This is a genomic window from Mesorhizobium sp. BR1-1-2 (assembly GCF_020165435.1).
Taxonomy (GTDB): Bacteria; Pseudomonadota; Alphaproteobacteria; order Rhizobiales; family Rhizobiaceae; genus Mesorhizobium.
Map to the genome: position 1 here is coordinate 54,175 of NZ_JAIUID010000018.1, position 51,153 is coordinate 105,327.

The following is a 51,153-nucleotide window of genomic DNA, read 5'->3' on the forward strand; positions in this document are numbered from 1 at the left end:
CGGCGTTGAAGTCGGCATGGCAGCCCGGCCGCACCTTCCGCGACGCGGTGGCGCTCGGTCATTCGGCCGGCTATTTCCGCTCGAGCGGCGATCCGCGGGTCGATGCGCTCTATGATGGCGATCTCGATCCCTGGCTGGACAGCATCCTCGCCCGCTACCGCCTGCCATACTCATCCTTCGAACGTCTCAATCCCGACGGCCGCTGGTATCAGGTCTACGACATGCGCACCGATGACGGCACGTTCATCGGCGTGCGTGTCGACATCTCCGAGATCAAGAGCCGCGAAAAGGCGCTGCACGATTCGATGCGGCAGATCGACCTGTTCCGGCACGTGCTGGACGAACTGCCCGTTGCCGCCTTCATCAAGGCGCAGGATCTCAGCATCGAGTTCGTCAACAAGGCGTGGTGCGCGATCACCGGGCTCGCCAAGGAAGACGTCATCGGCCGCACCGATCGGCAGCTGTTCGGCGACGGGGATGGAGAGAGCTACAGCCTGGACGATACCGAGGTCGCCCTCACGGGCAGCGTCAGGGAGGTCGAGGAGCCCGTCACCCATCGCGACGGCACGGTGCGGCAGTTGATGACGCGCAAGAGCCGGCTGGTGGCGCTGGACGGATCGGTGCATCTGGTCGGCTCCAGCACCGACATCACCGAGGTCAAGGCGCGCGAGCGGGCGCTGGAAGAAAGCATGCGCGAGAACGAGGTGTTCCGCAGCCTGATCGACAACGTGCCGGTGTCGATCTACGCCAAGCGCTCCGATCTCAGGCAATTCTACGTCAACAAGGGCTGGTGCGACCTCACCGGCTTCAGCAAGCAGGACGCGATCGGCAAGACCGACATCGAAATTTTCGGGCCGGACGGCGAAGCCTTCGTCAATGGCGACCTCGCGGTGCTGCGCAGCGGCGAAACCCAGGAGGTCGAGGAGACGGTGACACTCCCGGACGGCAGCGTGCGCCACCAGTTCGCCCGCAAGGGCGCGATGATCGCGTCCGACGGGTCGCTCTACCTGATCGGGTCGACCACCGACATCACCGAATTGAAGCTGCGCGAGGCGGAACTGCGCGAGGCGCGCCAGCGCGCCATACTTGCCGACCGCGCCAAGTCGGAATTCCTCGCCAATATGAGCCATGAGATCCGCACCCCGATGAACGGCGTGCTGGGCATGGCCGAACTCCTGGCCAAATCCGATCTCGATCCGAAGCAGAAGACGTTCACCGACATCATCGTCAAATCGGGCAATGCGCTGCTCACCATCATCAACGATATCCTGGATTTCTCCAAGATCGATGCCGGCCAGCTGGTGCTCGATCCCGCTCCCTTCAATCTCGCCGAGGCGATCGAGGACGTGGCGACGCTGGTATCGACACGCGCCAAGGAAAAGGACCTCGAGCTCATCGTACGCATCGAACCTGGGCTCGAAAGCCTGTTCATCGGCGATGTCGGCCGCATCCGGCAGATCGTCACCAACCTGCTCGGCAACGCGGTGAAGTTCACCGACGAAGGACATGTGCTCGTCGACGTCACCGGCGAAAGTGTGCCGGACGGAACCAGGCTGACGATCTCGGTCACCGACACCGGGATCGGCATCCCCGAGGAAAAGCTGAAACAGGTGTTCGAGAAATTCAGCCAGGTGGACACCTCCTCGACGAGGCGGCATGAGGGCACCGGGCTCGGGCTCGCGATCACCTCGCGGCTGGTCGAACTGATGGGCGGCGACATCGGCGTGGAAAGCGCCGAAGGCAAGGGGTCGACCTTCTGGTTCGCGGTCACGCTGCCCAGGGCCGGAGAACAGAACGCGCAGCGCATCATGCCGGTGGATGTGACCGGCGCGCGGGTGCTGATCGTCGACGACAATGCCGTCAACCGCGCCATCCTGACCGAGCAGATGACGTCATGGACGTTCGATTCCTGCGCGGCCGAGAGCGGCGCCGAGGGACTGAAAGTGCTGATCGCTGCCGCCGCCTACGGCGTGCCGGTCGATTGCGTCGTGCTCGACTATCAGATGCCCGAGATGAGCGGCGCCGAGATGGCAGGTGTCGTGCGCAGCACCGCCGGGCTTGCCGACACGCCGATCATCATGCTGACCTCCGTCGACCAGTCGCTGGCCAACACCAGTTACCGCGATCTCGGCATTGATGCCCAACTGATCAAGCCCGCACGCTCCTCGGTGCTCCTGGAAACGCTGGTCGCTACCATCCAGCGGCATCGCCACGCTAGCGATGTCGCCCGGCCGCTTGCCGTCGAGGGAGGCGGGGGGAACGGTCCGCAACCATCGCCAGCCGCGGCATCGGGGCAACGCGCGTTGCTGCAGCCGCCGCCGGTCAGGCCTCGGCTTGCCGCGAACGGCGGCGAGCAGCGGCTGGACATACTCGTGGCCGAGGACAATGAGGTCAACCAGATGGTCTTCACTCAGATCCTCGGCGAGACCGGCTACGGTTTCGAGATCGTCGGCAATGGCCGCAAGGCGCTGGACGCCTTCGGCAGGCTCAATCCGTGCATGATCCTGATGGACGTCTCGATGCCGGAGATGAACGGGCTCGAGGCGACCGCCGCCATTCGCCGGCTAGAGGAGGAAACCGGCACGCATGTGCCGATCGTAGGGGTCACCGCGCATGCGCTCAAGGGCGATCGCGAACGCTGCCTTGACGCCGGCATGGATGATTATCTGCCCAAGCCGATCAGCCCCAGGGCCCTGCTCGAAAAGGTCGAGCGCTGGGTCGGCGCCGGTCGCCAGGCCCGGCGCAACGCGGGATAGGCTTCGCGCCTTCCACGGGATTGCGGCGAGAATCAGTCGGGGTCGGCCGCTGCCCTTCGAGCAAGACTATGGTGCGATCGCACCATATCAAAGCCGGCGTCCAGCCGGGACAATGACGGCATCGAATTTCCGCTCTCTTCTAGTTACGGGCGGGAGCAGCGACCGCCAGTATGAAGCAGCGTCAATCTACCCCAACGGACCTGTTTTTGGCGATGGCCCGGCCAAGACATCCTCTGGCCTCGAGCAACGCGCTCCCGTCCGGCTTTTCTTCGATCAGCGATCCACGCCGAATCCGATGGCTGTTTGGGTGGCCGGATAGCGCAAGTCCCTGATTCCCGAAGGCAAACCGGCGCCATGCCGCAGCCGCCGATCGCCATCGCCTTTCCAAGCGGCGGCGACGCGTTACCGGGCTGACACGAAACTGTCATGCGACTGTTATAATCGAACGCTATTGGCCTCAGCGGGCGCTGGCAAGGAATGGCGCCGAGAGACCATCTTCCGAACAGGAGCAGGCCACATGAGACATTTCATCCGCTCGGCGGCCGTTGCGATCGCAATGGCTGCGGCGTCCACCCTCACCCTTTCAGCGGCAATGGCAGCTGACATCTCCGGCGCCGGCGCCACCTTCCCTTACCCGATCTATGCGAAGTGGGCCGATGCCTATAAGAAGGAGACCGGCATCGGTCTCAACTACCAGTCGATCGGCTCGGGCGGCGGCATCAAGCAGATCAAGGCCAAGACCGTCACCTTCGGCGCTTCCGATGCGCCGCTGAAGGGCGAAGATCTCGAAGCCACCGGACTTGCACAGTTCCCGATGGTGATGGGCGGTATCGTTCCGGTCGTCAATCTCGAAGGCATCAAGCCGGGCGAACTGGTGCTCGACGGCCCGACGCTGGCCGATATCTTCGTCGGCAAGATCACCAACTGGAACGACGCGGCGATCGCCAAGCTCAATCCCGACGTCAAGCTTCCCGACCAGGCGATTGCGGTCGTTCATCGCTCCGATGGTTCGGGCACCACGTTCAATTTCAGCTACTATCTGGCCGACGTCAGCGCCGACTGGAAGTCGAAGGTCGGCGTCAACACCGCGCTCGAATGGCCGGTCGGTATCGGCGCCAAGGGCAATGAAGGCGTCGCCAACAACGTCTCGCAGACCGGCGGCTCGATCGGCTATGTCGAATACGCCTACGCCAAGCAGAACAAGCTGACCTATGCCGACATGATCAACAAGGACGGCAAGAAGGTCGAGCCGACGGCGGCGGCGTTCTCGGCGGCGGCGGCCAATGCCGACTGGAGCTCGCAGCCGGGTTACGGCGTCATCCTGGCCAACCAGCCGGGCGCCGAATCCTGGCCGATGACGTCGGCCACCTGGATTCTGGTCTACAAGAAGCCCGGCGACGTGGCTGCGACCGGTGAAGCGCTCAAGTTCTTCGCCTGGTCCTACGCGAAGGGCGACGACATGGCCGGGGCGCTGGACTACGTTCCGATCCCCGACGCGGTCGTCAAGAGCGTCGAGGACATGTGGGCCAAGGACATCGTCGGCGAAGACGGCAAGCCGCTCTATTCCGCCATGTAATCCCTGCTGAATGAGGAGGGCGCTTCACGGCGCCCTCCCTGTCTTCCTTGAAACGCGAGGGCCAGATGACCGCCGTCTCCGAAGCCATGCCATCGTCGGCCGCCATGCGGGCCAGGGAAGCGACGGTCCGGCGCTTCGCGCTCACCGATACGATTTTCCGGGCGGCGACACGCTTTTCCGCCATCCTCGTCCTGCTCATCCTCGGCGGCGTGGCGATTTCGCTGTTTGCCGGCTCGTGGGAAGCGCTGTCGAAATTCGGGTTCTCCTTCCTGACGACCGAATCGTGGAACCCGGTTACCGAGAATTTCGGGGCGCTGGCCCCGATCTACGGAACCATCGTCACCGCCGCCATCGCTATCCTGATCGCCGTTCCCATCGGCATCGGCATCGCCATCTTCCTTACCGAACTCTGCCCGCGGCCACTCCGGCGCCCCATCGGCATCGCCGTCGAGCTGCTTGCCGGCATACCCTCCATCATCTACGGCATCTGGGGCCTGTTCGTGTTCGCGCCGTTCCTGCAGACGACGGTGCAGCCCTTCATCATCAAGCTTTTCCACGACGTGCCGGGGCTCTCCAGCCTGTTTGCGGGTCCGCCCTACGGCATCGGCCTTTTGACCTCGGCGCTGATCCTTGCCATCATGGTCCTGCCCTTCATCACCTCGATCACCAAGGATGTCTTCGACACGGTGCCGGCGGTGCTGAAGGAATCGGCCTATGGCATCGGCTGCACGACCTGGGAGGTCACGCGCCGCGTCGTCATCCCCTATACCCGCGTCGGCATCATGGGCGGCGTCATGCTCGGCCTCGGCCGCGCGCTCGGCGAAACCATGGCGGTAACCTTCGTCATCGGCAACGCCCACCGCATCAGCGCCTCGCTTTTCGCGCCCGGCACGACGATCTCGGCAACCATCGCCAACGAATTCACCGAAGCCGACGGCGATCTCTATACGTCTTCGCTGGTGGCGCTCGGCCTGATCCTGTTCGTCATCACTTTCCTGATCCTTGCCCTTGCGCGCTACATGCTGCTGCGCATGGACAGCCGCACGGGAGCCTGACCGATGTCGACGGCCACATCGCTTCACAATCGACGCAAGCGCAGGAATGCCGTGATGATGACGCTATGCGTCACGGCGGCGGGCGTCGGCCTGGCCTGGCTGGCGCTGATCCTCGGCGCACTGCTCTATAAGGGCCTGTCGGGTGTTTCGCTGTCTGTGTTCACCGAAATGACACCGCCGCCCGGCGATGCCGGCGGCCTGCTCAATGCCATCTACGGCAGTATCATGATGACAGTCATCGCCGTCATCGTCGGCACGCCGATCGGTGTCCTCGCTGGGACCTACATGGCCGAATATGGCCGCTTCTCGCGCCTCACCACGATCGTGCGCTTCATCAACGACATCCTGCTGTCGGCACCCTCGATCATCGTCGGCCTGTTCGTCTACGAGCTGCTGGTGCGGCCGATGGGACATTTCTCGGCGATCGCCGGTGCCGTCGCGCTGGCCATCCTGGTCCTCCCGGTCGTCGTGCGCACCACCGAGGACATGCTCAACCTGGTGCCTAACGCCTTGCGCGAGGCCGGCGCTGCGATCGGCGCGCCGCGCTGGGTGGTCATCCGCTCGGTCGCCTACCGTGCGGCGCTGTCGGGCATCGTCACCGGCATATTGCTGGCCATCGCCCGCATTTCCGGCGAGACGGCGCCGCTGCTCTTCACAGCGCTCAACAACCAGTTCTGGTCGAGCAATCTCAACGCGCCGATGGCCAGCCTGCCCGTCACCATCTTCCAGTTCGCTCTCAGCCCCTACGAGGAATGGCAGCAACTGGCGTGGACCGGCGCACTCATAATCACCCTTACGGTTCTCGGGCTGAGCATCTTCGCCCGCAGCCTTACCGGACGCAGAGAGGACAGATGAAACCGATGTTGTCCACCGAGTTGAACACGCCCGAAGTCGCGGTCGAGAAAGCCAAGATCGAGGTCAAGAACCTCAATTTCTACTACGGCCAGTCGAAGGCGCTGAAGGATATCAGCCTGTCGCTGCCTGAGCGCAGCGTCACCGCCTTCATCGGGCCTTCGGGCTGCGGGAAATCGACGCTGCTGCGCGTCTTCAACCGCATCTACGAGCTCTACCCGAAGCAGAGCGCCGAGGGCCAGGTGCTGCTCGACGGCCAGAACATCCTCGACCGTTCGCAGGACCTCAACCTGCTCAGGACCAAGATCGGCATGGTGTTTCAGAAGCCGACGCCGTTCCCGATGTCGATTTACGAGAACATCGCGTTCGGCGTCAGGCTCTATGAGAAGCTCAGCAAGGCCGAGATGGACGGCCGTGTCGAGCAGGCGCTGAAGCGCGCGGCACTGTGGAGCGAGGTCAAGGACAAGCTCAACGCCAGTGGCCTCAGCCTTTCGGGCGGCCAGCAGCAGCGCCTCTGCATCGCCCGCACGGTGGCGGTGAAGCCAGAGGTCATCCTGCTCGACGAGCCTGCCTCGGCGCTCGATCCGCTGTCGACCGCCAAGATCGAGGAACTGATCGACGAGCTGCAGGCCGATTATACGATCGTCATCGTCACCCATAACATGCAGCAGGCGGCGCGCGTGTCGAAGCAGACCGCCTTCATGTATCTGGGCGAGCTGGTCGAGTTCGACCGCACCGAGAAGATCTTCACGTCGCCCCGCGAGAAGCGCACGCAGGACTATATCACCGGCCGCTTCGGCTGATCCCAGGCATACGAGGACCAAGATCATGGCCGAACATACAGTCGCAGCCTTTGACGAAGATCTCGGACAGATCAGCAGGCTGATCCGCGACATGGGCGATCTCGCCTCATCGATGGTCGGCGGCGCCACCAAGGCGCTCCTGAATTCCGACAATGCGCTCGCCCAGCGCGTCGTCTCCGACGACGCGATCATGGATGCGCGCCAGCGCGAACTCGACGACCGCGCCATCACGCTGATCGCCAAGCGGCAGCCCATGGCGGACGATCTGCGCCATGTCGTCGGCTCGATCCGCATGGCGGGAGATCTCGAACGCATCGGCGATCTCGCCAAGAACATCGCCAAGCGCGTCGGCACCGTCGGCCTGGCCGCCACGCCGCGCGACCTGTCGCACTCCATCGATGCCATGGCGCAGCTGGTATTGATCCAGGTGCAGGGCGTGATCGAGGAGTATGGCGCCCGTGATGCCTCGGCGCTAGCCAAGCTGCGCGCCGACGATGAACGCATCGACGTCAAATACACATCGGTGTTCCGCGAGCTGCTGACCTACATGATGGAGGATCCGCGCAACATCACCGCCTGCACGCATCTTTTGTTCTGCGCCAAGAATCTCGAGCGCATCGGTGATCATGTGACCAACATTGCCGAAAATGCCTATTATGTGCTGACCGGCACGCAATTGCCCGCCAATCGCCCGAAGCAGGACGAAACGGCGATGTCGGCGCCAGCGGCGTGACGGCAGGGGTGACCAGTCGATGATCGCGCCACGCATCATGGTGGTGGAGGACGAGGAGCCGCTGGGTGTGCTGCTCCGTTACAATCTGGAATCGGAGGGTTACCAGGTCGAGGTGGTGACGCGCGGCGACGAGGCCGAGATCCGCTTGCAGGAGAATGTCCCCGACCTTCTTGTGCTCGACTGGATGGTGCCGGCGGTTTCCGGCATCGAGCTCTGCCGCCGTCTCCGGATGCGGCCCGAGACCGAGCGGCTGCCGATTATCATGCTGACGGCGCGCGGCGAAGAAAGCGATCGGGTGCGAGGTCTCTCCACCGGCGCCGACGACTATTTGGTCAAGCCGTTCTCAACGCCGGAATTCATGGCACGCGTCAAGGCGCTGCTGCGCCGCGCCAAGCCGGAAGTGCTGTCCAGCGTGCTCAAGGTCGGCGACATCGTGCTCGACCGTGAATCGCACCGGGTCTACCGCAAGAAGAGCGAGATCCGGCTCGGGCCGACCGAGTTCCGTCTGCTCGAATTCATGATGCGCCATCCCGGCCGCGTGTTCTCGCGCAGCCAGCTGCTCGACAATGTCTGGGGCGAAACGATCTATATCGACGAGCGCACCGTGGACGTCCATGTCGGCCGGCTGCGCAAGGCGGTCAACAACGGCCGCATGCCTGACGTGATCCGTACTATCCGTGGCGCGGGGTATGCGATCCGCGAAGCCTAGGGATATGTCACGCAACATTCTCGCCCACGCCTGATTTCGCTTGTGCCCCCGGTGCGAAAATTTCCTGGTCGACGAAGGTCAGCGCGCGCATGGCGCAGCCCTCGCGGATCAGCGGCAGTTCGTTCGGCTCGGTGTCGAAGGAAATCGATTTCGAGTGCTGTCCGCCGGCGGTCTGGGCAATGGCTTCGCGCAGAGCCGGCTCGATCAAGTCGAAGGCGGCGGCGCTGACGCCGACCATGGCGACCGGCGCCGGATCGATCAGGGCGAACAGGCTGCCAAGGCCGTAGCCCAGCGCCTCACCGGCCTTGCGGTAGGCTTCGCGCTCCGGCCCGTCCTTTTCGCGCGCCGTGGCCGCCAGCGCACGCATGTCGGCGTCGCTGACATCGACGGGCTCGGTGTCCTCGCCAAGCTGCCTCGCGTTGCGCCAGATGGCATAGTTCCCGGCATAGGCCTCGACACAGCCGCGCCGCCCGCAGCGGCAGAGCGCCCCACCCGGGCGATGGATCATGTGGCCGAACTCGCCTCCGGATGAATGGGTGCCGGTGAACAGTTCGCCCTTCAGCACCAGGCCCATGCCGATGCCGTGTGACAACAGGATGGCGATGAAGTCGTCGCGGTAGCGCCGGGGATCGCGCCAGCGCAGCGCCACCGCCATCATGTTGCAATCGTTCTCCATGGTGGCGGGAATGCCGAACTCGGCCTCCAGTATGTCGGCGAAGGCAATATCGGTCTGCGGCGTGATCGGCGACCACAGCATGGCGCGCGCCTCCGTGTCGGTGATGCCCTGGATCGCCAGCGCGATACGGGCGATGCTGGCGACGTCGAGGTCGGGATCCTCGAACCGCCGCCTGACGATGGCTACGCATTCGCCGATCAGCGCCTCGCGCGACATGGTCAGCGTGTCCAGCCGGCGCTGCTCCTCCGATATCACCTGGCCGGCATAGTCGATGACGGCGACGGAGAGGAAATTCAGCGACAGCACCACGGTCATCACCGCCGCGGCTTCAGGGTTGAGGCTGAGGCCGATCTGCGGCCGGCCGCGTTTCATCGCACCGGCCTCGCTCGGCTTGCTCTGCGCCAGGATGCCTTCGCCGATCAGGTCGGAGGAGATCGCCGATATGGTGGAATGGCTGAGCCCGGTGGTCGCGGCAATCTCGGTGCGCGAGGGCTGCCCGGCACGGCGCACGGCCGCGATCACCATCGCCCGATTGCGTCGGCGCAGATCGTCGTGGCGGATTCCGACCGACATGTTTCTCGCATCCTCCCGGTCGCCGTCTTCTCTCCCCAGGCCCAGCGACCGCCAAATACTGGCAGAACCGGCCTTGGCTGTCATTATTTATTCCGGAGCTCGAAAAAAATTCACGAGGACATCAAAATACATCAGAATCGACGTTGACAGCGTTCCGACGATGGACCAGTGTTTTTTCGAGGCTCGAAAAAATAGAGCCTTTGTGCCGGCCTTCGGGCCTGTTTGGTCGCGCCATACGCGGCGCAGGGAGGATAAGATGAAGAGATTCACAGCCGCTATCCTGGCGGGTGTCGCCATGTCGCTGACGCTCGCGTCGGTCGCGCAGGCGAAGGACAAGGTCATCGGCGTTTCCTGGTCGAACTTCCAGGAAGAGCGTTGGAAGACCGACGAGGCCGCCATGAAGAAGGCGATCGAAGCCGCCGGCGACAAGTATATTTCCGCCGACGCCCAGTCCAACCCCGGCAAGCAGCTCACCGACGTCGAGAGCCTGATCTCGCAGGGCGCCAATTCGCTGATCATCCTGGCGCAGGACGCCTCCGCCATCGGCCCGGCGGTGCAGAAAGCGCTCGACGAAGGCATTCCGGTCGTCGGCTATGACCGCCTGATCGAGAATAAGGACGTTTTCTATCTGACCTTCGACAACAAGGAAGTGGGCCGCATGCAGGCCCGCGAAGTGTTCAAGGTGAAGCCGGAAGGCAACTACGTCTTCATCAAGGGCTCGGGTGCGGATCCGAATGCCGATTTCCTGTTCTCGGGCTCGATGGAAGTGCTCAAGGACGCCATCGACAGCGGCAAGATCAAGAATGTCGGCGAGGCCTATACCGATGGCTGGCTGCCGGCCAACGCCCAGAAGAACATGGAGCAGTTCCTGACCGCCAACGACAACAAGGTCGACGCGGTGGTCGCGGCCAATGACGGCACTGCCGGCGGCGTCGTCGCGGCGTTGACGGCTCAAGGTTTGGCCGGCACCGTGCCGGTGTCGGGCCAGGATGGTGATCATGCCGCGCTGAACCGGATCGCGCTCGGCACGCAGACCGTGTCGGTGTGGAAGGACGCGCGGGAACTCGGCAAGAACGCCGCGGAGATCGCCTCGCAACTGGCCGACGGCAAGAAGATGACCGATATTGCCGGCGTCAAGGACTTCACCACGCCCGGCGGGAACACCGTCAAATCGTTGTTCCTGACCCCGGTTGCGATCACCAAGGACAATCTCAACGTCGTCATCGACGCTGGCTGGATCAAGAAGGACGAGGTCTGTGCCGGCGTCGCGGCGGGCAGCGTCGCGGCCTGCAACTGATCTTGCACCACGTCAAGCATTGAAGCGCCGCGGCTGCCAAGCCGCGGCGTTTTCTCAAGAAGATTTGTTTTTCCGCCCCGGGCGGGTAACTTCTAGGCTGGGTTCCGGCATCCGCGTCAGACGGGCAGGCCGGTGGGAGAAAATCATGACCGACACGACGTCCAACCCGCAGGCCGACACCGCGCGTGCGTCGGAGCTCGGCGCCGTCGCCCGGTTCCTGAAGGCGACCGAGATCGACACGCGCATGCTCGGCATGATCGGCGCGCTGCTGCTGATCTGGATCGGGTTGCATGTCCTGTCCAGCCTGCGTCTCGGCGTCAATCCGCTCGATTTCGACAGCCGTACCTTCCTCACGCCGCGCAATCTGTGGAACCTGTCGGTGCAGACCTCGGCCGTCGCCATCATGGCCTCAGGCATGGTGCTGGTCATCGTCATGCGCAACATCGATCTGTCCGTCGGTTCGGCCGAAGGGTTGATCGGCATGGTCATGGGCTTCGCCCAGGTGCACTTCCTGGTGCGGATGGTCGGACTCGAGCTCGGCAACCCATGGATCTGGGTCCTGGCGCTGGTCATCGGCCTGGTGCTCGGCCTGTTGATCGGCGCCTTCCAGGGTTTCGTCATCGCCTATCTCGAAGTGCCGGCCTTCATCGTCACGCTGGGCGGATTGCTGGTCTGGCGCGGTGCCGCCTGGTGGGTCACCAGCGGCCAGACGGTGGCGCCGCTCAACACGACGTTCCAGCTGATGGGCGGCGGCCCGGCCGGATCGATCGGCGCGACCTGGAGCTGGGTGGTCGGTATCGCCGCCTGCCTTGCGGTGGTGCTTGCGCTGTTCAACGGGCGGGTGCAGCGCAAGCGCTTCCGTTTCCCGCTGCGTCCGATCTGGGCCGAGACGCTGATTGGCGTGGTGACCTGCGCCGTCATCATGGGCGCGGTTTGGCTGGCCAATTCCTATCCGTGGCCGGTCGGCATCGTGAACAGATATGCAGCCGCCAACAACATCACCGTGCCCGAGGGCGGCCTGTTCATCGCCCATGGCATCGCCATACCGGTGCTGATGGCCATCGCCGTCGGGCTGGTCATGACCTTCATCACCAAACGCACCCGTTTCGGCCGCTATGTCTTTGCCATCGGCGGCAATCCGGAAGCAGCCAACCTCGCCGGCATCAATACGCGCTGGATCACGATGAAAGTGTTCATGATCATGGGCGTACTGGCCACGATCGCCGCCGCGATCTCGTCTGCCCGGCAGAACTCGGCCACCAACGTGCTCGGAACGCTGGATGAATTGCTGGTGATCGCGGCGGCCGTCATCGGCGGCACGTCGCTCGCCGGCGGTTCGGGCACCATCATCGGCGCCATGCTGGGCGCGCTTTTGATGCAGTCGCTGCAATCCGGCATGGTGCTGCTCGGAGTCGACTCGCCGCTGCAGAGCATTGTCGTCGGCGCCGTGCTGGTGATCGCGGTGTGGCTCGACACCGTCTATCGCAAACGCGTTTGAGGGAGGAGGACAATCATGGCTGACAGGATCGCTCCCGCCGGCAACCCGCTGGTCGACATGCGCAACATCTCAATCGCGTTCGGCGGCATTCGCGCCGTCGACGATGCCTCGATCGATCTTTTCCCCGGCGAGGTCGTGGCCCTGCTCGGCCACAACGGCGCCGGCAAATCGACGCTGATCAAGATCCTGTCGGGCGCCTACAAGCGCGATGCGGGCGAAATCTTCGTCAATGGCGAGGAGGCCTCGATCTCCAATCCGCGCGATGCCAAGAAATACGGCATCGAGACGATCTACCAGACCCTGGCGCTCGCCGACAATGTCGACGCCGCCGCCAACCTGTTCCTCGGCCGCGAGCTGAGAACCGCCTGGGGCACGCTCGACGACGTCGCCATGGAGGCCGAGGCGCGCAAGGTGATGGGCAGGCTCAATCCCCGCTTCCAGCGCTTCAAGGAGCCGGTGATCAAGCTGTCGGGCGGACAGCGGCAGTCGGTGGCGATCGCACGCGCGATCCTGTTCAACGCCCGCATCCTGATCATGGACGAGCCGACGGCAGCACTTGGACCGCAGGAAACCGCCCAGGTCGGGGAACTGGTCAGGCAGCTCAAATCCGACGGCATCGGCATCTTCCTGATCAGCCATGACATCCACGACGTTTTCGAACTGGCCGACCGGGTGTGCGTCATGAAAAACGGCCAGGTCGTCGGCACTGCCCGCACCAGCGATGTGACCCAGGACGAGGTGCTCGGCATGATCATCCTGGGCAAATGTCCGCCCGGCGCCATTCCCGGACCAGGCGCGCTGAAGATCGCTGCCTGAAGCCTGTCCGGTTGCCGCCTGGTCGCAAGATCCCGATCTGCCGGTCATGTGATATGCCAGCCGCCGGGATGGCTTGGCCTTGCCATTGTATTGGCAAGGCGACTTGCCCATAAAGGGCGCACATGCTGATGGGCCGCATCATCCGTTGAAGAAGCTTTTTCCAATCGTCGCTTTCGTTGCCGTTGCGCTGATCAGCATGACGATGGCGGGGTTCGCCTATTTCGCGACGCAGGAGGCGGCTCGCATCAAGTTTGACGCGACCGCGGACGACGCGCTCAACCGAATCGAGAGCCGGATCGACCTGCAGCTGTCGCTGCTGCGCTCGTCGCAAGCATTGTTCGACGCCCGTAATGGCGACATCTCGCAGAATGAGTTCAAAGCGTTCTTCGATGCCCTCGATGTCGATACCAATTTCGCTGGCCTGGGCGGTATCGGCGTTCTCCGGCTGGTGAAAGCAGGTGACGAGGCGACGGTCGAACGCGATATGCTGCGTGACCAGGGCATCAGGCGTCCGATCTATCCGGATACGACGCAGCCATGGCGCACGCCCATTGTGCTGTTCGAGCCGCTCGGCCCGTCCAACAAGGCCATCATCGGCTACGACATGTTCACCGAGCCGGTGCGGCGCGCGGCAATCGAAAAGGCAATGGCCGATGACCAGCAGCACGCGAGCGGGCTGGTGCAACTCGGCCAGGGCACGGGCGCGGCGCAGACCTTCACCGGCTTCTACGTCTTCGTGCGGCTCAACGTCGAAACCGCACCCTACGCCATAAACGCATCGCGATCCTCGACTGTAGGCTTTCTCTATGCGGCCTTCCGGGCCCGGGATCTGTTCCAGATCGCGCTCAGCCGCGCGCCGCTGCTGCCGGTCAACACCGAAATCTACGATGGCGCCGTCGATCCGGATCATCTGCTGTTCCGGTCGGAGACGCCGCCAGTCTCGGGCTTTGGCGACAGGCTGCTGGTCACCCGCAAGATCAGCGTCGCGGGCCGACCGTGGACCGTGCAGTTCAGGCCGACCAGCGCCTTCTCGCAGCCATCGTCGCGGGCCATCCCGGTCATGCTCGGCCTGTTCGGGCTGCTGCTGGCCGGCGCCATCGCGCTCGTCGCGCGCTATCAGGAGCGGGCCTACGAGGCGGCATCGCTGCTGCACGAGACGACGGAAAAGAGCCTGCTCGAAAAGGATTTGATGCTGCAAGAGATGAAGCATCGCATCAAGAATTCGATCACGCGGGTGCTGGCGATCGCGCGCCAGACCGCATCGCGCGCCAGCGACGTCAATGAGTTCTCGGCGTCGTTCTCGGCCCGGCTGCAGGCAATGGCCGCGTCCCAGGACATGCTGACGCGCTCGCGCTGGCAGAAGGCGGATCTGGGCGACCTGCTGCGCATCGAGCTTGGCCAGGTGTTCGGAAAGGAGCTACCGGAAGAGCTGTTGTCCGGGCCGGAGGTGCTGCTTGACGAAACCACGACGCAGGCCCTGGGCCTTACCTTCCACGAACTGGCGACGAATGCGCTGAAATATGGCGAGGCCGGCAATACGGTCGGCGCCCTCAGGATCGAATGGTCGGTCGAGGGGCGCGGGCGTGACCGGATCCTGGCTCTGAGCTGGCAGGAAACCGGGCAGAAGAAGGTCGACGCGCCGGCCACGACCGGCTTCGGCACCAAACTGATCGACCTCAATGTCACGCGTGAACTGCGTGGCACGATCCACCGCGACTATCGCGATGACGGATTGAATGTGGAAATCAGGATTCCGCTGCCGGGGTGAATGCCATCGGATCTTGCCGGAATCGCTCCAGGCCAGCCGATAATTGCCGCACCGCTGTCGGGTTCGCGAAAGAGCCTGACAGCGGTGCGGTTCACTATGCCCGAGCGGTCCAGCGTCCGATAGAATCGCCGACCCGCTCAAGCTCTTTGTTTCGCAATTCCCTGGGGAAGCGCTACGCGCTTTCCCCGGAAACGCTCCACGTTTTTCCTGGAATTGCCTTAGTTGCAGCGCGCCGTGTAGATGCGACCCCGATGATCGCGATACTGGCAGTAGCCATTGCGCAGGTTGCGGACCAGCAGGCCTGAGCCGGCACCGACGGCCGCGCCGATCAGCGCGCCCTTGCCGCCGCCGACCAAGCCGCCTACGCCGGCGCCGATCAAGCCGCCCCCGACGACATCCTGCTCGGTCGAGGTGCAGCCGCTGACGGCGACCACGGCAGCCATGGAAATAAGAATTTTCCGCATAGGGTCACTCCTCACTTTAATAAGCTCCAGCCGTCACTTAGCATGAAAAATCGGCTTTTGCTGCTCCAATTTATTGTTGGTGAAGAGAGTCTTTTCCGGGCACATGGATTTCTGATGGCGCGGACCCGGAAATTGCGGGCGACACGTGAGCCAAGACAGGAGCGGGAATTTCGATCAGGTCAGCTGGGATAGGGCGATCAGGACAATTATCGCCACCAGCGGGGCAACGATGCGCAGAATGCCATGAGCAGCCGGCGATGCCGCGGATAGCCCGGGATCCTGGAATTCGCCCATCGAAATGCGGGCGGCCTGCTCCAGCCTGTTTATGTCGGCGATCGTCAGGACGCTCCTCCGCTGCTGCAAAGCCCTCGAAAGCATGCCCCTCGACTCGGCAGTTCCCGTCGGTATCTAGGAAACAGCATCTGCCTTTATGGTGAACAGCCGGTTAAAAGCATGGCCGGATCGCCTAGTCCGTCTCGAAATTGCCGTGCGGAACGACGAGACGGTATTCGAGGCGACCATCCGCGATCTCGAGTCGCGCCGTTCCGTTCAGGGAAGAGGGCACCACGCGTTCCAGTGCGACGCTGCCGAAGCGCTTCTTGCCCTCTTGGTTGCTGTCGGTTCCTACGGTTTCGGCCCAGGTCAGCGACAGGGCAATGTCGCCATCGGTGGAGGCGTCGAGGACGGCGGTCACTTCGACGAAGCCCTCCGGCCGCGACAGGGCGCCGTAGCTGACCGAGTTGACGGCAAGCTCATGCATCGCAAGGCCGATGTGCAGCGCGGCATTGGGATTGAGGTAAGGATTTGCGCCGCGGAAGCGAAGGCTGTGCGACGCTCCGGTTCCGTAGCGGCCAACCTGACCCGCCACGAGTTCGCGAAGGGCAGCACCGCGCCAGTTGGAGGAGGTCACCAGATCCTGGGAGGAGGCCAGCGACTGAAGCCGGCCGCGAAAGCGCGTCAGGAAATCGCCGATGCCATCGGAATAGCGCCCCGTCTGGGTGGCGATGCTCTGGATGATCGCCAGCAAATTCTTCGAGCGATGCGTGACTTCGCGCAACAGCGTCGTCAGCGTCTGTTCGCGGCGTCGCTGCTCCGTCGTCTCGACCATGGTGGTGACAACGCCTTGCACGTCGCCAGCCTCGCCGTGGTCGGCGTCGATCCAGACCTGAAACCAGCGGACGCCGTCTTCCATCGGAACGCCGATCTCAAGGCGCTGCGGATTGCCGCTTGCGACGACATCGCGCTTGGCAGCGCCGATGCGGTCGGCCTGTGCCGGCGGCAGGACGCCCTCGCCCTCGCTGCTGTCGGCGGCCCAGGGCGCACGCATGTTGCGCGCCCAGACCGTTTTCATGTCGCGGTCCTGATAGAGAACGGAAATGCCGGCATTGTGCAGTGCGTGGAGAAGCGCCCGGCCGAGTTGCATGCCGCTTTCGGCAGGCTGCAGAGCGATAACCTCTTCGCCCCGCTCGTTTTTCTTGGTATCTCGACCCCTGGAACGCATCCGACCTGTCCACCCCAACTCAGGCTGAACGGCTCACCGTCCAATGGGTTCCAAGCAGGTTACGGGAACCAGAGGCCTAAAAACGGTCCGCCGGGCGGCGTCCTTGTGGGACACTACCCGGCGGTGGCTGGAAACCGTTTGAGGGGTGCGGCTTCCAGTGTTCGCCCAGTATCGCTCACGCCCGTTTGAACAGGCCGGCGAGAAGCGAAATGATGAGGAAAGCCAGAAAGATGAAGAACAATATCTGTGCTATCCCGGCAGACGTGCCGGCAATGCCGCCGAAACCAAGCGCGCCGGCGATGATTGCCACGACGAGAAATACGAGCGCCCAGTAAAGCATGGTTCCATCTCCTTCCAACTGTGCAAGAAAAACGTGGGTGGATGCGGTTTGTTCCACTATTTGCCGAAAAAGACGATCCCCCGGGGCACCATTGTGGCGCGAAACAGGGCACGGCCAGCGGAACCTCCGGCTGGCCGTGCCCTGCTTTTTCGCGCGTGTGCGGCGACTTCAGATGCGCATGGCTATGCGGCTGCCTTCGCCTGCCGGTCGAAGAACAGAGCCTGGCTGATCAGCGCCTTGACCATGTCGGGGTTGAACGGCTTCGTCACCAGGAAGGCCGGTTCGGGCCGCTCGCCGGTCAGGAGCCGCTCGGGAAAGGCGGTAATGAAGATCACCGGCACGGAAGTCGACGACAGGATCTCGTTTACCGCCTCGATGCCCGAGCTGCCGTCGGCGAGCTGGATGTCGGCCAGCACCATCTTAGGCCGGGTCTTGCCGAACATCGTCACCGCTTCGGCATGGGTGCGGGCCGTGCCGACGACGCGATGGCCCAGGCTCTCGACCATCTCCTCTATGTCCATGGCGATGAGCGGTTCGTCCTCGATGATCAGAACGTCGGTCGCCACCTGACGGGAAATCTCATTGCTCGCCTGAGCAAGCAGCTCTGAGAATTCCTGTTCGCCGACGCCGAGGATTTCGGCCGCCTCATCCTCGCTGAAACCCTCGACGGCAACCAGAAGGAAGGCCTGGCGGGGAAGCGGCGCGATCGCATTGAGATTGGCCGCGGCGCGCTGTTCCCATGCCGACTGCGCCTGCTCCTGTGGAACGCGGATGGCGACGGACGTGAACAGTTTGGCGAAGACCTTGTACAGCGCGATGCGGTCGCTGGATGCCTCGGGAAAAATGTCCACATCGGCGATGATGGCCTCGAGCATCGCGGCAACCAGCGCGTCGCCGCTCTCCTGCGATCCCGAGACGGCACGCGAGAAGCGGCGCAGGAACGGCAGGTGCGGAGCGATGGTGGCGGATAAACTCATGACGGACGTCTCCCTCAGATGACGTGATTGACTAAAAATGCAGGTCAAGCCCCATTGCAAGCCCCAACAACATAAACGCGCGCCTTCGTAAAAAGTTCCGGCCTGGGAACCAATGCGCTTGAACGGCGTTTGAGTTGGGGATGGGCAACCAGATGAGGATGCCGCTTGCCTTGTGTTGAGTGTATGTTGAGCGGCTTTGGGGCTGGATTAAAGGGCGAAATGAAGGAAATGACGAAAGATGTCTTGACTGGCGCCGCAAGCAGGCGCCGGAACGGCGCGGGCGACCCGCTCGGGCCGAATTCCGAAATCGGACGCAAACTCAAACAATATTATGACGAGCTGGTCTCCGACGATGTGCCGGATCGCTTCGCGCAGTTGCTCAGGCAACTGGAGCGGACCGAGCCCGCACAGAAGAAGGACTGAGGCATGGCAACGGTCTCACAAGGCTTCAAGACCGATCTGCTTGGGGCAATACCGAGCTTGCGCGCCTTCGCAGTGTCCCTGACGCAGAATGCCGATAAAGCCGATGATCTCGTACAGGAAACGCTGGTCAAGGCATGGGACAAGCATGAGAGCTTTCAGCCCGGCACCAACCTCAAGGCATGGCTCTTCACCATCCTGCGCAACGAGTTCTATTCGCAGATGCGCAAACGCGGCCGCGAGGTGCAGGATAGCGACGGCATCATGACGGCCAGGCTTGCGGTGCATCCCGCCCAGCACGGCCAGCTCGACCTCAAGGATTTCCGCGGTGCACTCGAGCAACTGCCGGAAGATCAGCGCGAGGCCATCATCCTGATCGGTGCCTCGGGCTTCTCCTACGAGGAGGCGGCGGAGATCTGCGGCTGCGCGGTCGGAACGATCAAGAGCCGCGTCAGCCGAGCCCGCACGCGCCTGCAGGAGATACTGAAAATCTCCGGTGAGGACGAGTACGGTCCCGACGCGATCTCAGCACAGGTCACGGGAACGGCGGCGCACTGAAGCGCGTCGCCTCGAAACGGCAGGGAGAATCGCCATCGCCTCTCTGACCACTACGCAATTTGGCGCTGTCAGGCGGGTGGAACTCGCCCGCAGGCCAGGGCCAACGCTTCCACAAGATCTTCGCCCGAATAAGGTTTGCTGACCAGCCTTATCCCTGGAAAGGCAGCTTTGATCTCGTCTGCATCCGAATAACCGGAGGCAAAGACGAAGGGGACTCCCATTTCGCGCAGGCCTGATGCAAAGTCGAAGGTCGGGGTGCCGCCCAGCATGAGATCGATGATCGCCGCATCGAATTGGGTGGCAACCTGTCGACCATCGATCTCGGCCAAGTCGCGGACGATCACCACTTCGCGGGCGCCATGGTCGCGGCAAAGCTGCTCGACATCCATGGCGATGAGAAATTCATCTTCCAGGACAAGTATGCGCAATCCATCAAGCAAAGGGGGCACAGGCAATGGCTCCTTGAAACACAGCGAGTCATGATCGCTATTTGGCGCGCTGTCATTTAAAAAAGACGTGCCATCGTAGCGGCTGAGCCCGCGGTTCTCGAGGAGCGCTCGAAATGTCAATCCAGAACGGTCTTGCTAGCTCCAGCCGTCGGTTTGATTGCGAGAATTGCCCATTGTGGCCGCTGGCGGGTTTCCGCAAATTCGAGAGATCGGAACTGGCCTTTATCGATAAATTGAAGAAAGGCGAACTCGCGGTCGACAAGGGCGCAACGGTGCTGGTGGAAGGACGCCGCAGCGCCCACTTCTACACGGTGCTGTCGGGCTGGGGTTTCCGTTACAAGCTGTTGTCGGACGGCCGCCGTCAGATCCTCAACTACGCCATTCCCGGAGATCTCATCGGGCTGCAAGGCAGCGTGATGGGCGAGATGCAGCATTCCGTCGAAGCCCTGTCGCCGATGCTGCTTTGCGTGTTTGAGCGGGAGTCCCTGCATGAGCTCTACCGCAACCATCCGGGGCTGGCCTATGACATCACCTGGATCGCGTCACGCGAGGAGCGGATGCTGGACGAGAACCTGCTCAGCGTCGGCCGCCGCAGCGCGATCGAGCGCACCGCCTATCTCATCGCCTTCATCGGCAGCCGTGCCAAGGCCGTCGGCCTCAATAGCGGGCGGCTCACCCGGATCGCGTTCACGCAGCAGCACATCGCCGATACGCTCGGCCTGTCGTTGGTCCATACCAACAAGACGATTCGCAAGCTGATGGATCGCAAGCTGATCGCCTGGCGCGACGGCGGCTGCGAGATCATCGATGATGAAGGGTTGAAGGAGCTTGCCGGCTGGGAGGGGCTGGGCGAGGGACAGCGGCCACTGATCTGACCGGATGCAGGAGGACGCGTTTTGAGCTAAGGTTCGATATCGATGGAACCGGGATGGCCTCTATCCATTGGAGTGAGCGTGATCCTTTCCGCAAACCGATACCCGCTTTGCGGGATCATGCCCGTTTATCCGAACCGCTCGGAACCTTGAGACATGCAGCGCGTTGAAACCAAAGCAATCACAAGGAGTTAAGCAATGGCAGCTGCCGCAGGAAAGAACGCAAGCGAAGCCCGCGCGAATTCGGACCTCGAAGCCGATATCAGGCAGTTGAAGGCCGATATCGACAAGCTTACGAAGCAGTTGGCCAAGACAGGCGAGCATGGATATGGCACCGCCCGCCGCGCCGCCGCCGAAGGCGTCGAGCATCTGCGCGCCCAAGGCGAGGCAGCCTTTGACAGCCTGCGCAGCAACACCAGGGATATCGAGGCGCAGATAGCGGCAAGCGTGCGCGAGAAGCCGGTGACATCATTGGCGATCGCCGCCGGCGTCGGCTTCCTATTCGCGCTCCTGGCACGCCGCTAGTACCCGCAAATGGGAATGCTGGCTTCCCTTGTCTCGGGCCTGGCTTCGGGCGAAACCGTTGCAGCCATGCGCCGCGCGCGCACGGCTGCAATCGTCTATGTGCTTGCCGCGCTCGCGGCGCTGTGCGGTCTCGGCTTCCTGATCGGAGCCGGCTATATATTGGCTGCGGGCCGGTATGGACCGCTCGCGGCGGCTTTGGGATTCGGCGTCGGCTTTCTGATCGTCGCGGGCCTGATTCTGCTGGTTTATCGTTTCTCGGCCGGGTCACGCGCACGGCGCCGGGCAGAACGGCGCAAGGCCGACATGACGGCGATCGGCGTCACCGCCGCACTGGCGGCGCTGCCGGCGCTGCTCAAGGGAAAGGGCGGCCTCGGAGCCATTCTCGGTCCCGCCGTGGCGCTGGCCGCCTATGCCATCTATCGCGAGAACGTGAAACCAGGTCCACACAAGCCGGCTGGCGGCGACCCGGATTAAGCTGGCGCCCGTTACTTGGGTAGATCCTCCAGCGGCATGGATATTTCGGCGAAAACGCCTTCCGGCCGGAACTCATGCGCCACTTCGCTGGACATGACCTTGGCCAGGCTGCGGCGGATCAGGATCGAGCCGAAACCATGCCGCTCGGGCGGGGCAACCGCGGGACCGCCGCTTTCGCGCCAGGTCAGGACAAGGCGGCGGCCGGCTTGTCTGCCTCGTGTCTTCCAACTCAGATCGACCTTGCCGGATGTCGCCGACAGCGATCCATATTGCAGCGCGTTGCTGGCCAGTTCGTGCAGGATCAGGCCCAGCCCCACTGCCTGGTCGGGCGACAGCAACAGATCGGGACCGGTGATTGTCATGCGCAGCTGCTCGGCGGTGTCGAAGGGCCTCACCTCGATCTGGACGAGTTCACGGATGCCGATGCCGCGCCATTCCCGGTCGGATAGGAGATTATGGGCGATGCCGAGGGCCTGGAGCCGGGCGCCGAAGGCCTCGAGGAACGCGCTCGGCTGGCGGGCATGGCGCACGGTCTGCGTCGCCAGCGCCTGAACGGTCGCCAGCGTGTTCTTGACGCGGTGATTGAGTTCGCGCAGCAGCAGCCGCTGTCGTTCTTCGCCGAGCTTGCGTTCGGATATGTCGTAGCTGACCCCGAAGATCAGCGTCGGCCTGCCGTCGGCATGGCGCTCGATGACGCGGCCGCGCGTCGCCAGCCAGCGCGGCGGATGGAAGCCTTTCACACGGTACTCGCCGAAATAGTCGTCGCCGCCGGCCAAGGCGTCGCGGAAGCGGGTTTCGGTCTGGTAGGCGTCACGCGGATCTATCGCCATCACGATGTCGCGCGCCCGCAACCGGTTCGATCGCGGCAGATTGAACAATTCCGGCAGCAGAACGTCGCATTCGATCATGTCGGTGCGGATGTCCCAAGCCCAACTGGCAAGCGATGCCGCGTCGAGCGCTATGGCGCGCCTTTTTTCTTCGCGGACCAGCGCCGCCTCGGCGATGGCGCCGCTGCGCGTCGCGTCCTTCAGCGTGAACAGGCTGGCGGCGAGGCCGGCCAGTTCCTTCAACTGGTCGAGCCTGACGCGCGATGGATAGGAACGGGGCTTGCGGTCGAAAACGCACAGAGTTCCGATCCTGGCGCCCGCGACGGTCACCGGCGCGCCCGCAAAGAAGCGGATGTGATGCTGGCCAGTGACCAGCGGGTTGGCTTTGAAACGCGGATCCAACGTCGCGTCCGTTACCACCATCGGTTCTTCGCCCGCGGCAATCGCATGGGCGGAGAAGGAGATGTCGGTTGCGGTTTCGGTCTCGTCCAGGCCGACCCGCGACTTGAACCACTGCCGCTCGACATCGACGAGCGTGACCAGCGCGATCGGTGTGCGCATGGCGGCTGCGGCAAGGCCGCTGACGCGGTCGAAGTCGGCGTCGGCCATCGTATCCAGCGCCTGCAAGCCATGCAGCACGGCCAGCCGGCCGGCGTCGTTGACGACGCGCAATACTTCGGCCGGCAGGCCCGGAGCCAATTTGCCCGCTTTGTTCACCAGCGCTCCCAACGCCTCCCCGCGAGCCTTCCGTCTTCACTCTGCCGACTTGCCGGCGAAGGGCCTGGCCGAACGCGGAACCTTCGTAGCAAGGAACCGTTACCCGATGATGTTTTGCCAGAGTCCAACCCGTCCAAATCGCATCGAGGCCGGCCATGCCCAAGACCATTCCTGAAAACAAAGCGCGTCAAGGGCACTGGGGCTGGCACGGCTTGCGAATCCTGATTGCCGGGCTTCTCCTGGCTTTCGTCGTCTGGGGCGTCGTTGAGATTTATGGCGAGTACACGAAATCGCCGACGACCGAACAAGGCAGCGCTCCGAGCGGCTAGTCGTCGATCTCTCGTCGGCTGCCTTTGCATCAGGCCGCCTTTGCCCGCACACCGTGCCGCGGCACCAGCACGTTCAATGCGCCCGGATGGATCTCGATGGTGATTTCGTCCTCGAGCTTGATGAGTTCACCATCCAGGACGGCGCGGAATTTCCTGGCCGCCGACCGGATCTTCAGCACAGCCCGCTCCGTCTGATGGATCTCGACATGTTCATTGTCACGCCATTTGCCACGCGCGACGTTGAACAGGAACTTGATCAGTTCGGCGCGTTGCTGCGCGACCGTGACATAGATGCCGAGCACGCCGCCCGCCGGATTGTCGGCAAAGGGCAAGTGTCCCTCGCCAAAGAGGTTGTTGGTTATGCCGACGCCGGTGGTTCGCGCCGTGATCTCGGCTTCACCGATAGTGAGGGTGACCGTCATCGCCGGCGGATTTTTGATCGTCGCCCAAGCCGCCTTGACGGATGCTCGCATCTTTCCCAGCCGGGATCCAAACTCCATCCTCTGGCGTAGCTGCACCATCTTGGCATGCATGCCGATCGAGAATTGATGCACGAAAGGCCGGCCATTGGCGGTGGCGATATCGACGGCCATTACCTCGCCATCGGCGAAGGATCGCAAGGCCGTATCCAGCGTCTGCGGTATGCCGAGCCCGCGCGCGAAGAGGTTCATGGTGCCCGCGGGCAATATGGCCAGCGCCTTTTTCTTGCCCATCAGCCGCGCCGCCGCCGCCGAGATCGTGCCGTCGCCGCCGCCGGCGAGCACCACGTCGACGCCGCGTCGCGAAGCCGCCTTGTCCAATGCGGGCACGATATCCTTGCCGGCAACCACGTCGACATCGATGGAATGGCCTGCCGCCTCCAGCATGTCGCGCATGCGATCGCAAAAGGCCTCAAGATCAGTGGTGCGTAAGGTGCCACCGTCCCGGTTCAGCACCGCCGCAAACCGCATGCCTGCTCCATGTTCTCAAGACAACTCCGGGCCGGAGAAGCTCCAGCCGCCGGCTGAACGGCGCAAGTGGCAAAAAGGTTCCGTACGATCAGGGAATTCCGTTTGCGGCATACAATTCGCAGGCGCTGTTGGCGGTGAATATGAGCGGCCGCTTTTGTCGGAACAACAAGGTGGTCACGACGTTGTGAACAGGCGAATGCCGCGCCATTCGTCGCCTGCGACGGCGCATGACGGGCGGCATACATGAAATCAGGCACGAGGAGACATCATCATGATCCGCAATCTTTTGGCCACCACAGCTCTCGCCATGCTTGTGGCGACGGGCGCCAATGCGCAGACGACCCCGACACCGGCTGCGCCTGGCGCGGAGGAACCCGCCGCCCCGGTGGTGCACGCCGAGGGCAGCATCGTCACCAACATCATTGGTGAATCAGTCTACAACGGCACCGGCGACAATGCCGAGAACATCGGCAAGGTCAGCGATGTCGTGTTCGACAAGGACGGTCAGGCGAAATCCGTCATCATCGGTGTCGGCGGTTTTCTCGGCGTCGGAACGAAGAATGTCGCTTTCGATTACGACAAGCTCCAATGGGCCGAAAAGAACGGCGATCGCTGGCTGGTCGCCCAGACGACCAAGGACGAATTGACGGCGCAGCCGGAGTTCGACACCAAGCCTTATGCTCCGGCACCTGCCGCATCGACGGCTGCACAGGCGCCGTCCACATCGGCGCCGACCGACACTGCGCAAGCGCCCGCCGACATGAACGCGGCTCCGGCGGAACCGGTGAAGCGCGCCGACGGTAATCTCGCCACCAATATCATCGGCGAAAGCGTCTATAACGGGACCGGCGACGACGCGCAGAACATCGGCAACGTCAACGACATCGTCCTGAGCAAGGAAGGCAAGGCGCAATCGCTGGTGATCGGCGTCGGCGGCTTCCTGGGCATCGGCGAGAAGAACGTCACCTATGATTTCGGCAAGGCCCAGTGGGCCGAGAAAAACGGCGACCGCTGGCTGGTTGCTCAAACCACCAAGGAAGAGCTCCAGGCATTGCCGGACTTCAACCGCAAGGCCTATGATCCGGCTCCGGCCACGACCGCTTCCAATGCGCCGGCAGCAACCACGCCGGCCGCCACCACGGCACCTGCCGCAGCTCCGGCCGACAAGACGGCCGCTGCTCCGGCAGCTACGGCTCCCGACCAGACGCAGACGGCCGCCATCGACAAGTCGACGCTGACTGCCATGCCGGTCGGCGAAATCAGGGCAGACGATCTGAAGGGCACCACCGTTTATGGCGCCAACGACGCCAAGGTCGGTGAGATCGGCGACGTCGTGCTGACGCCCGACAACAAGACCGACGCGGTCATCGTCGATGTCGGCGGTTTCCTCGGCGTGGGTGAGAAGGAAGTCGCCGTCGGCATGGACAATCTGAAGTTCATGACCGACAAGGACGGCAACAAATATCTCTACACGACCTTCACCAAGGAGCAGCTCGAGGCCCAGGCCGCCTATGACAAAGGCAGCTACGCGCAGAACCGCGAGCAGCAGCGGATGATCGTGAGATAGCAACGGCAGTAGGGCAGTAGGATTCCCTATTCCCCTACTGCCCTACTTACATAGCCCACAACGCCATCGCTGGTCAGTTCCGCCAGCGCCAGCGACTGGTCGAGATGTTCGGCCCGCCAGGCAAGCAGCCGTTCGGCCAACTTGAGCCTGACCGGGAGATAGGCGGGATCGGCGACGAGATTGACGAGCTCGGCGGGATCCTTCTCCAGGTCGAACAGCAAAGGCGGCAGGCCACCGCCGAAATGCACATATTTGAATTTTTCCGTGCGGATCACGGCGAGGTTGCACTGGCGCGACGCAAGGCCGAAATGCCGTTCGGCTTCCCCCTCCGCGATCGAACGGAAATCGAATTCCCAATGCGCGGCGTCGCGCCAGTCCGACGGCTCCTCGCCGGCGATGAACGGCCGCAGCGAACGTCCGTCCAGATGCGGCGCGGGTTCCCCTCCGAGCAGCTCGAGCAAGGTCGGCAATATGTCCACCGCCTCGGTAAAGCGGTCGACGGCCATGCCTGCGGTTCGGCCGTGACGCGGGTCGCGGATGACCAGGGGGATATGGTAGCTGGCATCGAAGAAGCCGCCTTTGCCCAGCATGAAATGGTCGCCCATCATCTCGGCATGGTCGGAGGTAAGCACGACAACGGTATCGTCCCACGCGCCCGCCGTCTTGACCGCCTGCGAGATCCGGCCGAGCTGCGCATCGACTTCCGAGATCATGCCGTAATAGATCGCGCGGATGCGGCGGAAATCATCCTCGCTCCAATCGTGGACGTTGCCCGCGGCGCCAGGACGAAACTTGTGCTTCTTTTGCCTGCCGAAGTCATAAGCGAGATAGGGATGGCTGTCCGCCTCGTCGCGCCAGCCCGCCGCGCGGCGAAAGGCGGGGCCGTCGGCGGGGTCGTACATACTGTCGTATGGCGCAGGCGCGATGAAGGGCGGATGCGGGCTGATGAAGGACAGATGCGCGAACCAGGGCGCGGCATGCTCCTGTTCGCCCAGCCATCGGATGAATTCGCCGGCAAGAAAAGCCGTCGGCGTCTGCTCCTTCGAATAGACGGGCGGCGCAGTCGTCACCGCGCCGGCATCGCCTGCTCTTTTCGCCGGTCGATGGATCGCGGGGGAGCCGGCGTCGGTATCGATGCCCTGCATTCGCAGCCACGACAGCCACTGCCTCTGATGCTCGGGCAGCAATTGGCGCACCGTGAAACCAGGCAGTACGCCTTCGTAGCTTCGCAGCCGCGGGTCAGCCGGAGCGAGCCGGCGCGGATCCAGCGACACGTCGGTGTAGCCGAACAGCGTCGGATCGTAGCCCAGCGCGCGCGCCGAAAGCGCTATATTGCCGTGACGGGCATCGAGCGGCGTGCCGTTGCGGCAAACCCGGTTATTCATCTGGTAGAGGCCGGTATAGAGGCATGCACGGGCCGGCGAGCAGGGCGCCGCGCCGCCATAGTGCCGCTTGAACAATACGCCTTCCGCTGCCAATGCGTCGGCATTCGGCGTCTTCACCAGGGGATGGCCAGCCGCCGAAAGGCAATCGCCGCGCCATTGGTCGCATGTGATCAGGAGAACGTTCGGACGCCTGCCTTTTCCGGTCACTGGCGATATCCTTGGCTAATGTTCGAGCGTCGCTCATGGAACCGAAATCCGGCCCCGGCGCAAGCCCGGGCTGCTGGTGGATCGGTGAACAACTGCTTTCGATTGTTCACTTCCAGAGTACAGTCCATCCCGTCTTTGCCGCCTTTGACGGGGACAGGCCGATGCTCATATTGGCGGGGACAGCGGCAGGGGCCGCAACAGAACAAGGGAGCAGCACTCATGCTTGACCAGATCAAGGGTTTGCATCACGTCACCTCGATGGCCAGCGATGCCCGCCAGAACAATGAGTTCTTCACTGGGAAGCTTGGCCTGCGCCGGGTCAAGAAAACGGTCAATTTCGACGCGCCCGACGTCTATCACCTCTACTATGCCGACGAGCTTGGTACGCCTGGTTCGGTGATGACCTATTTTCCGTTTCCGAACATCGGCAAGGGTCGTCACGGCGTCGGCGAGGTCGGCACCACCGCCTATTCGGTGCCGCAAGGCACGCTCGCCTATTGGGAACAGCGCTTCGCCGAGAAAGGCATCACCGGGCTGTCGCGCGACGAGGCCTTTGGCGAGAAGCGTCTGGCCTTCGCCGGGCCGGACGGCGACGGCTTCGCGCTTGTTGAGGACAGCGCCGACACGCGCGCGCCATGGGCGAAGGGCGGTGTTCCCGCCGACGAGGCGATCCGTGGCTTTCACTCCGTGTCGTTGCGCCTGAAGGATGGCGGCGCCACCGAGGAGTTGTTGAAGTTCATGGGCTATGAGGAGGTCGACAAATCCGGCAATGTCAGGCGGCTGGCGGTCAGGAACGGCAATGGCGCCGACGTCGTCGACATCGAATCGCTACCCGGTGCCGCTTTTGCCGATCTCGGCGCGGGCTCGGTCCATCACGTCGCCTTTGCCGTCGAGAATCGCGCCAAGCAGCTCGAAGTGCGCAAGGCGCTGATGGATACCGGCTACCAGGTGACGCCGGTGATCGACCGCGATTACTTCTGGGCGATCTATTTCCGCACGCCGGGCGGCGTTCTGTTCGAAGTCGCCACCAACGAGCCGGGCTTCGACCGCGACGAGGACACCGCCCATCTCGGTGAAGCCTTGAAGCTGCCGGCGCAGCATCAGCACCTGCGGCCCTATCTCGAAAAGCACCTGCAGAAGCTGGAAGACTGAGGGGCGGGGTCATGAGCACAGACAGCTACATCCACAAGGTGCTGCCCGGTTCGCCGGGCGGTCCGCTGCTCTTCGTCTTCCATGGCACCGGAGGCGACGAGGGCCAGCTCGTCCCGCTGGGGCGCGATCTCGCGCCCCAGGCAACCATCATCTCGCCACGCGGCGATGTGTCTGAACAAGGCGCCGCGCGCTTTTTCCGTCGCACCGGCGAGGGCGTCTATGACATGCAGGACCTGGCGCGCGCGACGCGGAAGATGGCGGGCTTCGTCAAGGCGCAGATAGCAGCGGCGAAGCCGTCGGCGATATACGCTCTCGGCTACTCCAATGGCGCCAACATCCTGGCATCGCTGCTGTTCGAAGCTCCTGACCTGTTCGACGCGGCGGTGCTGATGCACCCGCTGATCCCGTTCGAACCGGAGGTGAACGGCAGTCTTGCCGGGCGCCGCATTCTGGTGACTGCCGGCAGGCGGGATCCGATCTGTCCGCCGAACCTGACTTCGCGGCTCGAAGCCTATTTGCGCGCCGATGGCGCCGATGTCACAGTGGAGTGGCATGAAGGCGGGCACGAAGTGCGGCCAAACGAAATCGAGGCGGCGCGGCGGCTCTTTGCCGGCGTGGCCCAAGGAGTAAGTGATGCCTGACCAACTGCCGGAGATCGAACTCGAAGATCGTGGTTCCAAGGGCCGCTACGTGCTGCGCGGTCCGGGCGGCGCCGAGGCGGAGATGACCTTCACCAGGATCGGCGAGCACCAGATCATCATCGACCACACCGAAGTGCCCGACGCGTTTCGCGGCCAGGGTGCCGGGCTTCGGCTCGTCACCCGCGCCGTCGAGGACGCGCGCGCGGCGGGCAAGAAGATCATCCCGCTCTGTCCCTTCGCCAACGCCCAGTTCCGCCGTCATCCGGAGTGGGCCGACGTGCTGAAGGGGTAGGATCAGCCGGCGCTTTACCAGTCGGGACCCGCGGGAGTAAAACAGTGTGATAGGCCAGCACGGCTTTGGCATTTGCACGCTCGGCCCATCTTGCCTAAGTAGATATGATATATCGCGGGCGGCGTGCGACACATCGAACCGAATGATCCCTTCATGACCGAAACCGATCTCGTTCCCGTCTTCGACGGCCATAACGACACGCTGCTCAGACTCTATCAGTCGAAAGACCCGGACGTCGAAAAGCTCTTCATGGAAGGGAAATCGGGCGGCCATATCGATCTGCCGCGCGCACGAGCCGGCGGGTTTGCGGGCGGCATGTTCGCGATCTTCCCGCCGCCCGTCGAGAGAGGTCGGCGCGGCGCTGTCCCGTCGACACCCAGCAACACCGAGCCTTTGCCGCCCGAACTCCCGCACAGCGATGCGCTGGTCTCGACGATGGCGATGGCCTCGATCCTGTTCAGGCTGGAACGCGCCGGAGCGCTGAGCGTCTGCCGCAATGCCGCCGATGTGCGCGGCGCCATGGCGCGCGACTCGATCGCCGCGGTATTCCATATCGAAGGGGTCGAGGCGATCGATCCCGAACTCACCATGCTCGACGTGCTGCATGCCGCCGGCTTGCGCTCGCTCGGCATCGTCTGGAGCCGCCCGAACGCTTTCGGCCATGGCGTCCCGTTCCGCTTTCCGTCCTCGCCCGATACCGGTCCCGGCTTGACCGATGCCGGCAAGGCGCTGGTCAAGGCCTGCAACCAACTCAGGATCATGATCGACCTGTCGCATCTCAACGAGAAGGGGTTTCGCGATGTCGCCGCGCTCAGCGATGCGCCGCTGGTCGCGACCCATTCCAACGTGCATGCGATCTGCGGCCACTCGCGCAACCTCACCGACTGGCAGCTCGGCGCGATCCGCGAAACCGGCGGCATGGTCGGGCTGAACTTCGCCACCGGTTTCCTGCGCGAGGACGGAAAGATGAACGCCGATACCGGCCTCGACATCATGGTGCGCCACATCGATTCCCTGCTGCAGGCGCTGGGTGAAGATGGGGTTGGCCTCGGCTCCGATTTCGACGGAGCCATGATACCGGCCGTCATTGGCGATGCCGCCGGCCTGCCGAAGCTCATCGATGCGCTCGCCGCACGCGGCTTCGGCCGCGCGCTGATCGAAAAGATCGCCTACCGAAACTGGCTGGCCATGCTGGAGAAGACCATAGGATAGGAAGTTCAGCCGAATCCCATGCGCTTCAGCCAGTCCTTGCCGACGCCGCGGTCGCGGATGATCGGCAGCGGGTTTTCCGAATCGAGCCGCGCGCAGATGCGGTAGACCTCAAGCGTCTCGGCGCTCATCTCGCCGCGCTTGTAGAAGAACATGGCGGCGGCATAGCGTGTGCGGCCGGACCATTTTTCGCCGAGCGGCGTGTTGACCAGTTCCCACTGTTCGGCCGCCTCTTCTTGCTGCTTGTCTGCTTCCTCGCCCATGGTCAGAAATCCGCCGGCGGATTGGCGGTGCGGCGATCGAGCTTGATGAAGGGCCGCGGCACCACCTTGGCCCGCTTCATCAGCTTCTGGTATTGCAACTCGCGCATGGCGTAGATCTCGACCCAGAGGTCGTCGACGACAGTATCACCATATGGTCGCGCCAGCGAAGCGATGGCGATGTTGTGCTTGGCCATGGGCGACCACATGGCGGCACTGACCAGCCCGACCTCCTGGCTCTTTCTGTGATACACGATGGCGTGTTCGGCCGGAATGTTGCCTTCGATCTCCAACCCGACCAGCACATGCCGCAGCTTGCGCTTGGCGCGCGCCTCGAGGATGGCGCGCCGGCCGTTGAAATGGGCCTTTTCCAGATCGATCATGAAGCCGAGCCCGATCTCGTCGGGCATACGCAAGCGGTCGGCGCGGATGGCATGCTCGGCTGTCGTGAAGTCGCCATTGGCGACAATCAGCCCCGCCTCGAGCCGGGCGCGGTCGAGCGCGGTATAGCCGATGGCGCGGATGCCGCGCAATTCGCCGGCCGCCATCAGCCGGTCCCACAGGCTCAGCGCCTTGTCGACCGGTACGAACAGTTCGTAGCCGAGATCGCCGGTGAAGCCGGTGCGCGAGATGGTGACGGTTTCGCCATCATGCGGGAATTCGGCGAGGTCGAATGCCTTCAGCTTTTCGACTCCGGCAAAACCGGCATCACGCAGCACGGCGAAAGAGGTCGGACCTTGCAATGCCAGGCCCGCGACGGCGTCGGTTTCTTCTTCCACCGTCACATCGAACCCAATGGCGCTGTCGAGCAGCCAAGGCAAATGCCGCTCCTGCGAGCACAGCCGGAACCGCATCGGCGAGAGCCGGAACAGCGTGCCGTCATCAAGGACGAAGCCCTCGTCGTCGCACCACGCGGTGTAATGGACGCGGCCCGGCCTGAGCCTGGTCACGTCACGCAAGGTGACACGATCGAGGAGGGCTTCGGCATCCGTGCCCTCGATACGGTATTTGGTCATAGGCGAGATGTCGAAGAGTGCCGCCTGGCTGCGAATGGCGAAATATTCCAGCTCCTCGTCCCACAGCGAATGGGGGGCGCGGTAGCCCGCCCAGTTGTACCAATCCTGGGTCCTGGCCAGAGCATCGATGCGCGGCTGGAACGGCGTGCCGAGACGCAGCGTGCGGAAATGGGATTGGGCGGCGATGCGGGCGGATGGTGGAAGGATGGTGGGTTGATGATTCATGCCGGCGATCCTTCGCGCCCCCCGTAGAATTCAGCCTTGGCGAATTGCGAAATCATGCTCACCCCCTCATCGCGATGACGCGTCGCGCGGCGTTGAGCCCTGGCGCGCCGGAGACGCCGCCGCCGGGATGCGAGCCGGCGCCGGCGAGGAACAGCCCGTCGAGCGGCGTGTCGTAACCGGACCAGCCCGAGACCGGGCGCGAGATCAGCATCTGGTCGGCCTGCAATTCGCCGTGGTGCCAGTGGCCGCCCGGCATGCGGTAGCGCGTTTCGATGTCGGCGGGCGTCAAAAGCTCGGCATGGACGACGCTGTTGCCGATGCCGGGTGCGTAGGCCTCGAGCTGCGCCATGACCGCCTTGAGGAATTTCGGCTTGCCGGCATACCAGCCTTCTCGGAGCGCATAGGGAGCGTATTGCACCACCGCCGACAACACACAGGCGCCGTCGGGCGCGAGCGATGGATCGGCGAGGCTGGGCAGCGTGATCTCCATCACCGGTTCGGGCGAGAACGCGCCGTATTTGGATGGATTGAAGGCGCGCTCGACGTGATCGGGCGAGGGGGCGATAACCAGCCGCCCCTTGTGGCCGGCGGCATCGACATCTGTGAATTGCGGCGGCCTGTCGAGCGCCAGGTGAAGCTTGGCGACATCACCCTTCATGCGGATGTTGTTCACCTTGCGCACGAAGCCGGTGTCGAGTTCGCGTGGACCGACAAGGTCAAGCAAAGTCGTCGCCGGATTGATCGCGGAGACGATCGTCCTGGCGCGCAGCAGCTCGCCATTGTCCAATGCGACGCCGACGGCGCGGCCCTTCTCGACAATGATCCTTGCGACAGGCGCCGATGTGCGGACGCTCACGCCGGCTTTTTCCGCCGAGGCGCGGATGGCGGCGATCACCGCGCCCATGCCGCCCTTCGGCACTATCTGCGCACCGGCCGAACCGCCGGCCTCGCCGGCCAGCCGGTAGTAGAGGCCGAGCAGCGAGGTGGGCGAGCGCGGACCGAGATGGCTGCCGAGCGTCGCGTCGAAGGCAAGCAGCCCTTTCAGCCTGATGTCGGCAAGCTGCTCGTCGAGCAGATCGGCGACGTTCATCAAGAGCACGCGCAGGAAGTCGCGCATGTCTTCCTTGCCGAGCCTTTTCAGCGCCAGAGCGGTCTTGCCGAGCGCCGCCGTCTCCAGCAGCGACATGCCGGCCAGATCGGGCGGACGACGCGAGAGGAAGGGTTCCAGGATGCCGGCGTAGCGCAGCAGCTGCGCGCGCAAATGCTTCCACGCGGATTGCTCCGACGAACTTGCGCCGGTGAGCATTTCGCCATAGGCGCCGTGCAGGATGAGCGAGGGGCCGTCCATCGACAGCGCGACCGACGGCACGAAGTCGTCTGGGGTGGTCCGCAGGCCAGGCTTCTCCAGCTCCAGCGTCTTCACCACGTCGGGATGCAGGCGGTTCAGCAGATGGGCGATCGACGAGACGTGAAAACCGGGCGCGAATTCCTCCGTGCGCGCGGCGCCCCCGAGATCGCTCCCGGCTTCCAGCAGCAGCACCTTGCGCCCGGCCTTCGCCAACGTGGCAGCGGTGACGAGGCCATTATGGCCGCCGCCAATGACGATTGCATCATATGACGTCATGGGCCGGGCTCATATGTGAGATCGATTTGGCGAGGTCGCGCAGGATTTCGGCCGCGGCATTGCGGCCCGGAGCGCCCATGACGCCGCCGCCGGGGTGAGTGGAGGAGCCGCAAATATAAAGCCCGCCGACCGGCGAGCGGTATTGTGCGTAGCCCGGCACCGGACGATTGAACAGAAGCTGGTCGAAGGTCAGTTCGCCCTGGAAGATGTTGCCTTCGGTCAGCCCGACCTCGGCCTCGATTTCGCGCGGCGTGCGCACCTCCATGTGGACGATGCGGTCGCGAAAGCCGGGCGAGTAGCCGGCAATCTGCGCAACCACGCTTTCGGCGAAGCCGTCGCGATCGGCGTCGGTCCATTCATGGCCGTTCACCTTGGGCGGCGCGTATTGCACGAAGCAGCTCATGAAATGCTTGCCGGGCGGCGCCATGGTCGGGTCGAGCGTTGTCGGGATGACCATGTCGAGGAAGGGATCGGCCGACCAGCGTCCGGCCTTCCAGTCGTCATAGGCGCGCTCCATGCGCTCCATCGAATCGGTGAAGTGCATGTCGCCGCGATAGACCGGCGAATCCTTCGGCAATGCCGGGAATTCGGGCAGCGAATCGAGCGCGATGTTGACCTTGCCGGACGAGCCTCGGATCTTGAAGTTCCTGACCCGGCGCAGGAAAATCTCGGGCAGTTCCTTTTCCTCGACCAGTTTCAGGAAGGTTCGCTTGACGTCGGCATTGGAGACGACGAGCCTGCCACGGATCTCCTCACCGCCGGCCAGCACCACGCCTTTGGCTTTCCCCCTGCCGACCAGCACATGATCGACCTCGGCGCCGGTGCGAATGGTTCCGCCCGACGCCTTGAAGGACGCCGCCAGCGCCTTGGTCACCGCGCCCATGCCGCCGCGCGCATAGCCCCAGGCACCGACCGAGCCGTCGACCTCGCCCATATAGTGATGCAGCAGCACGTAAGCGGTGCCAGGCGACATCGGCCCGAGCGCCGTCCCGATGATGCCGGACAAAGCGAAGTTTGCCTTGATGACATCAGTCTCGAAATATTCATCGAGGAAATCCGAGATCGACATGGTCCAGAAGCGCAGCGTCAGCGCCATTTCTTCCGCCGACAGGCCCGCGAATTTCTTACCCAGATAAAGCAGCTCGCCCAGATCTCTCGGCCGCAGGCTGGTCGGGTCGGGCGCGGTGCGCATCAACAGCGGCTGGATGAAACGGCACTGGCGCGTCACGTCGCGCGCATAGCGGTCATAGGCTTCGGCGTCGCGTCGGGAGAAGCGCGCGAATTCGCGCCGGTGCGCATCATGGTCCCGGTAATTGGCGAGATAGTCGCCGTCCCTGGTGAACACCGCGCCGCCCTCATAGGCAATGACCTGCAGGCCGAAGCGCGGCAGTTCGAGGTCGCGCATGATTTCAGGGCGAAACAGCGAACAAACATAGGAACAGTTGGAATAGAGGAAGCCCGGCGTCAATTCCCGGCTGGTGGCGGCGCCGCCGACCCAGGGATTCTTCTCCACCACCAGCACGTCGAGCCCGGCGCGCTGGAGATAGCAGGCGTTGACCAGACCGTTGTGTCCGCCGCCGATGACGATCGCATCCCAAGCTTTCATTTTGGCCCAGTCTTTCCATGCGATCCGCTGTTCATTTGGCGTAGTCCGTCCCCTCAATGCGCGAAATTTGGCATGGCACTTGTCGTTTTGTCCAGCCATATTGAATGAATGTTCAACAAATGATATTGCGTTTTCCCAGACATGGGCTAGGCTTTGCAGGCGTTCGAGACGGACATTCATCGATTGGGGATCGAGGGTTGATGATCGAAACGGCCGAGGCCGAGCCGGAGTATGACGATGCCGCCATCCGCTTCCTCGAGGCGCTGTGGGGCGACGGCTACCTGTCGCCGGGCGGGCCCGACGAAGTCGACCGAGTGCTCGAGGGACTTTCGCTCGCAGGCAAGGCCATCCTCGACATCGGCTGCGGGTCCGGAGGCATCACGCTGCATCTGGTCGAACGGCATGGCGCTGCGCACGTCACCGGCTTCGATGTCGAGCGGCCGGTGATCGAAACGGCCAGGCGGCGGGCAGCCTCACGCGGGCTTGCCGACCGCGCCTGCTTCATCCAGGCGCCGCCTGGGCGGTTGCCTTTCGAGGATCAGTCCTTCGACGTCGTCTTCTCCAAGGATGCGCTGCTGCATGTCGCCGACAAGGATGCGCTGTTTGCGGAGATATTCCGCGTGCTCAAGGCCGGCGGCGCCTTTGCGGCATCAAACTGGATGATCTCGCATGACGGCGAACCATCACCGGAGATGAAGGCCTATGTCGCCGCCGAAGGGCTGTCCTTCGCCATGGCCTCGCCGGCGCGCTACGCACGGGCGATGCGCCAGGCGGGCTTTGCCGAGATCGCGGTTCGCGACCGCAATCCCTGGTATCGCGAAGTGGCGCGGGGCGAACTGGAAAGGCTGAAGGGGCCGCTCTATCCGACGGTCGCGGCGGCGGTGGGCGCCGCCTATGTCGACAAGAACATACGAACCTGGGAGGCCATGCAGAAGGTGCTTGACAGTGGCGAGCACCGTCCCACTCATCTTCGCGGGCAAAAACCGAAGATGGTCGGCTAGCCGGCGATGTGGAGCATGACCGTACCCATGAAAATTGCAGCACGCCAAGAGCAGTCCGCCGAGGCATCGAGCGAACCCGAGAAACGCGGGCGCAAGGCCTCCAAGGAGGTCAGGCAGCTTCAACTGATCGAGGCGACGATCGATTCGCTGGCCAAGCGCGGCTATTCGGAGACGACGATGGCCGACGTCGCCGATGGCGCGGGCCTGTCGCGCGGCATCGTCAATTTCCATTTCGAGAGCAAGGAAAAACTGCTGATCGCGACCTTGCAACATATGTATGACGAGTACTCGGCGCATTGGCGCAATGCCTTGGAGAAGGCGGGGGACGACCCCGCCGACCAGCTGCGGACCCTGGTCGCGGCCGATTTCGACCGTTCGATCTGCAACAAGCGCAAGCTGGCGGCCTGGTGCGCCTTCTGGGGCGAGGCCAAGTCGCGACCGACGTACCAGGCGCTGAGCAGCGCCCGCGATGCCGTCTACCAGAACATCTTCATCGAGCTTTGCGCGACGCTCAAGCAAAGCGGCGGCTATGCCTATGAGCCGCAGGTCATGGCGCTGGCGCTCAGCGCGATGCTGGAGGGGCTGTGGCTGCGCTTGATGATGGGCACCGAAGACACCACCCGCGAGAGCGCCTTGCAGGCAGCCAATGAATTCCTGTCGGCCGCATTCCCCAAACATTACCAGGGAGCAGCCGCCACCCGTCGCAAGGCATGAAGCAATCGATAAAATAAAAGAGGATGGAACAGCAATGAGGACATCAATCCAGCGACTGACATTGGCCCGACGCGTGACATTGACCCTGGCATTGACCGGCGTGCTGGCGGCCTCGGCCGCAGCCCTGGCGGTTGCCGCCGACAAGGACCTGGTCGTGTTCGACTGGTCCGGCTATGAGGACCCGAGCTTCCATCCGAAATATGTCGAGAAGAACGGCGATTCGCCGACCTTCGCCTTCTTTGGCGACGAGGACGAGGCGTTCGAAAAGGTGCGCTCGGGTTTCAAGGCCGATCTCGGCCATCCGTGCTCGCAGAGCGTGGTGAAATGGCGCGAGGCGGGCCTGCTGCAGCCGCTCGATACGTCGAAGATCACCGGCTGGAAAGATCTCAATCCCGGCATCATGGCGATGAAGGATCTCGCCACGACCGCCGACGGCAAGGCCTGGTTCATGCCCTGGGACTGGGGCAATACGCAGCTCACCTACAATTCCGAAAAGGTCGACGCCAAGGACGTGCAGTCGCTGAAGGCGTTCGCCGATCCGAAGTACAAGGGCCGGGTTTCGATCGGCGACAATGTCGATGATGCCTATGCGCTGGCAAGCCTCGCCATCGGCGTCAAGGACTGGACCAAGATGACCGACGACCAGTTCAAACAGGCGTCGGATTTCCTGCGCCAGGTGCATAAGAACGTGCGCTCCTACTGGACCGACACAACGGACGTGGTGCAGCTTTTGAGCGGTGGCGAGGTCGATCTTGCCTGAGCGTGGAATGACGCCACCGTGCAATCGGTCGCCGCCGGCGTGCCGATCAAGGCCAAGAAGGACACTGACGAAGGCATTTCGACCTGGGTCTGCGGCTATGTGCTGTTCAAGGACGCGCCCGGCAATGTCGACAAGGCATATGATTATCTGAACGCGGTCAACGATCCCGACATCGCCAAGGTGCTGGTCAAGGACTGGGGTTACGGTCAGGCAAACGCCAAGGGCATGGCCGGTGTCGATCAGGCCGTGCTGAAGGAAAAAGGCTATGACGATGTGCAGAAATTCGTCGACAAGACGCTGTTCCAGTCGCCGGTGCCGTCGCAGCTCAAGCTCAAGATGATCGCCGAGTTCGAGAAGATCAAAGCCGGCTATTGAGCCGGTTCGGCCGCCCGTCCGCCTGCGGAGATGGTGGGCGGACGGGCTCGCCAAGAGAGGCGAATTCTCCTAACCTCGCGGCAGCCTTTTCGCGACGGGGAATTCGCACCATGAAGCCAATGCTACGCCGCCTTGCCCTCGCCGCCGCCTGCGTGATCGGCGCCGGCGCCGTCTGTGCCTGGGCGGAAGGTGGCGGCGACCTCGTCGTGTTCGACTGGTCCGGCTATGAGGACCCGCTGCTGCACCCCGCCTATGCCGCCAAATACGGCGCCGAGCCGACCTTCGCCTTCTTCGGCGACGAGGACGAGGCCTTCGAGAAGATGCGAGCCGGCTTCAGGGCCGACATCGCGCATCCCTGTTCGCAAAGCGTGGTCAAGTGGCGCGAGGCGGGCATGCTGCAGCCGCTCGACACGTCGAGGATAGCAGGCTGGAAAGACCTCAATCCCGGCATCATGGCGATGAAGGATCTCGCTACCACCAACGACGGCAAAGCGTGGTTCATGCCTTTCGACTGGGGCAACACCTCGCTTCTCTACCGCACCGACAAGGTGACGCCGGAGCAGGCGCAATCGCTCAGGATCTTCGCCGACCCGAAGTTCAAGGGCCGCGTCACCGTCGGCGACAATGTCGACGACGCCTATGCGCTGGCGAGCTTGGTCATCGGGCTGAAAGACTGGACCAGGATGACCGATGCCCAGTTCCAGGAGGCGTCCGCCTTCCTGCGCGACGTGCACAAGAACATCCGTTTCTACTGGACCGACGACACCGATCTCAACCAGGCCTTCATCGGCAATGAGGTCGATCTCGTCTGGGGCTGGAACGAGACCTATGTGACGCTGAAGGGGCAAGGCCTGCCGATCGCCATGAACCGCGACAGCAAGGAAGGCATCTCAACCTGGGTGTGCGGCTATGTGCTGATGAAGGACGCGCCGGGCAAGCTCGACCAGGCCTATGATTTCCTGAGCGCGGTCAATGCGCCCGGGGTGTCGGACTATATGGTCAAGACCTTCGGCTACGGCCATGGCAACGGTGCCGGCATGGCCGCGGTCGATCACCAGGTGCTGGCCGACCGCGGCTTCGACGATCTCGATAAATTCCTCGACAAGACGCTGTTCCAGCAGCCGGTGGCGCCGGAGCTCAAGCAGCGCATGGTCGCCGAGTTCGAGAAGATCAAGGCCGGCTATTGAACAGCGAATCCGCACGAGCCGATGTCGTCATCATCGGCGCCGGCTTCACCGGGCTGTCGGCCGCGCTCGAGCTGAAAAAGGCCGGCGTCGATTTCGTGCTGCTCGAGGCGCGCGACCGTGTCGGCGGGCGCGTCGAGTCGATGGAGATCGGCTCCGGCGAGCGCATCGACAGTGGCGGCCAGTTCCTGTGCGAGGACATGCCGGAGCTGATGGCGCTCGTCGGCGCGCGCGGCAAGACGCTGGTCGAAACCTATGTCCATGGCGAGTTCATTGTCCAGCCGCCGATCTCCGCCGCCGAGGCAAAGCGAACCTATTCTGGTTCGATGGCGATCCGCGAGCGGATGAACGCGATCGCGCCGGACGATCCCTCGATTGCCGGGCTGACCGTTGCCGCCTGGCTCGACCGGCAGGACGATGCCGATGCCGCCAAGGCAGCCTTCCGCTCGATGATCGAGGGCCTGTGGTGCCTGGCGCTGGAGAAACTGCCGCTCTGGCACCTGATCGACAATGACCGACGCATCACCAATGAGGTGCCGGAGCTGCAGTATTCCCTGCGCGAGACGATGCAGTCGCTGGCCGAGGACCTGGCCGGCGATCTCGGCGACCGGCTGCGGCTCAACGCAGCCGTTTCACGCATCGAGCATGGGCCGCAAGGCGTGCGCATCGTCTCGGCGGCGGATATCATTGAAGCACGGGCGGCACTTGTCGCGGTGCCGCCGGTCATGGCGGCGAAACTGGACTTCGCACCCGCTCTGCCCGAATCCCTGGCGAAGGCGCTCGGCGTCTGGGAAAGCGGCGCCGTGATCAAGGTGTTGGTGCGCTACCCCGCTGCTTTCTGGCGCCGCCGCGGCTTGAGCGGCATGGTGATGTGGCGCGATCCGCCGGGGCTGTTCGCCTGCGATGCCAGTCGGGATGAAGGCCACGCGGCGCTGGTCGTCTTCGTCGCCGGCCCGCTCGCCCTGCGCTGGGGTGAGCTTGGCGAGGCTGCGCTGCGCGCCGAAGTGACCGGGAAACTGGTGGAAGCCCTCGGCCCCGACGCGGCCGAAATCGCGGGTTTCAGCCAGCGCGACTGGACGCATGACCTCTGGAGCGGCGGCGGCTACAGCGACCTCATCGTCGACGTCGCGGCGACCGATGCCGAGCCCGTGCTCCTGGCGGGCGCGCCGCCTGTTCATTTCGCGTCGTCGGAGCTGTCGCCGTCATTTCCCGGCTATGTCGAAGGGGCGATCGTTGCCGGTGAGATCGCGGCGCGAAAGATCATCGCGGACCGTCAATCCGCCATCGCCACCAAGGCTTCGGGATCGTAGGCAAGGCGGATCGAAGTGCCGACCGGAATATCGTCGGCGCCGAAATCGTTGGTCTCGGTTACCGACAGCGGCTTTTCCAGGCCGGGGATCTCGACGATCAAATGGGTGATCTCGCCGAAATAGTGGCGTTCGACCACCTTTCCGGCAACCTCGAACTTGGCCGTCGCATTGTCCCACAACACGCGCAGGCGCTCCGGGCGGATGCCGAGCGTGGCGCCGCCGCCATTGCGCACGAAGGCTTTTGGCTTGTCGGTCTTCACACGGCCGAAGCCCAGCGTGTCGACGACCAGCGAGGCGCCGTTCTCCTCGACGATCTCGGCCTTGACGAAGTTCATGCCGCCGAGGAAGTCGGCGACCTGGCGGTTGACCGGCCGCTGGTAGATCTCCTTGGGCGAGGCGACCTGCGCGATCCTGCCGCCGAACATCACGGCGATGCGGTCGGACATGGCCAGCGCCTCATACTGGTCGTGGGTGACCAGCACGAAAGTGATGCCGACGGCCTGCTGCAGGCGGCGCAGTTCGACCTGCATCTGCTCGCGCAGCTTCTTGTCGAGTGCCGACAGCGGCTCGTCGAGCAGCAGCACCTTGGGCCGCATCACCAGCGCGCGGGCAAGCGCGACGCGTTGCCGCTGGCCGCCGGACAGTTCAGTGGCGAGCCGCTTGCCGAGACCGGTCAGCGAGACCTGCGCCAGGGCTTCCTCGACGCGGCGCTTCTCCTCGCCGCCCTGGAGCTTCAGCCGCTTCAGGCCATAGGCGACGTTCTGCTCGACGTTGAGATGCGGGAATATCGCATAGCTCTGGAAGACCATGTTGGTCGGCCGGCGATTGGGTGCGATGCCTTCCATCGGCTGGCCGCCGACCGAAATCGAACCGCTGGTCGGGTTGTCGAAACCGGCGATCATGCGCAACAGCGTGGTCTTGCCGCAGCCGGACGGGCCGAGCAGCGAGAAGAATTCGCCCTCGCGGATGCTCAGGGAGGCATCGTCGAGCGCCTTGAAGGCGCCGTAGCTGCGGGTGACGCCGTTGATCTCGATCATCGTCCGTTCGGACAGGGCTCGTCCGGATGGGGCCTGCTCAGGCATAAAGCCCTCCCTCGTTCTGGGTGCGTCTGGCGGCGCGGCGGCGCAGGATTTCGGCGACGGTCATCAGCAGGAAGGAGGCGACCAGCAGCAGCGTGCCGAGCGCGAGCACGCCCGGCAGTTTGGCCGCGAAGCGCAACTGGCCCCAGATATAGATCGGCAGCGTCGCCTCGGTACCGGTCAGGAAGAAGGCGATGATGAACTCGTCCAGCGAAATGGTGAAGCAGACCAGCAGGCTGGAGATGATCGCCGGCGCCACCATCGGCAGCGTCACCCGCCGGAAGGTGCCGAAGGCGCTCTCGCCGAGGTCGGCCGAGGCCTCCTCGAGGCTGCGATCGAAACCCTCGAAGCCGGAGGTCAGCACCGTCATCGAATAGGGGATGCAGACCAGGACATGGCCGAGCACGACGGTAAACAGGGAGAGGCTCAAGCCGAGCTGCAGCATCACCAGCAGCATCGAGATGGCGACGATGACTTCCGGCAGCACGAGCGGCGCCATGATCAGACCGTTGATGGCCCGCCGGCCGGGATAGCGGTAGCGGGTGATCGAGCGGGCGGCGAGGATGCCGAGGACCGTCGAAAGGACGGACGCCGAGACGCCGACGATCAGGCTGTTCCAGGTGGCGTCGAGCAGCGCCGGCGTGTTGGGCAGGTCCTCGTACCATTTGAGGGTGTAGCCGGTCAGCGGGAATTTCGGCGTCGCGGCCGTGTTGATCGAAAAGATCGGCAGGAAGATCACGGGCAGATAAAGGAAGCCGACATAGAGGAAGGCGTAGGCCGACAGCCAGCCGCCCGGCAGCAGGCGTCGCGCCGCACTCATCGCGCAAGCCTCTGGGCGGCACGGATGACCAGCACCGTGACACCGGCCATCAATGTCACGACCAGCATCGTGGTGACGGAAAGGGCGGCGCCCAGCGGCCAGTTCGAGGCCTTGCCGAACTGCGCCTGGATGGCGTTGGCGATCATGACGCCGTCCTTGCCGCCGACGAGCTTTGGGGTGACATAGTCGCCGACCGTCGGGATCATGACGATCAGCGCCGCCGAGATGATGCCCGGCGCCGACAGCGGCAAGGTCACGCGAAGGAACGAACGAAAGGGACCGTCGCCGAGATCCGTGGCCGCCTCCACCAGGGTCCGGTCGATCTTCTCCAGCGAGACGAAGATCGGCAGGATGGCGAAGGCCGCCCAGGCGTGGGTCAGCGTGATGATGACGGCGCTCGAATTGTAGAGCAGCGCCGTCGACGGCTCGTCGATGATGCCGAGGCCGATCAGCCCGGAGTTCAAGACGCCATTATAGCCGAGGATGACCTTCCACGACATCACGCGCAGCAGGTAGCTGGTCCAGAACGGGATGGTGATGAGGAACAGCCACAGGCTCTTGAGGCGGCCGCCATGGAAGGAAATGAAATAGGCGATCGGATAAGCCAGGACGACGGTGAGGAAGCTGACCGTCAGCGAGATATACAGCGAGCGCCACAACAGATCGCGATAGATCGGCTCGGTCAGGGCGATGCGGTAGTTTTCCAGCGTGAAGGTGCGGTCGATGGTCAGATAGTTCTGCGTCCAGAAGGAGTGGGCGATAACCACCAGGATCGGCAGGACCAGGAGGATGAGCGCGTAGAGAAAGGTCGGGCTGATCAGGGCAAAGCCCTGCACGGGTTCGGATTGCAGAAGGGCGTTTCGTCTGGCCCGCGTCATGCGCAACGGGGGCGACCCTTCCGCCGCCGCCGTCATTGCCAGACTCCGGAGGGCAGGGCTCCGGCTGTGATCTCGGTTGCTGGCCTGGAGCGTCCCGCCATGCGGTATCCCATTGGACTGGCGCCGGCTGTTTGTTCCCAATTTTGTTTTGGAGCGCGATCGAACGCAAAACCGGTGACCACTTTTGCTGATCGCGCTCCAAGCTTGCCGGCTTTCTTTCATCATGCCCGCATCCGCGGATTGAAATCAAGCGCTATTTCTGAGATATTGATTGAACGGACATTCAAAATGGCGCGGGTTATGCCGGATATTTCCGGCACTGCCGGCCAAATTTCGAAATCCTGAAATCGACGAATGATGTGGAGATGACAATGGCGGCTGCGAGGGACCTGAAGGCGAGCGACATGGCCGGAGCTGGAGCCGCCGATGCCGTCGAGTTGGCCAGGCGCCACCTCGTCCAGCCCTGGCCGTATGCCGGTTCGGTCGGCGCGGAAGCGCGCGCGCTGATCGGCGAAGGCGACGGCATCTACATCACCGACGGCACCGGCAAGCGGTTGATCGACGGGCCGGCCGGCATGTGGTGCGTCAATGTCGGTCATCGGCGCGAGGAACTCGCCAGGGTGATGTACGACCAGGCGATGGCCTTGTCCTACAACACCCCGTGGTACACGATGAACGTGCCTTCAGCGGAACTTGCCGGTCGCATAGCCGGTCACGCGCCCGGCGATCTCAGCCACGTCTTCTATACCACGGGCGGCTCCTCGGCGGTGGAGACGGCGCTGCGCTTCATGCAGTTCTACAACAATGTGCGGGGCCGGCCGGAGAAGAAGCTGATCCTGTCGCGCGGCGGCGCCTATCACGGCTCGACCTATCTGTCGGCCTCGCTCAATGGCCGCCCGCGCGACCGTGACTGGATGGACGGCGCCGACGATCTGGTGATCAAGCTGTCCTCGCCCGATCCGTTCCGTCGTCCACAGGGCATGAGCATAGCTGATTTCACCGACTTCCTCGTCGACCAGTTCCGCGGCACCGTCGCGCGTGTCGGCGCCGACAGGATCGGTGCTTTCGTCGGCGAGCCCATACAGGCTTCCGGAGGCGTTGTCGTGCCGCCGGACGGCTATCTCAAGCGCATCCGCGAGATCTGCCGCGACAACGACATCCTCTATGTCTCCGATGAGGTGGTGACGGGCTTTGGACGGCTGGGCCATGTCTTTGCCTCGGGCGATGTGTTCGGCATCGATCCCGACATGATCACCTTCGCCAAGGGTGTGACGTCAGGCTATTTCCCGCTCGGCGGCGTCATCATATCGGAACGGCTGCTGGAGGAACTGCGCCGGTCGAACCATCCCGACGCGATGTTCGGCCATGGCCTGACCTATACCTCGCACCCGGTCGGCTGCGCGGTGGCGCTCAGGAATCTCGACCTTCTGGAACAGGGGATACTTGCCCACACGCAGGCGGTCGCGCCCTATTTCCAGGCGCAACTGAAGACGCTGGAAGAATTGCCGCTGGTCGGCGAGGTGCGCGGCCTGGGATTGATGGGCTGCGTCGAATGCGTCGCCGACCGCGAAAGCAAGGATCCGCTGCAGCTCGATAAGGATGTCGGCAAACGCATCGACGCGCATTGCCACGAGCTCGGCCTGCTGGTGCGGCCGCTGATCAACATGTGCGTGATGTCGCCGCCACTGGTCATCACGCGCGAGCAGATCGACGACATGGTCGGCATCTTGCGCGAGGGCATTTCGCGCACGATGGATGATCTCAGGAAAGAAGGGGTGTGGCGGGGGTGATTGGCCGATCTCCCCCACGAGGGGGGAGATCGGCAGCTTCGCGGTCGCAGCTACCCCCGCGACCTGAGCGCGTCGTTCAAGTTCCACATGTCCTTCTCCTCCGGCGCCGTTTCGAGCCCAAGCACGGGGATCTGCCTGCGCAGATGGTCGTGGTGGGTGCGCACTCCGTATTCGAGGTCGGAGAGGTAAAAGCCCTCGAAGGCTTCCGACAGCATGGATTCGTTCGACCACACCGAAAGCTGGACATCCTCCGACATGGTGTCGCGGTCGATGCGGAAGGAGAGGTAGCGGGCCGCGGCCTGCTCGCGGCTTTCGTCGCGATAGCGGTAGATGGCGCCGCGCAGCAGGGTCTCACCCGTCGATAGCGGGAACTCCTGATAGAATTGCACCGATTCCGGCATCACCGAGAGGACCGCGTTGGGGAAGATGCCGTAATAGACCCAGGCCTTCTTCAGATAGTCCGGCAGATGCGTCGGCTCCGGCGCGATCTTGACGTAGTTCCTGACGCTCCAGCGACGGCCGGCATGCGGGTTGTAGCTGGCGAAGGAGCGTGACACGCCGTTGACGAAGGGTTCGTCGAAATAGGTCGCGCCATAGAGGTCCTGCAGGGCCGGGTGCGCCATGGCGACGTGATAGCCCTCATTGTCGACGTCGCGCACCGACTTCCAGTTGACCGGAGTTTTCTGGGTCCAGATGCCCCAGGATGGCACCATGTCGGCGGCCTTGTAGTGCGAGAATTCCGGCTCGATCGGCTTCATCAGCTCGGCGACGGACGGCTGCGGGCCGCCAGCGCGGAAGCGGATGAAGATGAAGCCCATCCAGACCTCCAGATCGAGCGGCATCAGGCCGAACTCGGTCTTGTCGAGATCGGGAAAGGAACGCGGGCGGGCAGCGCCGCGCAATGTGCCGTCGAGATTGTAGACCCAGCCGTGGAACGGGCACACAAGCGCGTTCTTGCAGTTGCCCTGGCTGTCGGCGACGACACGGCTGCCGCGATGGCGGCACATATTGTTGAAACCCCGCACGACGCCGTCCTTGCCGCGCACGATCAGAGCGCGTTCGCCTACGACGTCCATGGCCAGGTAGTCGCCGGCGTCAGGGATGTCGCTGACATGTCCGGCGATCTGCCAATGGTTGCGGAAAACGTGCTCCTTCTCGAGTTCGAGAAGGGCATCGGAATGGTAGCTCCAGCCAGGCAGTCCCCGCCGGTCCCAATCGTTGGGAATGGCCACGTCACGGAGATGCGGGTTCATAAAACGTCTCTTCTTTTTATTGAATATCCGTTCAATATAATCATATTTTTCATTGAAATGCAATGGCTTGTGCAAACAGGCATGTTTTGGAAAGAAAATTTGCGTGCCGATTGCGATCCGATCCGATGTGACGGCTCGCCCCGAAAACCCCGGAGAATCCGGGCGTTAGGTCGGGTTTCAAAGCTAGGTTCCGGCACGGTTTCCGAAGCAAATCCTGCCAGCAGGGAAGCCGAGGCAAAAGGGCGCCACGCGTCTTGCCCGCTTGCCGATCCGCCGAGCCGGGATCGGCAAGCACGCGCGTGATGTCCCCTTGGTGGAATCTGGCCGCGAAGTGCCGTTTCAAGGCGGTTACAATATCAAATCCACGCCAACTTTCCGCTGATACAGAGCGCGACTAAGTTCGTTTCATTCAAAAAAGAACCTTAAACGAAGGGGATGATGATGCATGCGAAAGTTCAGATTGCCAAGAACGACTGCCGGGCCCAGGCTCCGGAGCGCGTTAGCCGCCGCCCGAAGCTGGCATTGCGCCAGCGCGCCAGCGACCACCCCATGGCAATGTTCATGGCGCTGGCTGCTTGCGCCTTCGCCGGCATGGCGTTCACGCCGACGGTCGGCCCCGCCTTTGCTTCGCTCAATCCACCGGCCAACGTCGTCGGCGGCGCAATGACCACCACCAGAACCGCACGCCTGCCGGTGCCGATGATCGACTTTGCCTGCAAGGGTCAGGCGTGGGGCGCCGAGAGCGTCGATTGCCTGCGGGCCATAGCCGAGCAGTCCGGAGCGCACAAAGCCCGTGCGATCCGGATGATCGCCAATGCCGCGCCACTGACCAATACACCGAACGTCTTCTGAGTATTCGCTGAAACATGGTTCCGAAGCGGCTCCGCTCTGGATCATGTCGCGGCGCTCCCCGAGCGCTTCCAGCGCTCCCTTCGGCTCCCGCCGCTTTGTCGGTCGGGGGCCTTTTTTGATACCGGTCGGCGTGGCCTATCCCTTCAAAGCCGCCTGTTCGGCAATGGCGGAAAGCACGCTGCGCACATCCAGCGTGCTGAACGGTTTTTCCAGGATCTGTGGACGCTGCAAGGGCGGCAACGCCTCGATTTCGGCCTTGGCGCCGATCAGGTCGCCAGTGACCAGCACGAAACGCCGCGCCAGTTCCGGCCTTTCGGCAAGCAACTCTCGATAGATGGTTATGCCGCTTGTTCCAGGCATGCGCAGGTCCGAAAAGACGATGTCGGGCGGCATGTGGCCAGCCAATATGGTTGTGGCCGTGTCCCAGACGAGCGCGATCCGTGACTTGATGCCCATTAATTCGAGTATGTCGGAGAGCGAACCGGCGACGTCGGGCTCATCATCGATGATCAAGGCGTGGCGCAGCCCGCTCGATCGCGGCTGGCTCTGGCCGGCAATGGCGATGCCGGCTGCAATGGCCGGCAGCTGGACGACGAAACGAGCGCCATTCGGCAGCACTTCCTCGAACCAGACGTTGCCATTGTGCCGCTCGATAATCGATTTCGAGATGGACAGGCCGATGCCGGTGCCGACGCCGACCGGTTTGGTGGTGAAATAAGATTCGAAGATGCGGGACCGGATCGTTTCCGGCACGCCAGGCCCATTGTCCTCGACCGAGAAACCGGGATCGCCGCGCTCGCTGCGGAAGGTCCGCACCTTGATCAGCCGGTCGCCGCCTACGCCGGCCAGCGCATGCTGGCTGTTGATGAGGAAATTGGCCGCCACCTGGGTGACGTGATCGGCGTCGGCCATGGCCAGCAACGGGCCAGGCGCGAAATCGGTATCGATGATGATGCCGCTCGAGCGCGCGCCGTAGGCGGTCACCTCGAGCGCCGCGCGGATCACCTGGTTGAGGTCCGTCTCGGCCCGCTCGGTCGGATGCAGCCGGACCATCGACAGGAAGCTCTTGACGATCCGGCCGCAACGCTCGGCGGCGGCGCGCACTTTCTCGGCGCGAACCTTGGTCTGCGGATCGGAGGCGAATTCGTGCAGCAATGTCGACTGCGCGACAACCACGGCCAGCGGGTTGTTGAGCTCATGCGAGACGCCTGCAAGCAGCGAACCCATCGCCGCCATCTTCTCGTTCTGGTGCAGCTTCTCGCGCTGCCGGTTGATCTCCTCCTCGGCGCGCAGCTTGTCGCGCAGGTCGCGGATGGAGCCGAAGATCAGGCGGCGGTCGGCGACCCGCATCTCGGTCGCCGTCAATTCGATGGGGAAAATCTCGCCGGCGGCGTTCTGGGTCACCGTCTCGAGCCGCTGTCCGACCATCGGCGCGCCGCGCCCGGACATATATTCGGCCCCCGAAGCATAGCCCTTGCGGTAGTAGATCGGCACGATGGTATCGAGCAGGTCCTTGCCGAGGATGTCGCTGCGCAGGAAGCCGAACATCTTCTCGGCGGCCGGATTGAATTCGACGATCGAGCCGGTCTCGTCGATGACGATGATGGCATCGAGCGAGGCCTGCAGCATGGTGCGGCGGATGACCTCGCTGGCGTGGGCGTCGGAGGGCGAGCGTTCGATGGCATCGCCGATGGCCAGCGCGATGATGTGCAGCGTCGCCTCTTCCTCGTCGGTCCATTCGCGCTCCTCGACGCAATCATTGACCGCCAGCGTCCCCCAGAGATGGCCGTGCGCGAAAACGGACACGGACAGGAACGATTTGATGCTCTGTTTTTCGAAATCGGCTCTGAGGAAGCCTTCGAGATCGCGCGTATGGCCGGCGAAAATCTTGCCCTGCCGTTCATCCTCCTGCAGGCGTTCCAGCAACGGATCGGCGTTGATGATCGACTGCACGATCACCGTCGGCGAGGCCAGCTCGCCACCGAACACGGGATCGATCCAGTAGGCGGCGACGGATTGGGCAAATCCCTGGCCGGGCAGTTCGCGCAGGCGGAACAGGATGCCGCGCTGGCAGTCCATGGCGCGGCACAGCGTTTCCAGTATGGCGTCCATCTCGCGCTGCCAGTCGCCGGCCTCGCGCAGCCGGCGGACCACACGCACTGCCGCCATCGCCGCGCCTTGCCGGCCGTCTTGCATGTCCGTGCCTGCTGCTTCAGCGGTCATTTTCAGCCATTGTTGCGGTGCCAAGCGGATTTCATGCGCCGCGTTTCAAATCCTTGTTTTATACCTTGTCCCAAACCGAGAGCGTTTTTGGACGGCAGGCATTTGCGTCGGATCCGTCCACAGACCAGCACGGGCGAAGGAGGAATCTCCTGCGCCCGCTCAGTTGCCGTCGCCGGCCGGCAGCGAGAAGATATAGCCTTCGCCGCGCACCGTGCGCAGGAATTTCGGGTTGGCCGGGTCCGCCTCGATCTTCTTCCTCAGGCGCATGATGCGGATGTCGACGGCGCGCGAGGATTCGGGATCCTCGGTGAAGCCGATCGCCTCCGAGATCGCGGCGCGCGTCAAAAGCCGGTTGGCGCGGGTGAGGAAAATCTCCAGCACGTCGAATTCGCTTTTGGCCATGTCGATCACCGCACCGTTGGCGCCGGTGACCAGCCTGCCGTCGAGATCGGCCCGGAACGGTCCGAAGGCGACGGAGCGGCGCTCCGTCCCGGCTTTCCTGTCCTGCGGTTCCGTTGGCTGCGGGACGCGGCGCAGCACGCTGCGGACTCTCGCCAGCACCTCGCGCAACTCGTATGGCTTGACGATATAGTCGTCGGCACCGAGTTCCAGCCCGACGATGCGGTCGAGCGCGGTGCCGGCGGCGGTGGCGTAGATGATGCCGATCGGCAGCCTCGAGCGCAACCAGCGGCCGAGCGATAGACCATCCTCACCCGGCATGGCGATGTCGAGGATGGCGAGATGGAACGACTGCGTTTCGACCAGGCTGCGCGCGGCGGCCGCGGTTTCGGCGGTCGCCACATCATAGCCGGCGGCGCCGAGATATTCGGCAACCGCCTCTCTCAGATCGGGCTCATCCTCGACAATGACAATTCTCGCCCGCACGATGCGCTCGCTCCCACTTTCGGTGGAAAGTAGATTGGGTATAAACATGATGTCCAGCACTCATATCGGGTTGCCAGGAAACGGTTGGAAAACATGGCCGCACGCGCCGTCATCGGGCTTATCTGCGTCGCCGACGTGGTGGCGACCGAACTCGCCGATCATCTCGATCGCCGGGGCCACGACGTGCGTCAGGCGCGCCAGCCCTGGGAGGCGGAATCGATGCTGGCGGGGAAGGACGTCGACGTCGTCGTCGTCGGTGACAGCCTCAGCCAGGCGGAGGGACGTGATCTGCTCAGGCGTTATGGCGGCCAAGGCGGGGGTGGCGAGGGC

General features: G+C 63.6%; 49 protein-coding genes and 2 pseudogenes (1 of these 51 only partly in view). 31 read left to right on the forward strand and 20 right to left on the reverse strand.

All coding sequences use genetic code 11. The features are described 5' to 3' along the window. From LB551_RS26700 to phoB, 7 genes are all read left to right on the forward strand, one after another. Positions 1 to 2,756, forward strand: the 3' portion of a protein-coding gene (locus LB551_RS26700) for a PAS domain-containing protein (RefSeq protein ID WP_224661058.1). Its footprint begins 1,378 nt before the window's first position; the window shows 2,756 of its 4,134 coding nt (coding positions 1,379–4,134); its start codon lies beyond the left edge, outside the window; the stop codon is at positions 2,754 to 2,756. Between the two features lie 517 nt (positions 2,757 to 3,273). Beyond that, on the forward strand, positions 3,274 to 4,332 hold the full coding sequence (pstS, locus tag LB551_RS26705) for a phosphate ABC transporter substrate-binding protein PstS (RefSeq protein WP_224629083.1): 1,059 nt from the start codon (positions 3,274 to 3,276) through the stop codon (positions 4,330 to 4,332). Between the two features lie 65 nt (positions 4,333 to 4,397). Further along, on the forward strand, positions 4,398 to 5,387 hold the full coding sequence (pstC, locus tag LB551_RS26710; RefSeq protein WP_140554182.1) for a phosphate ABC transporter permease subunit PstC: 990 nt from the start codon (positions 4,398 to 4,400) through the stop codon (positions 5,385 to 5,387). 3 nt (positions 5,388 to 5,390) lie between these two features. Continuing rightward, entirely contained in the window at positions 5,391 to 6,242 is an 852-nt protein-coding gene (pstA, locus tag LB551_RS26715; protein WP_224661059.1) for a phosphate ABC transporter permease PstA, read from the forward strand. Next, positions 6,239 to 7,042 (forward strand): phosphate ABC transporter ATP-binding protein PstB, encoded by an 804-nt coding sequence (pstB, locus tag LB551_RS26720; protein WP_140554179.1) that lies wholly within the window; start codon positions 6,239 to 6,241, stop codon positions 7,040 to 7,042. Before pstA ends, pstB begins: the two co-directional genes overlap by 4 nt. Positions 7,043 to 7,067: 25 nt before the next feature. Further along, positions 7,068 to 7,775 (forward strand): phosphate signaling complex protein PhoU, encoded by a 708-nt coding sequence (gene phoU / locus LB551_RS26725; RefSeq protein ID WP_224661060.1) that lies wholly within the window; start codon positions 7,068 to 7,070, stop codon positions 7,773 to 7,775. Positions 7,776 to 7,794: 19 nt separating this feature from the next. Then, entirely contained in the window at positions 7,795 to 8,484 is a 690-nt protein-coding gene (phoB, locus tag LB551_RS26730) for a phosphate regulon transcriptional regulator PhoB (protein WP_224661061.1), read from the forward strand. A gap of 7 nt (positions 8,485 to 8,491) precedes the next feature. Here the strand turns inward: phoB and LB551_RS26735 are convergent, their stop codons facing one another. Next, complete coding sequence (locus tag LB551_RS26735) at positions 8,492 to 9,733, reverse strand: ROK family protein (RefSeq protein WP_224661062.1); 1,242 nt, start codon at positions 9,731 to 9,733, stop codon at positions 8,492 to 8,494. A 256-nt stretch (positions 9,734 to 9,989) separates the two neighbouring features. On the opposite strand from LB551_RS26735, the gene xylF reads away from it, so the two are divergent. The 4 genes from xylF (at position 9,990) to LB551_RS26755 (ending at position 15,112) form a co-directional block, all read left to right on the forward strand. After that, entirely contained in the window at positions 9,990 to 11,030 is a 1,041-nt protein-coding gene (gene xylF, locus LB551_RS26740; RefSeq protein WP_140500579.1) for a D-xylose ABC transporter substrate-binding protein, read from the forward strand. 145 nt (positions 11,031 to 11,175) lie between these two features. Further along, complete coding sequence (locus LB551_RS26745) at positions 11,176 to 12,528, forward strand: sugar ABC transporter permease (protein WP_140643604.1); 1,353 nt, start codon at positions 11,176 to 11,178, stop codon at positions 12,526 to 12,528. 15 nt (positions 12,529 to 12,543) lie between these two features. Next, positions 12,544 to 13,344, forward strand: coding sequence for an ATP-binding cassette domain-containing protein (locus LB551_RS26750; RefSeq protein ID WP_224661063.1), 801 nt, complete (start codon positions 12,544 to 12,546; stop codon positions 13,342 to 13,344). Between the two features lie 145 nt (positions 13,345 to 13,489). Beyond that, a complete protein-coding gene (locus tag LB551_RS26755) occupies positions 13,490 to 15,112 on the forward strand; it encodes a CHASE domain-containing protein (RefSeq protein ID WP_224661064.1) in 1,623 nt (540 codons plus the stop codon). Between the two features lie 218 nt (positions 15,113 to 15,330). Here the strand turns inward: LB551_RS26755 and LB551_RS26760 are convergent, their stop codons facing one another. The 5 genes from LB551_RS26760 to LB551_RS26780 form a co-directional block, all read right to left on the reverse strand. Then, a complete protein-coding gene (locus tag LB551_RS26760; protein ID WP_224661065.1) occupies positions 15,331 to 15,576 on the reverse strand; it encodes a YMGG-like glycine zipper-containing protein in 246 nt (81 codons plus the stop codon). A 174-nt stretch (positions 15,577 to 15,750) separates the two neighbouring features. Next, the gene (locus LB551_RS26765; protein ID WP_224661066.1) at positions 15,751 to 15,954 is read right to left on the reverse strand and encodes a hypothetical protein; all 204 of its coding nucleotides are present in this window, start codon (positions 15,952 to 15,954) and stop codon (positions 15,751 to 15,753) included. Between the two features lie 88 nt (positions 15,955 to 16,042). Next, on the reverse strand, positions 16,043 to 17,077 hold the full coding sequence (locus LB551_RS26770) for a sensor histidine kinase (protein ID WP_224661067.1): 1,035 nt from the start codon (positions 17,075 to 17,077) through the stop codon (positions 16,043 to 16,045). Between the two features lie 175 nt (positions 17,078 to 17,252). Continuing rightward, positions 17,253 to 17,417: a DUF1328 domain-containing protein gene (locus tag LB551_RS26775; RefSeq protein ID WP_140554166.1), complete on the reverse strand. Its 165-nt coding sequence runs from the start codon at positions 17,415 to 17,417 to the stop codon at positions 17,253 to 17,255. A gap of 182 nt (positions 17,418 to 17,599) precedes the next feature. Then, the gene (locus LB551_RS26780; protein ID WP_140500589.1) at positions 17,600 to 18,394 is read right to left on the reverse strand and encodes a response regulator; all 795 of its coding nucleotides are present in this window, start codon (positions 18,392 to 18,394) and stop codon (positions 17,600 to 17,602) included. 219 nt (positions 18,395 to 18,613) lie between these two features. Here LB551_RS26780 and LB551_RS26785 point away from each other — a divergent pair, with 219 nt between their 5' ends. Together LB551_RS26785 and LB551_RS26790 are read left to right on the forward strand one after the other, a co-directional pair. Next, the gene (locus LB551_RS26785) at positions 18,614 to 18,817 is read left to right on the forward strand and encodes a NepR family anti-sigma factor (RefSeq protein ID WP_181172662.1); all 204 of its coding nucleotides are present in this window, start codon (positions 18,614 to 18,616) and stop codon (positions 18,815 to 18,817) included. Between the two features lie 3 nt (positions 18,818 to 18,820). Continuing rightward, positions 18,821 to 19,372, forward strand: a complete 552-nt coding sequence (locus LB551_RS26790) for an RNA polymerase sigma factor (RefSeq protein WP_140500591.1) — start codon at positions 18,821 to 18,823, stop codon at positions 19,370 to 19,372. A gap of 68 nt (positions 19,373 to 19,440) precedes the next feature. On the opposite strand, the gene LB551_RS26795 is transcribed toward LB551_RS26790, so the two are convergent. Continuing rightward, a complete protein-coding gene (locus LB551_RS26795) occupies positions 19,441 to 19,761 on the reverse strand; it encodes a response regulator (RefSeq protein WP_181172661.1) in 321 nt (106 codons plus the stop codon). A gap of 173 nt (positions 19,762 to 19,934) precedes the next feature. Here LB551_RS26795 and LB551_RS26800 point away from each other — a divergent pair, with 173 nt between their 5' ends. The 3 genes from LB551_RS26800 (at position 19,935) to LB551_RS26810 (ending at position 21,692) form a co-directional block, all read left to right on the forward strand. Next, complete coding sequence (locus LB551_RS26800; RefSeq protein WP_140554162.1) at positions 19,935 to 20,696, forward strand: Crp/Fnr family transcriptional regulator; 762 nt, start codon at positions 19,935 to 19,937, stop codon at positions 20,694 to 20,696. 195 nt (positions 20,697 to 20,891) lie between these two features. Beyond that, positions 20,892 to 21,218 (forward strand): YqjD family protein, encoded by a 327-nt coding sequence (locus LB551_RS26805; RefSeq protein WP_140517891.1) that lies wholly within the window; start codon positions 20,892 to 20,894, stop codon positions 21,216 to 21,218. A 9-nt stretch (positions 21,219 to 21,227) separates the two neighbouring features. Beyond that, the gene (locus tag LB551_RS26810) at positions 21,228 to 21,692 is read left to right on the forward strand and encodes a hypothetical protein (protein ID WP_224661068.1); all 465 of its coding nucleotides are present in this window, start codon (positions 21,228 to 21,230) and stop codon (positions 21,690 to 21,692) included. 11 nt (positions 21,693 to 21,703) lie between these two features. Here the strand turns inward: LB551_RS26810 and LB551_RS26815 are convergent, their stop codons facing one another. Beyond that, the gene (locus LB551_RS26815; protein WP_224661069.1) at positions 21,704 to 23,236 is read right to left on the reverse strand and encodes a sensor histidine kinase; all 1,533 of its coding nucleotides are present in this window, start codon (positions 23,234 to 23,236) and stop codon (positions 21,704 to 21,706) included. A 155-nt stretch (positions 23,237 to 23,391) separates the two neighbouring features. Between LB551_RS26815 and LB551_RS26820 the strand changes: the two genes are divergently transcribed. Then, complete coding sequence (locus tag LB551_RS26820; protein ID WP_181169562.1) at positions 23,392 to 23,565, forward strand: hypothetical protein; 174 nt, start codon at positions 23,392 to 23,394, stop codon at positions 23,563 to 23,565. A 29-nt stretch (positions 23,566 to 23,594) separates the two neighbouring features. On the opposite strand, the gene LB551_RS26825 is transcribed toward LB551_RS26820, so the two are convergent. After that, positions 23,595 to 24,515 (reverse strand): diacylglycerol/lipid kinase family protein, encoded by a 921-nt coding sequence (locus tag LB551_RS26825; protein ID WP_224661070.1) that lies wholly within the window; start codon positions 24,513 to 24,515, stop codon positions 23,595 to 23,597. Positions 24,516 to 24,786: 271 nt separating this feature from the next. Between LB551_RS26825 and LB551_RS26830 the strand changes: the two genes are divergently transcribed. Then, on the forward strand, positions 24,787 to 26,082 hold the full coding sequence (locus LB551_RS26830) for a PRC-barrel domain-containing protein (RefSeq protein WP_224661071.1): 1,296 nt from the start codon (positions 24,787 to 24,789) through the stop codon (positions 26,080 to 26,082). Between the two features lie 26 nt (positions 26,083 to 26,108). On the opposite strand, the gene LB551_RS26835 is transcribed toward LB551_RS26830, so the two are convergent. Next, complete coding sequence (locus LB551_RS26835; RefSeq protein ID WP_224661072.1) at positions 26,109 to 27,674, reverse strand: alkaline phosphatase family protein; 1,566 nt, start codon at positions 27,672 to 27,674, stop codon at positions 26,109 to 26,111. Positions 27,675 to 27,893: 219 nt separating this feature from the next. Between LB551_RS26835 and LB551_RS26840 the strand changes: the two genes are divergently transcribed. The 4 genes from LB551_RS26840 (at position 27,894) to LB551_RS26855 (ending at position 30,971) form a co-directional block, all read left to right on the forward strand. Then, complete coding sequence (locus LB551_RS26840; RefSeq protein WP_224661073.1) at positions 27,894 to 28,826, forward strand: VOC family protein; 933 nt, start codon at positions 27,894 to 27,896, stop codon at positions 28,824 to 28,826. Positions 28,827 to 28,837: 11 nt separating this feature from the next. Further along, on the forward strand, positions 28,838 to 29,467 hold the full coding sequence (locus LB551_RS26845) for an alpha/beta hydrolase (RefSeq protein ID WP_224661074.1): 630 nt from the start codon (positions 28,838 to 28,840) through the stop codon (positions 29,465 to 29,467). Next, entirely contained in the window at positions 29,460 to 29,759 is a 300-nt protein-coding gene (locus LB551_RS26850; protein ID WP_140500600.1) for a GNAT family N-acetyltransferase, read from the forward strand. The genes LB551_RS26845 and LB551_RS26850 overlap by 8 nt, the downstream gene beginning before the upstream one ends. Positions 29,760 to 29,912: 153 nt before the next feature. After that, complete coding sequence (locus tag LB551_RS26855; protein WP_224661075.1) at positions 29,913 to 30,971, forward strand: dipeptidase; 1,059 nt, start codon at positions 29,913 to 29,915, stop codon at positions 30,969 to 30,971. 5 nt (positions 30,972 to 30,976) lie between these two features. Here the strand turns inward: LB551_RS26855 and LB551_RS26860 are convergent, their stop codons facing one another. From LB551_RS26860 to LB551_RS26875, 4 genes are read right to left on the reverse strand one after another with little or no spacing between them, the layout of a single operon-like run. After that, positions 30,977 to 31,231 carry a hypothetical protein gene (locus LB551_RS26860; protein WP_140517897.1) on the reverse strand — a complete coding sequence of 85 codons (255 nt, stop codon included), beginning with the start codon at positions 31,229 to 31,231 and terminating at the stop codon, positions 30,977 to 30,979. 2 nt (positions 31,232 to 31,233) lie between these two features. Beyond that, positions 31,234 to 32,469: an aminomethyltransferase family protein gene (locus tag LB551_RS26865; protein WP_224661076.1), complete on the reverse strand. Its 1,236-nt coding sequence runs from the start codon at positions 32,467 to 32,469 to the stop codon at positions 31,234 to 31,236. Between the two features lie 58 nt (positions 32,470 to 32,527). After that, entirely contained in the window at positions 32,528 to 34,093 is a 1,566-nt protein-coding gene (locus LB551_RS26870) for a phytoene desaturase family protein (RefSeq protein ID WP_224661077.1), read from the reverse strand. Continuing rightward, positions 34,080 to 35,699, reverse strand: a complete 1,620-nt coding sequence (locus tag LB551_RS26875) for a phytoene desaturase family protein (RefSeq protein ID WP_224661078.1) — start codon at positions 35,697 to 35,699, stop codon at positions 34,080 to 34,082. Before LB551_RS26875 ends, LB551_RS26870 begins: the two co-directional genes overlap by 14 nt. A gap of 200 nt (positions 35,700 to 35,899) precedes the next feature. Here LB551_RS26875 and LB551_RS26880 point away from each other — a divergent pair, with 200 nt between their 5' ends. The 5 genes and pseudogenes from LB551_RS26880 to LB551_RS26900 all read left to right on the forward strand — a co-directional run bounded on the left by LB551_RS26880 (position 35,900) and on the right by LB551_RS26900 (position 41,043). Next, positions 35,900 to 36,700: a class I SAM-dependent methyltransferase gene (locus LB551_RS26880; protein WP_224661079.1), complete on the forward strand. Its 801-nt coding sequence runs from the start codon at positions 35,900 to 35,902 to the stop codon at positions 36,698 to 36,700. Between the two features lie 27 nt (positions 36,701 to 36,727). Continuing rightward, on the forward strand, positions 36,728 to 37,414 hold the full coding sequence (gene betI / locus LB551_RS26885) for a transcriptional regulator BetI (protein ID WP_140880653.1): 687 nt from the start codon (positions 36,728 to 36,730) through the stop codon (positions 37,412 to 37,414). Positions 37,415 to 37,448: 34 nt separating this feature from the next. Next, positions 37,449 to 38,549 (forward strand): annotated as a pseudogene (locus LB551_RS26890) (ABC transporter substrate-binding protein). A 110-nt stretch (positions 38,550 to 38,659) separates the two neighbouring features. Beyond that, complete coding sequence (locus tag LB551_RS26895; protein WP_224661080.1) at positions 38,660 to 39,736, forward strand: extracellular solute-binding protein; 1,077 nt, start codon at positions 38,660 to 38,662, stop codon at positions 39,734 to 39,736. Continuing rightward, entirely contained in the window at positions 39,733 to 41,043 is a 1,311-nt protein-coding gene (locus tag LB551_RS26900; protein WP_263496066.1) for a flavin monoamine oxidase family protein, read from the forward strand. The genes LB551_RS26895 and LB551_RS26900 overlap by 4 nt, the downstream gene beginning before the upstream one ends. On the opposite strand, the gene LB551_RS26905 is transcribed toward LB551_RS26900, so the two are convergent. Genes LB551_RS26905 through LB551_RS26915 form a run of 3 tightly spaced genes read right to left on the reverse strand, consistent with a single transcriptional unit; the run spans position 41,007 to position 43,856 of the window. Beyond that, complete coding sequence (locus tag LB551_RS26905; protein ID WP_224661087.1) at positions 41,007 to 42,080, reverse strand: ABC transporter ATP-binding protein; 1,074 nt, start codon at positions 42,078 to 42,080, stop codon at positions 41,007 to 41,009. The genes LB551_RS26900 and LB551_RS26905 overlap by 37 nt on opposite strands. 37 nt (positions 42,081 to 42,117) lie before the next feature. Then, positions 42,118 to 42,942 carry an ABC transporter permease gene (locus tag LB551_RS26910; protein WP_140525484.1) on the reverse strand — a complete coding sequence of 275 codons (825 nt, stop codon included), beginning with the start codon at positions 42,940 to 42,942 and terminating at the stop codon, positions 42,118 to 42,120. After that, entirely contained in the window at positions 42,939 to 43,856 is a 918-nt protein-coding gene (locus tag LB551_RS26915) for an ABC transporter permease (protein ID WP_224661081.1), read from the reverse strand. Before LB551_RS26915 ends, LB551_RS26910 begins: the two co-directional genes overlap by 4 nt. Positions 43,857 to 43,919: 63 nt before the next feature. On the opposite strand from LB551_RS26915, the gene LB551_RS26920 reads away from it, so the two are divergent. Then, the gene (locus LB551_RS26920; RefSeq protein WP_224661082.1) at positions 43,920 to 44,165 is read left to right on the forward strand and encodes a hypothetical protein; all 246 of its coding nucleotides are present in this window, start codon (positions 43,920 to 43,922) and stop codon (positions 44,163 to 44,165) included. A gap of 26 nt (positions 44,166 to 44,191) precedes the next feature. Continuing rightward, positions 44,192 to 45,610 carry an aminotransferase gene (locus tag LB551_RS26925; protein WP_224661083.1) on the forward strand — a complete coding sequence of 473 codons (1,419 nt, stop codon included), beginning with the start codon at positions 44,192 to 44,194 and terminating at the stop codon, positions 45,608 to 45,610. 50 nt (positions 45,611 to 45,660) lie between these two features. On the opposite strand, the gene LB551_RS26930 is transcribed toward LB551_RS26925, so the two are convergent. Continuing rightward, on the reverse strand, positions 45,661 to 46,863 hold the full coding sequence (locus tag LB551_RS26930) for an aromatic ring-hydroxylating oxygenase subunit alpha (protein WP_224661084.1): 1,203 nt from the start codon (positions 46,861 to 46,863) through the stop codon (positions 45,661 to 45,663). Positions 46,864 to 47,304: 441 nt separating this feature from the next. Between LB551_RS26930 and LB551_RS26935 the strand changes: the two genes are divergently transcribed. Further along, the gene (locus tag LB551_RS26935) at positions 47,305 to 47,715 is read left to right on the forward strand and encodes a hypothetical protein (RefSeq protein ID WP_140554122.1); all 411 of its coding nucleotides are present in this window, start codon (positions 47,305 to 47,307) and stop codon (positions 47,713 to 47,715) included. 135 nt (positions 47,716 to 47,850) lie between these two features. On the opposite strand, the gene LB551_RS26940 is transcribed toward LB551_RS26935, so the two are convergent. Then, positions 47,851 to 49,938 carry a sensor histidine kinase gene (locus LB551_RS26940; RefSeq protein ID WP_181172659.1) on the reverse strand — a complete coding sequence of 696 codons (2,088 nt, stop codon included), beginning with the start codon at positions 49,936 to 49,938 and terminating at the stop codon, positions 47,851 to 47,853. Positions 49,939 to 50,097: 159 nt separating this feature from the next. Continuing rightward, a complete protein-coding gene (locus LB551_RS26945; RefSeq protein WP_224661085.1) occupies positions 50,098 to 50,871 on the reverse strand; it encodes a response regulator in 774 nt (257 codons plus the stop codon). Positions 50,872 to 50,916: 45 nt separating this feature from the next. On the opposite strand from LB551_RS26945, the pseudogene LB551_RS26950 reads away from it, so the two are divergent. Further along, positions 50,917 to 51,153, forward strand: a pseudogene (locus LB551_RS26950) (DNA-binding response regulator); the annotation flags it as partial.

Excerpts from the sequence above, each read along its gene's own strand:
- pstS (WP_224629083.1), top strand. The coding sequence starts at position 3,274 with ATGAGACATTTCATCCGCTCGGCGGCCGTTGCGATCGCAATGGCTGCG.
- pstC (WP_140554182.1), top strand. The coding sequence starts at position 4,398 with ATGACCGCCGTCTCCGAAGCCATGCCATCGTCGGCCGCCATGCGGGCC.
- pstA (WP_224661059.1), top strand. The coding sequence starts at position 5,391 with ATGTCGACGGCCACATCGCTTCACAATCGACGCAAGCGCAGGAATGCC.
- pstB (WP_140554179.1), top strand. The coding sequence starts at position 6,239 with ATGAAACCGATGTTGTCCACCGAGTTGAACACGCCCGAAGTCGCGGTC.
- phoU (WP_224661060.1), top strand. The coding sequence starts at position 7,068 with ATGGCCGAACATACAGTCGCAGCCTTTGACGAAGATCTCGGACAGATC.
- phoB (WP_224661061.1), top strand. The coding sequence starts at position 7,795 with ATGATCGCGCCACGCATCATGGTGGTGGAGGACGAGGAGCCGCTGGGT.
- LB551_RS26735 (WP_224661062.1), bottom strand. The coding sequence starts at position 9,733 with ATGTCGGTCGGAATCCGCCACGACGATCTGCGCCGACGCAATCGGGCG.
- xylF (WP_140500579.1), top strand. The coding sequence starts at position 9,990 with ATGAAGAGATTCACAGCCGCTATCCTGGCGGGTGTCGCCATGTCGCTG.
- LB551_RS26745 (WP_140643604.1), top strand. The coding sequence starts at position 11,176 with ATGACCGACACGACGTCCAACCCGCAGGCCGACACCGCGCGTGCGTCG.
- LB551_RS26750 (WP_224661063.1), top strand. The coding sequence starts at position 12,544 with ATGGCTGACAGGATCGCTCCCGCCGGCAACCCGCTGGTCGACATGCGC.
- LB551_RS26760 (WP_224661065.1), bottom strand. The coding sequence starts at position 15,576 with ATGCGGAAAATTCTTATTTCCATGGCTGCCGTGGTCGCCGTCAGCGGC.
- LB551_RS26765 (WP_224661066.1), bottom strand. The coding sequence starts at position 15,954 with ATGCTTTCGAGGGCTTTGCAGCAGCGGAGGAGCGTCCTGACGATCGCC.
- LB551_RS26770 (WP_224661067.1), bottom strand. The coding sequence starts at position 17,077 with ATGCGTTCCAGGGGTCGAGATACCAAGAAAAACGAGCGGGGCGAAGAG.
- LB551_RS26775 (WP_140554166.1), bottom strand. The coding sequence starts at position 17,417 with ATGCTTTACTGGGCGCTCGTATTTCTCGTCGTGGCAATCATCGCCGGC.
- LB551_RS26780 (WP_140500589.1), bottom strand. The coding sequence starts at position 18,394 with ATGAGTTTATCCGCCACCATCGCTCCGCACCTGCCGTTCCTGCGCCGC.
- LB551_RS26785 (WP_181172662.1), top strand. The coding sequence starts at position 18,614 with ATGAAGGAAATGACGAAAGATGTCTTGACTGGCGCCGCAAGCAGGCGC.
- LB551_RS26790 (WP_140500591.1), top strand. The coding sequence starts at position 18,821 with ATGGCAACGGTCTCACAAGGCTTCAAGACCGATCTGCTTGGGGCAATA.
- LB551_RS26795 (WP_181172661.1), bottom strand. The coding sequence starts at position 19,761 with ATGGATGTCGAGCAGCTTTGCCGCGACCATGGCGCCCGCGAAGTGGTG.
- LB551_RS26800 (WP_140554162.1), top strand. The coding sequence starts at position 19,935 with ATGTCAATCCAGAACGGTCTTGCTAGCTCCAGCCGTCGGTTTGATTGC.
- LB551_RS26805 (WP_140517891.1), top strand. The coding sequence starts at position 20,892 with ATGGCAGCTGCCGCAGGAAAGAACGCAAGCGAAGCCCGCGCGAATTCG.
- LB551_RS26810 (WP_224661068.1), top strand. The coding sequence starts at position 21,228 with ATGGGAATGCTGGCTTCCCTTGTCTCGGGCCTGGCTTCGGGCGAAACC.
- LB551_RS26820 (WP_181169562.1), top strand. The coding sequence starts at position 23,392 with ATGCCCAAGACCATTCCTGAAAACAAAGCGCGTCAAGGGCACTGGGGC.
- LB551_RS26825 (WP_224661070.1), bottom strand. The coding sequence starts at position 24,515 with ATGCGGTTTGCGGCGGTGCTGAACCGGGACGGTGGCACCTTACGCACC.
- LB551_RS26830 (WP_224661071.1), top strand. The coding sequence starts at position 24,787 with ATGATCCGCAATCTTTTGGCCACCACAGCTCTCGCCATGCTTGTGGCG.
- LB551_RS26840 (WP_224661073.1), top strand. The coding sequence starts at position 27,894 with ATGCTTGACCAGATCAAGGGTTTGCATCACGTCACCTCGATGGCCAGC.
- LB551_RS26845 (WP_224661074.1), top strand. The coding sequence starts at position 28,838 with ATGAGCACAGACAGCTACATCCACAAGGTGCTGCCCGGTTCGCCGGGC.
- LB551_RS26850 (WP_140500600.1), top strand. The coding sequence starts at position 29,460 with ATGCCTGACCAACTGCCGGAGATCGAACTCGAAGATCGTGGTTCCAAG.
- LB551_RS26855 (WP_224661075.1), top strand. The coding sequence starts at position 29,913 with ATGACCGAAACCGATCTCGTTCCCGTCTTCGACGGCCATAACGACACG.
- LB551_RS26860 (WP_140517897.1), bottom strand. The coding sequence starts at position 31,231 with ATGGGCGAGGAAGCAGACAAGCAGCAAGAAGAGGCGGCCGAACAGTGG.
- LB551_RS26865 (WP_224661076.1), bottom strand. The coding sequence starts at position 32,469 with ATGAATCATCAACCCACCATCCTTCCACCATCCGCCCGCATCGCCGCC.
- LB551_RS26870 (WP_224661077.1), bottom strand. The coding sequence starts at position 34,093 with ATGACGTCATATGATGCAATCGTCATTGGCGGCGGCCATAATGGCCTC.
- LB551_RS26875 (WP_224661078.1), bottom strand. The coding sequence starts at position 35,699 with ATGAAAGCTTGGGATGCGATCGTCATCGGCGGCGGACACAACGGTCTG.
- LB551_RS26880 (WP_224661079.1), top strand. The coding sequence starts at position 35,900 with ATGATCGAAACGGCCGAGGCCGAGCCGGAGTATGACGATGCCGCCATC.
- betI (WP_140880653.1), top strand. The coding sequence starts at position 36,728 with ATGAAAATTGCAGCACGCCAAGAGCAGTCCGCCGAGGCATCGAGCGAA.
- LB551_RS26895 (WP_224661080.1), top strand. The coding sequence starts at position 38,660 with ATGAAGCCAATGCTACGCCGCCTTGCCCTCGCCGCCGCCTGCGTGATC.
- LB551_RS26905 (WP_224661087.1), bottom strand. The coding sequence starts at position 42,080 with ATGATCGAGATCAACGGCGTCACCCGCAGCTACGGCGCCTTCAAGGCG.
- LB551_RS26910 (WP_140525484.1), bottom strand. The coding sequence starts at position 42,942 with ATGAGTGCGGCGCGACGCCTGCTGCCGGGCGGCTGGCTGTCGGCCTAC.
- LB551_RS26915 (WP_224661081.1), bottom strand. The coding sequence starts at position 43,856 with ATGACGGCGGCGGCGGAAGGGTCGCCCCCGTTGCGCATGACGCGGGCC.
- LB551_RS26920 (WP_224661082.1), top strand. The coding sequence starts at position 43,920 with ATGCGGTATCCCATTGGACTGGCGCCGGCTGTTTGTTCCCAATTTTGT.
- LB551_RS26925 (WP_224661083.1), top strand. The coding sequence starts at position 44,192 with ATGGCGGCTGCGAGGGACCTGAAGGCGAGCGACATGGCCGGAGCTGGA.
- LB551_RS26930 (WP_224661084.1), bottom strand. The coding sequence starts at position 46,863 with ATGAACCCGCATCTCCGTGACGTGGCCATTCCCAACGATTGGGACCGG.
- LB551_RS26935 (WP_140554122.1), top strand. The coding sequence starts at position 47,305 with ATGCATGCGAAAGTTCAGATTGCCAAGAACGACTGCCGGGCCCAGGCT.
- LB551_RS26940 (WP_181172659.1), bottom strand. The coding sequence starts at position 49,938 with ATGACCGCTGAAGCAGCAGGCACGGACATGCAAGACGGCCGGCAAGGC.
- LB551_RS26945 (WP_224661085.1), bottom strand. The coding sequence starts at position 50,871 with ATGTTTATACCCAATCTACTTTCCACCGAAAGTGGGAGCGAGCGCATC.